The sequence below is a fragment of the Micrococcus porci genome, assembly GCF_020097155.1.
Classification (GTDB): domain Bacteria; phylum Actinomycetota; class Actinomycetes; order Actinomycetales; family Micrococcaceae; genus Micrococcus; species Micrococcus porci.
Map to the genome: position 1 here is coordinate 1,742,156 of NZ_CP083691.1, position 57,074 is coordinate 1,799,229.

The window sequence follows — 57,074 nt, forward strand, 5'->3', positions numbered from 1 at the left end:
ACCGGCGAGTCGGCGCCGGGCACGTGCCCGTGCTCCCCCGCCGAGCGACGCCGCACCCACGCCTGGATGCGCGGCTGCAGGACCACGATGGTCAGGGCGAGCACCAGCAGGCACGGGGCCACAGAGGCGAACACCGTCGGGGGGAGCACCGTCAGCAGCGTCGCACCGATGACGGCGCCCAGGAACGAGGCGAGGGTCAGGCGGGGCAGCAGCGCCCGCGACTCGCGCAGCTCCCGCCGGTACCCGTAGGTCCCGGAGAAGCCGGAGGCCACGAGCCCCATGGCGTTGGAGACCTGTGCGGTCACCGGCGGGAAGCCGACCGCCACGAGCACCGGGAACGTCACCAGCGTCCCGGAGCCGATGATCGAGTTGATCGTGCCCGCCCAGAACCCGGCGAGCAGGACCAGCGCCACCTGCCACAGGTCCATGCCCAGGACCGGGGCGGTCAGCAGGTCCATCACGCCGCCACGGCGGTGTAGCGCCCGTCCGCCCGGGTCACCCTCAGCGGGGTGCCGAAGGCGGTGGAGAGGTGCTCGGCCGTCAGCGTCTCCTCCAGCGGTCCCGCCTGGACCACGGCGCCGTCGGCCAGCAGCAGCGCGTGCGTGAAGCCCGGGGGCACCTCCTCCAGGTGGTGCGTCACCAGGACGGTGGCGGGGGCGTCCTCGTCCGCGGCGAGCTCGGACAGCTGGCCCACGAGGGCCTCGCGGCCGGCCACGTCCAGGCCGGCGGCCGGCTCGTCCAGCAGGAGCAGCTCGGGGTCGGTCATGAGGGCGCGGGCGATCAGCACGCGCTTCCGCTCGCCTTCGGACAGCGTGCCGAACCGGCGGTGCGCCAGTCGGGACAGGCCCCACTCGGAGACCAGGCCGAGGGCCCGGGCGCGGTCCTCGACCTCGTACTCCTCGCGCCACCGGCCGGTCATCCCGTAGGAGGCGGTGATGACGGCGTCCTGCACGGTCTCGTCGTCGCGCACCTGGTTCGCCAGGAGGGCGGAGGACAGGCCGATGCGCGGGCGCAGCTCGAACACGTCGACCGCGCCGAGCACCTCGTCGAGGATCGCGACGTCGCCGGACGTGGGGAACATGCGGGAGGCGGCGATCTGCAGCAGAGTGGACTTGCCGGCGCCGTTCGGCCCCATGACGACCCAGCGCTCCCCCGCGCGGACCGTCCAGTCGATCCCGGCGAGGATCTGCTTGGCGCCCCGGCGCACGGCGACGTCCCGCAGCTGCAGGACGGCGTCCTCGTCGGGGGTGAACACGTCGTGCTCGACGACGGGGCGGGGGCTCGGATCCTGGGGGGCGGTGTTCATGGAGACCAGCCTAGTGGGGCGCCGCCTAGGATCGGGGCATGACCCAGGCCCGCCACCTCCTGTACCGCGCCGTGCCCGCCGGGACCGACTCCCCCGTCGCCCCCGCATGGGCGCCGCTGCCCGCCGACGCCGAGCACCTCGCCGCGGACGGCCTGGCCGGCCTGCGCTGGGAGGGGTCCGTGCCGTCGGCCGAGGAGGCCACCGCGCTCCCGGAGGACTGGGCCCTGGCGAGCCTGCCGCAGTCCGTGGCCGCCGCCCCGACGCCGCTGGTGGTCACTGACGTGGACTCCACGCTGATCCAGCAGGAGGTCATCGAGCTGCTGGCCGCCCACACCGGGCGCGAGGCGGAGGTGGCGGCCGTCACGGAGCGGGCCATGCGCGGCGAGCTGGACTTCGCCCAGTCCCTGCACGCGCGCGTCGAGGCGCTGGCGGGGCTGCCGGCCTCGGTCGTCGACGACGTCGTGGCCCGGGTGCGGCCCACCGACGGCGCCGTGGAGCTGATCGCGGCCGTGAACGCCGCGGGAGGCCGCGTCTGCGCCGTCTCCGGTGGATTCACCCAGGTGCTCGCACCGCTGGCCGAGGCGTGGGGCGTGCACGCCTACTGCGCCAACGAGCTCGAGGTGCGGGACGGGCACCTGAGCGGGAAGGTGCTCGGCGACGTCGTGGACCGCGCGGCGAAGGCGGCGATGCTGCGTGCCTGGGCCGAGGACGCGGGGCTCTCCCCCGAGCAGGCCGTGGGGGTGGGCGACGGCGCCAACGACATCGACCTGCTGGAGGTGGCCGGCTGCGGCGTGGCCCTGTGCGCGAAGCCGATCCTCCGGGAGCACGCGGACGTCGTCATCGACGTGCCCTCCTTCACCCCACTGCGGTGGCTCCTCGGTCTCTGAGCCGCCCGCGCCCGGATGCATCGAGGGCCGGATCCCGTGGGATCCGGCCCTCGACGTCAGGGGGTGCGGTGCGGTTCAGTCCTGCCCCAGGAAGTCCTGCGCCCCGCCGACGAGCTCGGTGTGGCCGACCTCGAGGTCGGTCCGGCCCACGAGCGCGGCCACCTCGGCGGCGAACTCCTCCACCGAGTACAGCTTCCCCGCGGCCTCGCGGCGGGCCTCGATGGCGCCCGGCTCGGCGCGGTTCAGCAGGGTGGCGGTGATGGTGCCCTCGATCATGTCGCCGGACACCACGACGAAGCCCACGCCCTTGGCCTCGAAGGCCGGGATGCGCTCGCGGAGGGCGTCCTCGCCGGCGCGCTTGGAGCGGGCCACCGGCTCGTAGGCGTCCATCGTGGCCACCTCGTCGATGAAGTGCGCCTGGTGGGAGGTCACGAACACGATCTGCCCGCCGGCGGACATGCGCTCCAGCGCGGCGTCGGCCAGGGCCGCCTGAGCGTCGCGGTTGAGCGTCATGGCGTAGTCCTCGCCGAACTGGGACTCCATGCCGCCGGACGCGTTGAGCACCAGCACGTCCAGGGAGCCGAAGTTGTCGATCGCCGCGTCCAGCAGCGCCGCGCGGTCCTCGGCCACGGTCACGTCGCCGCCCACGGCGACGGCGCGCCCGCGGGCGGCCTCGATGGCCTGGACCACCTTGTTCGCGCGGGGCGCCTTCTGGCGGTAGTTCACGACGACGCCCGCCCCGCGGGCGGCGAGCAGCTGTGCGGTCTCGGCGCCGATGCCGCGCGAGGATCCTGTGACGACGACGCCCTTGCCGGCGAGGTCCTGGGTGGTCATGGTGCTCCTTCGGGTCGGGGTGGTGCGGGAAAGCGGGTCAGTGGCCCATGCCGAGGCCGCCGTCGACCGGGATCACGGCGCCGGAGACGTACCCGGCCCCCGGCGAGGCCAGCCAGCGCACGACGTCGGCCACCTCCTCGGGCTCGGCGAACCGGCCGGCGGGGATGGACTTCCTGTACTGGGCCTTCAGCTCCTCGTCGAGGGACCGCGTCATCTCCGTGTCGATGTAGCCGGGGGCCACGACGTTCGCGGTGATCCCGCGGGCGCCGAGCTCGCGGGTGATGGAGCGGGCCATGCCGATGAGGCCGGACTTCGAGGCGGCGTAGTTCACCTGGCCGGGCGAGCCGAGCAGGCCCACGACGGAGGAGACCAGCACGATCCGACCGCGCTTGAGGCGCATCATGCCCTTGGTGGCACGCTGCACGACGCGGAAGGCGCCGGTGAGGTTGGTGTCCACCACGGAGGTGAAGTCGTCCTCGGACATGCGCAGCAGCAGCTGGTCGTTGGTCACGCCGGCGTTGGCCACGAGCACCTCGACGGGGCCGTGGGCCTCCTCGACCGCGCGGAAAGCGGCGTCCACGGAGGCGGCGTCCGTGACGTCCGCGGCGACCGTCAGGGCGCCCTCGGGACCGCCCTCGCCGGAGCGGGAGGTCACGGCGACGCGGTCGCCGTTCGCGAGGAAGGCCTCCGCGATCGCGCGGCCGATGCCGCGGTTGCCTCCGGTGACGAGGACGCTGCGTCCTCCGGGCTCGGTCTGCTCCGCCATGCGGGCGCCTCCAGTCTGTGTCCGGGGTGGGCGGCCCCACTGCGGGGCCGGTCTGACGGGACTAGAATGGTCCCTCACGGACGGGCCCGCCGCCGCGCCCCAGGGCAGGGGCTGCGAGGAGGGCGCGTGCGCGTCACATCACTCTACGCATCCGGCCCACGCCGGTCCCGCGTCCGCGTCCCGTGAGGAGGAGGCTTGGCCGCCATCGTCCGCGAGCCCGACGCCGTCCAGGGCGTCACCACCGCCGCCGCGCCGCGCAGCGCCGACCGCGACGCCCGCACGCGCGTCTACGTCGTCCAAATGGCGGTGCGCACCGCGTGCTTCATCGCCGCCCTGTTCACCCACGGCTGGTGGCAGATCCTGTTCATCCTCGGGGCCGTGGTGCTCCCCTATGTGGCCGTGGTCCGCGTGAACAACACCGGCCCCCGCGAGGCAGGGCGGCGCCGGGACGTGGCCCGCACGGCCCCCGCCGTCCCGGCCCTGCCCGCCGAGCCCTCCCCCGTTCCGACCGGCCCCGTCGTGCTGGTCGGCGAAGTCGTGGAGGACGACGACCCCGCCGCGCGTCGTGCCCTGCCGGCCGGCTCCCCCGGCGAGACCGGACGAGGCCGCCCGTGACCGGCCCCGACCTGCTCGGCGCCCTGGCCGCCGGCCTCGACCCCTCCCTGCCCGCGGTGCGGCGGGAGCCGTCGGCCGAGGGCCCGGCCGCCGTCACCGCCGACGGGGCGCCCGTGTGCTCCGCCCGGGGCTGCCGTGCCGCCGCCGCGTGGGTGCTGGAGTGGAACAACCCCCGCGTGCACGCCCCCGACCGGGTGAAGACGTGGGCCGCCTGCCCCGACCACCGCGAGCACCTGTCCGACTTCCTGGCCTCACGGGGCTTCCTGCGCCGCACGCGTCCGCTGCACGCCGCCGCGGGGCCCGCCGCGACCGACCCCACCACCCCAGGAGAGCCCCGCCGATGACGCCCGCCCCGGCCCCCACCGACACGCCGGACGCCCCGGGCGCCGAGCGCCTGCCGCCCCTGCGGTTCGGCTTCCTGGCCTCCGGCCCGTGGATCCTCGGGTTCGTCGTCTGCATCCTCTTCGCGTTCCTCTGCCACGGGCTCGCCCAGTGGCAGTGGGACCGCCGTGTGCAGGTGATGCACGACGTCAACCGGGTGCTCGCCAACTACGACGACGACCCGGTGCCGTTCGCGGAGGCCCCCCGGCTGTTCACGGACTTCGACTCCGAGGACGAGTGGACGCCCGTCACGCTCACGGGCCGGTACGAGACGGACGAGACCCTCGTGGTGCGGAACCGGCCGCGCGCCGGCGCCCCCGGCTACGAGGTGCTCGTCCCCTTCGTCACGGAGGAGGGCGTCACGGTGATCGTGGACCGCGGCTGGCTGCCGATCGGCTCCCAGCCGGGCCGTCCGGACGCGATCCCCGCCCCGGACCCCGCGGCCGGGGAGGTCGTGGTGCGGGTCAAGCCCGGTGAGCCCGCGCTGGACCGCGACGCCCCGGAGGGGCAGGTGCCCTCCATCGACCTCGCGGCGATCGAGCGGATCCTCGGCCGGCCGATCGCGGACACCGCCTACGGGCTCATGGTGTCCGAGTCGCCCGCCGCGGCCACCGTGCCGAACCAGCTCGTGGCCCCGACGCTCGACGAGGGCCCTCACCTCTCCTATGCGATCCAGTGGTACATCTTCGCCGCCATGGGCTTCGCCGTGTGGGGGTACTCCGCCTGGATGAAGGCGCGCAACGACCGCGCCGACGCCCTCGAGGACGCCGAGGACGACGGCCTGCTCGCCGCGCGTCGTGCGCCCCGGCCGAAGGCCCGGCGGCGCCGCCGCGGCGGCCGCCCCTCCGACGAGGAGGTCGAGGACGCGCTGCAGGAGGACGTCCTGCGGGACCGGCCCGGTCAGGCCAGCGAGATCAGGTCGAGGTAGTCGTCGCTCCAGAGGTCCTCGTCGCCGTCGGGCAGCAGCACCACGCGCTCGGGGGCGAGGGCCTCGACGGCGCCCTCGTCGTGGGTCACCAGGACCACGGCGCCCTCGTACTGGCGGAGGGCGTTGAGGATCTCCTCACGGGAGGCCGGGTCGAGGTTGTTGGTGGGCTCGTCCAGCAGCAGCACGTTGGCCGAGGAGGCGACGAGCGTGGCGAGGGCCAGGCGGGTCTTCTCGCCGCCGGAGAGCACGCGGGCCGGTTTGTCGACGTCGTCGCCCTGGAAGAGGAAGCTGCCGAGCAGGGTGCGGCACTGGGTGTCCCCCAGCTGCGGGGCGGCGTGGCGCATGTTGTCCAGGACGGAGGCGTCCTGGTCCAGGGTGTCGTGCTCCTGGGCGAAGTAGCCGAGCTTGAGGCCGTGCCCGGCGATGACCTCGCCGGTGTCCGGGGACTCGGTGCCCGCGAGCATGCGCAGCAGGGTGGTCTTGCCGGCGCCGTTGTAGCCGAGGATCACCACGCGGGATCCGCGGTCGATCGCCAGGTCCACGCCCGTGAAGATCTCCAGCGAGCCGTAGGACTTGGAGAGGTTCTCCGCCCGCAGCGGCGTCTTGCCCGAGGCCTGCGGGGTGGGGAACCGGATCGCGGCCACGCGGTCCTGGGCGCGCTCCCCCTCGACGCCGCGCATCATCCGCTCGGCGCGCTTGATCATGTTCTGGGCCGCGGTGGCCTTGGTGGCCTTGGCGCGCATCTTCTCCGCCTGGGCCAGCAGCGCGGAGGCCTTCTTCTCCGCGTTGGCGAACTCCCGACGGCGGCGCGCCTCGTCCTGCTGGCGCTGCGCCTGGTAGTTCTTCCAGTTCATGTTGTACACGTCGATGGTCTGCCGCATCGCGTCCAGGTAGAGGACCTTGTTGACGGTCATCTCCATGAGCTCGACGTCGTGGCTGATCATCAGCAGCCCGCCCGAGTAGGTCTTGAGGTAGTCCCGCAGCCACACGATGGAGTCGTGGTCCAGGTGGTTGGTGGGCTCGTCGAGGAGCATCGTGTCCGCGTCGGAGAAGAGGATGCGCGCGAGCTCGACGCGACGGCGCTGACCGCCGGAGAGGGTGTGCAGCGGCTGGTCCAGCACGCGGTCCGGCAGCCCGAGGTTCGAGGTGATGCGGGCGGCCTCGGACTCGGCGGCGTACCCGCCGCGGGCCTCGAACTCCGCCTGGAGCCGCGAGTAGCGGTCCATGGCCTTCTGGCGTGCCGCGTCGTCCTCGGACGCCATGTCCGCCTCCGCCGCGCGCATGCGGCGGATGGTCTGGTCCAGGTCGCGGGCGGCGAGGATCCGGTCCCGCCCGGACTGGTCCATGTCCTCCACCTTCGGGTCCTGCGGCAGGTAGCCCAGGCGCCCGGAGACCGTCACGGAGCCGGCCGTGGGCTGGGTGATGCCGGCGAGGACCCTGGTGAGGGTCGTCTTGCCGGCGCCGTTGCGGCCCACTAGGCCCACCTTGTCCCCCTTGGCCACGCGGAAGGACACCTCGTCCATGAGCAGGCGGGCGCCGACGCGCAGTTCGAGATCGGTGACGGTGAGCATGACGGGGCTACGGCTCCTGACGGGACGGCGAGGGCGCGGATCCGCGCCGGGCCAGTCTAGTCCGTCTACACTCAGGCCCCATGAGCTTCAACGAGAACGTGCAGATCAACGCCGGTCGCGCGCGCGGCGGCGGTGGCGGCGGCATGGGCGGCCGCGGTCTGGCCATCGGCGGCGGCGGCGGCATCCTGGCGCTCCTCCTGGCGATCTTCGCCCCGGGCCTCGCGGAGGATCTCGGGATCGGCGGTGCTGGAACGGGCACGGGCTCCTCCTACCAGCAGCAGCTCCCCCAGTCCGGCAGCGGCACCTCCACCCAGCCCGTGTCCCAGGCCGACTGCTCCACCGGCGCGGACGCCAACCAGAACACCGACTGCCGCGTGATCGCCACGACCGAGTCGGCCGACGCGTTCTGGGGCGACTACATGGGCCAGTATTCGAACATCCAGTGGCGTCAGCCGGACCTGACGCTGTTCACGACCTCGGTGAGCACCGGCGGGTGCGGCTCCGCCACCTCAGCCACCGGCCCGTTCTACTGTCCCGCCGACGAGTCCATGTACTTCGACACCGCGTTCTTCTCCACCCTGGAGTCGGACTTCGGCGCCACGGGCGGTCCGCTGGCCGAGGAGTACATCGTGGCGCACGAGTACGGCCACCACGTGCAGAACGTCGTGGGCTGGCTCCAGTACGCCCAGGACGGGCGCACGGGTGCGGCCTCCAACGCGGTGCGCTCCGAGCTCCAGGCCGACTGCCTCGCCGGCATGTGGGCCGGCCACGCGGCCACCACCAAGGACCCGGAGACCGGGGAGGCCTTCCTGCAGCCCATCACCCAGGAGCAGCTCGCCCAGGCCATCGACGCCGCCGGCGCCGTGGGCGACGACCGCATCCAGGAGCAGTACCAGGGCCGCGTGAACCCCGAGGCGTTCACCCACGGCTCCGCCTCCCAGCGCCAGGCGTGGTTCATGCGCGGCTACGAGACCACCTCGCAGCAGAGCCCGGACATCAACCAGTGCAACACCTTCCAGGCGGCGACCCTGGACATCTGATCCCCCCGGCACGGAGAACGACGGCGGCCCCCACCTTCCGGCAGAAGGTGGGGGCCGTCCACATCACCGGCGGGGCCGGATCAGATGTTGAAGCCGAGGGCCCGCATCTGGTCCTTGCCGTCCTCGGTGATCCGCTCGGGACCCCACGGCGGCATCCACACCCAGTTCAGGCGCCACTCGTCCACCATGGTGCCGATGGCACGGGAGACCTGGTCCTCGATCTCGTCCGTGAGCGGGCACGCGGCCGTGGTGAGGGTCATGTCCACGAGCAGCGCGCCGTCCTCGGCGTAGTGCAGCCCGTAGAGCAGGCCCAGGTCCACCACGTTCACGCCCAGCTCGGGGTCGATCACGTCCTTGAGCGCCTCGCGGATGTCCTCCACGGGCGTCTGTGCGGCGGTGTCGGTCATGCTCAGGCCTCCGCCGCGGCCTTCTCGAAGCGCGCGTAGCCCTCCGACTCGAGGCGGGCGGCGAGCTCCGGGCCGCCGGACTCGGCCACGCGGCCGTCCACCAGCACGTGCACGTGCTGCGGCTTGATGTAGTTGAGGATGCGCGTGTAGTGGGTGATGAGCAGGGTGCCCATCTCGTTGGCCTCGGCGGCGCGGTTCACGCCCTCGGACACGATGCGCAGGGCGTCGACGTCCAGGCCGGAGTCGGTCTCGTCGAGGATCGCGAACTTCGGCTTGAACAGCTCGAGCTGGAGGATCTCGGCGCGCTTCTTCTCGCCGCCGGAGAAGCCCTCGTTGACGTTGCGGTTCATGAACGCAGGGTCGATCTGGAGGGCCTCGAAGGCGCCCTTGACGTCCTTGGACCAGGTGCGCAGCGAGGGGGCCTCGCCGTCGATCGCGGTCTTGGCGGTGCGCAGGAAGTTGGTCATGGTGACGCCCGGGATCTCCACGGGGTACTGCATCGCCAGGAACAGGCCGGCCTGGGCGCGCTCGTCCACGGACATCTCCAGGACGTCCTCGCCGTCGAGGGTGATGGAGCCGGAGGTGACCTCGTAGCGCGGGTGGCCCGCGATGGTGGAGGCCAGGGTGGACTTGCCGGAGCCGTTCGGGCCCATGATGGCGTGGGTCTCGCCGGTGTTGATGGTCAGGGAGAGGCCCTTGAGGATCTCCTTGGGGCCGTTCTCGGTCTCGATCTGCACGTGCAGGTCGGTGATCTGCAGGGTTGCCATGTGCGGTTCTCCTAGGAAGAAGTCGTGTGAAGGGGTGGGGAGGCTCAGAGCGCGGTGACCCGCAGCTCCTCCTCCATGACGGCGGTCAGCTCGTCCTGGACGTCGGCGATGCCGATCTTCTGCAGGATCTCGTTGAGGAAGCCGCGCACGATCAGCTGGCGCGCCTCGGACTCCGGGATGCCGCGGGCCATGAGGTAGAACAGCTGGGTCTCGTCGAAGCGGCCGGTCGCCGACGCGTGGCCCGCTCCCTCGATCACGCCGGTCTCGATCTCCAGGTTCGGCACGGAGTCGGCACGGGCGCCGTCCGTGAGCAGCAGGTTCTCGTTCTTCTCGTAGGAGTCGGTGCCCTCGGCCTCCGTGCGGATCAGCACGTCGCCCACCCACACGGTGTGCGCGTCCTGGCCCTGCAGGGCGCCCTTGTACAGCACGTTGGACACGCAGTTCGGACGGTTGTGGTCCACGAACAGGCGGTTCTCGAGGTGCTGGCCGGCGTCGGCGTAGTACAGGCCGTACATCTCGGCCTCGCCGCGCTCGTCGGAGAAGCGCGCGGTGGGCGTGAGGCGCACCAGCGATCCGCCGTGGGTCACGGTGACGTGCTTGAGGTGGGCGTCCCGGGCCACGGAGGCCTGGTGGGCGCCCACGTGCACGGCGTCGTCGTCCCAGGCCTGCACGGACACGACGTTCAGGGACGCCCCGCGGCGCACCTCGAACTCGACGTTCTGGGCCAGCACGGCGGAGCCTCGGTGGGTCAGGACGACGTCGGCGTGCGCGTTCTCCTCGGCGATCAGCGTGAGCTGCTGGGCCGCCGGCTCGACGCCGGAGCCGGTGACCTCGATGCGGACGGGCTCGCCCGGCTCGCCCGAGACCGTCACGACGGTGGCCTCGGCGAAGGAGGTCCACGCCGCCGCGGAGACGCGGTCGTCCGGGGTCAGCACGGACCCCACGCGGGCGTCGTCGCGGCCCACGGTCTCCACGGAGACGCCCGCCGTCTCGGAGACGGTCACGGCCGGCGCCGCGCCGGTCAGGCGCGCGTCGTCGCCCCCGGGCAGGTGCAGCCCGCCGAGGCGCTCCAACGGCGTGAAGCGCCAGTCCTCCTCGCGGCCGGTGAGGACCGGGAAGTCGGCGAGGTCCTTGGAGGAGACGCGGTCGGCGCGGGACTGGCCCTGGCCGCGGGTCGCCACGGGGGCGCCGGCGTCCTGGCCGCCGGCGAGGGTCTCGCCCTCCTCCCCCATGCCGGGGATCATGTTGCGTTCGGTGTTCTCCACGATCTCGGTCAACGTCAGCCCACCGACCCTTCCATCTGCAGTTCGATCAGCTTGTTCAGCTCCAGCGCGTACTCCATGGGGAGCTCGCGGGCGATCGGCTCGATGAAGCCGCGCACGATCATCGCCATGGCCTCGTCCTCGGCCAGGCCGCGGGACATGAGGTAGAACAGCTGCTCCTCGGAGACGCGGGAGACGGTGGCCTCGTGGCCGAGGGTCACGTCGTCCTCGCGGATGTCGATGTACGGGTAGGTGTCCGAGCGGGACACGGTGTCCACGAGCAGCGCGTCGCAGACCACCGAGTTCGCGGCGCCCCTGGCGCCCTCGTTCACCTGCACCAGGCCGCGGTAGGCGGCGCGGCCGCCGTTGCGGGCCACGGACTTGGACACGATCGAGCTGTTCGTGTTCGGGGCCATGTGCACCATCTTGGATCCGGTGTCCTGGTGCTGGTCCTTGCCCGCGAACGCGACGGAGAGGGTCTCGCCGGTGGCGCCCTCGCCGGTGAGGTACACGGCCGGGTACTTCATGGTCACCTTGGAGCCGATGTTGCCGTCGATCCACTCCATGGTGCCGCCGGCCTCGACGACGGCGCGCTTGGTCACCAGGTTGTACACGTTGGTGGACCAGTTCTGGATGGTGGTGTAGCGCACGCGGGCGTTCTTCTTCACCACGATCTCGACGACGGCCGAGTGCAGGGAATCGGACTGGTAGATCGGGGCGGTGCAGCCCTCGATGTAGTGCACGTACGAGTCCTCGTCCGCGATGATCAGCGTCCGCTCGAACTGGCCCATGTTCTCCGTGTTGATGCGGAAGTAGGCCTGCAGCGGGATCTCCACGTGGACGCCCTTGGGGACGTACACGAAGGAGCCGCCGGACCACACGGCGGTGTTCAGCGAGGCGAACTTGTTGTCGCCCACCGGGATGACGGTGCCGAAGTACTCCTCGAAGATCTCCGGGTGCTCCTTGAGGGCGGTGTCGGTGTCCAGGAACACGACGCCCTGCTCCTCCAGGTCCTCGCGGATCTGGTGGTAGACGACCTCGGACTCGTACTGGGCGGCGACGCCCGCGACGAGGCGGTCGCGCTCGGCCTCGGGGATGCCGAGGCGCTCGTAGGTGTTGCGGATGTCCTCCGGGAGGTCGTCCCAGGTCTTCGCCTGGCCCTCGGTGGAGCGCACGAAGTACTTGATGTTGTCGAAGTCGATGCCGGAGAGGTCCGGACCCCAGGCGGGCATCGGCTTGCGCTCGAAGTACTTCAGGGCCTTCAGGCGCAGCTTCGTCATCCACTCGGGCTCGGACTTCTTGGCCGAGATGTCCTTGACGACGTCCTCGTTCAGGCCGCGGCGCGCGGAGGAGCCGGCGGCGTCGGAGTCGGCCCAGCCGTACTGGTAGGCACCGATGGCGTTCAGCTCGGGGTTCTTCTCGAGGATCTCGGAGATGACGCCGGGATCGGCGCCCCTCGAGTCCTGCTGGACGATCTGGTCGGTCATCTCAGCCTCTCTCTCAGCGGTGGGGTTCGGTGTGGGTGGTCTGCGGTGCGGCGGGTCAGGCCCGCCCGAGCGGGATGTGCGTGGTGCACACGTGCCCGCCGGCGGCGAGGGTGGAGAGGCGGCGCACGTCCACGCCCAGCAGTCGGGCGAACAGCGCGGTCTCCTCCTCGCAGAACTCGGGGTGTCGGGCCGGCAGGCCCTGCAGCGGGCAGTGCCCCTGGCAGAGCTGCTCGGCGCGCAGCGTGGGGGCCAGCCCCGCGCCGACGTGTCGGATGCTGGCGGCGTAGCCGGCGTCGTCGAGAAGGTCCGCGAGGACGCGGGTGCGTTCCTCGAGGCCCATCTCGCGGCCGGCGACGGCGGCCTGGAAGGCCTCCTCGACGGGCTGCAGCGCGTCCGCCGCGAGGCGACGCACCTCGCCTTCGCCGCCGACCTCCACGAGACGGTCCACGGCCTGCAGGGCGATGCCGAGGTGGTCCCCGCCCAGTCGCCGCTGCGCCTGCGGGGCGACGACGTACCGGCGGGACGGGCGCCCGGCGCCGCGTGCGGCGCTGACCACCTTGACCTCCACGAAGCCCTCCTCCTCCAGCGCGTCGAGATGACGACGCACGGCGGCGGCGGTCAGGCCCAGGGCGCCGCCGATCTCCGCGGCGGAGACGGGGCCGTGGCTGAGCACCCGCTCCAGGACGCGCTCGCGCGTGCCCGGGGCGGGCGCGGCGGGATCGGCGGAGTCGGAATACACAAAGCCATTGTGACGTATTGATCTGGAACCGTTCAAGTCACCGCGCCGTGTGACCCCGCGCACCGGCACGGAGACGCCCGCGGCCGGACCTAGAATGGGTCGGTGCCCGAGACCTCCCCCCACCCCGACGCCCCGGCCCTGCGCCTGCACGAGGTGCGCCGCACGCTCGGCCGCGGCGCCGCGCGCACGGAGGTGCTGCGCGGCGTGGACCTGGAGGCCCGCCGCGGCGCCGTCACCGTCCTGCTGGGCCCCAACGGCGCCGGAAAGTCCACCACCCTGGCCCTGTGCCACGGCTCCGACCGCCCGGACTCCGGCACCGTGCGCGTGTTCGGCCGGGACCCCTGGCGGGCCGATGCCGACCTGCGCGCCCGCCTCGGCGTGATGTGGCAGGAGGGCGGCCTGCCGCCATCGGTGACGGCGCGCCGCTTCGTGCGGCACGTGGCGTCCCTCCACGGCGACCCCCTGGACCCGGACGCGCTCCTCGGCCGCCTGCGCATCGACCGGGTCGCCGACCGCCCGATCCGGCGCCTCTCCGGCGGACAGCGCCAGCGCGTGGCCCTGGCGGCGGCCGTCGTGGGTCGCCCGGACCTCCTGTTCCTCGACGAGCCGACCGCCGGGCTCGACCCCGAGACCCGCCCCGTGGTCCACGACGTGGTGCGGGAGCACACCGCGCGCGGCGCCGCGGTCCTGCTGACCACGCACCTGCTCGACGACGCCGAGCGCCTCGCCGACGACGTCGCCATCCTGCGCGCCGGGCGCGTCGTCCGCGCGGGCACCCTCGCCGAGCTGACCCGCGTCCAGGACGGGGACGTGGTGGACGTGCGATTCGACGAGGCCCGCGCCGCCGACGTCCGGGCATGGGTCGCGGCGGCCCCCGCCTCCTTCCGTGCGGTCGCGTCCGCCGGCGCCCCCGCCGCGCGCGTGGCCGGCGTCCGCTCCCCCGCGGACCTCGAGGCCCTCGCCGCCTCCTGGACCCGCGCGGGCCTGTTCCCCACCCGCCTCGAGCGCGCCGTGCTGCGCCTCGAGGAGCTCCTCCAGTCCCCCGACGCCGACACGCCCTCCCCGGAGAGGTCCCGATGAGCGCCCCCGCCGCCCCGATCCCCGCCTCGCACGCCGGAGCCGCCCCCCTGGGCGCCCGCATCCTCGCGCAGGCCCGCTACGAGACCGTCACCGCCCTCCGCAACGGGGAGCAGCTGCTGGTCACCCTCGTGCTCCCCCTGCTGGCCCTCGTGGGGGTCCACGTCACCGGCCTGCTGGACGCCCCGGGCCGGAACGGCCTGGACCTCGCGGTCCCCGGCGTCCTGGCCCTGGCGGTGATCAGCGCCGCCTTCACCGCCACCGCGATCTCGACGGGCTTCGAGCGCCGCTACGACGTGCTCGCGGCCCTGGCGACCACCCCGCTGGGCACCGGCGGGCTCGTGGCCGGCAAGGCCGCGGCCGTCGCGGCCGTCCTCCTGCTGCAGACCATCGTCATCGGCGGGGTCGGCCTGGCCCTGGGCTGGTCTCCGGATCCGGCGGGGATCCCGCCCGCCGTCGTCGCCCTGCTCCTGGGCGCGGCCGCCTTCACCGCCCTCGGCCTGCTGCTGGCCGGGACGGCCCGCCCCGAGGCCACCCTCGCCGTGGCGAACCTCGTCTGGGTGCTGCTCGGCGCGCTCGGCGGCACGGTCTTCCCCTCGCGCTGGGCCTGGATGGACCTGCTGCCGTCCGGCGCCCTCGGCACCGCGCTGCGCTCCGCGCTGCAGGACGGCGCCTGGGCCCCCAGCGCCCTGGCCGTGCTCGCCGCGTGGACCGTCATGGCCGTGGCCGCCGCCCTCCGCTGGTTCCGCTGGCGCCCCTGACCCGCCCACCTCCGCCGGCATCGCCCGGCCCCCGAACCCGACACCCCGACCCCGCAAAGGACCGGTTCTCGTGACCGCTTCACCCACCACCGCCCGTCCCGCCGCCGGCGGGTCCTCCGCACGCCGCCCGCCCGACCGCGTCACCGGCGTCACCGTCGGCCTCGCCCTCGCCTCCCTGATCTCCCAGATGGTGATCGTCGTGACCGGCGGCGCCGTCCGCCTCACCGGATCCGGACTCGGCTGCCCGACCTGGCCGAAGTGCACCCCCGAGTCCCTCACCACCACGGCCGAGATGGGCATCCACGGGATCATCGAGTTCGGCAACCGCACGCTGACCGGCGTGCTCGGGGTGATCGCCCTGCTGATGATCGCCACGCTCTGGAGGCTGCGCCGCAGCCACCGCCAGGCGTTCACCCTCTCCCTGCTCCTCCTGGCCGGGATCGTGCTGCAGGCCGTCGTGGGCGGCGTGACCGTGTGGATGCACCTGGACCCGCGGATCGTGGGCGTCCACTTCGTCATCTCCGGCGCCCTGATCGCCCTGGCCACGATGCTCTGGGTGCGCCTGCGCGCCGAGCACCGGCACGGCGCGGGGGCGCCCGTGGCGGACGGCACGACGACACCGGCCTCCCGCACGGCGTCCCGGGTGGCCTACGCGGCCCTGTGGCTCGCCCTCGTCGTCGGCACGCTGGTCACCGGCACCGGCCCGCACTCCGGCGACCCCGCGGCCGCCCGCCACGGCTTCGACGCGCTCATGATCACGCGCCTGCACGTCGTCCCGGTCTACATCACCGTGGCCGCGACGCTGGTGCTCCTGTGGCAGGTGCTGCGCACGCCGGGCTCCGGCGCCGGCCAGCGCGTCGCCGCCTGGTCCCTGCTCGGGGCCGTCCTGCTCCAGGGCCTCCTCGGATACTGGCAGCACTTCACCGGCCTGCCGGTCGGCGTCGTCGCGGCCCACCTGGCGGGGGCGACGGTCGCCGTCGTCGCCGGCACCCTGGCCTGGCAGCGGCAGACCAGCCGCTACCGGGCGCCCGCCGTGGCCTGAGCGCCGCCCCGGCACGGCGAAGCCCCCGACCCGTCACGGGTCGGGGGCTTCGTGCTGTGTGCGGAGCCGCGGGGTCAGGACCCCGTGACCGCCGGCATGAGCGGACCGCCCACGAACGGGTCCACCGCGAGGGCGATGAACAGCAGCGTGAGGTAGGTGATGGAGAGGTGGAAGACCTTCATCGCCTTGCGGTCCTCGAAGTCGGGGCGCTGGGCCTCGCGCTGGAGCACGTGGGACTCCCAGACGAACCAGCCGCCCACGCCCACCGCCACGGCCGTGTAGACGATGCCGGCCCAGCCCATGGGCACCAGCAGCAGGGAGCAGGCCACGGTGGCCCACGCGTAGAGCACGACCTGGTTGGAGACGAGGCGGGCGGAGGCGACGGCGCCGAGCATGGGGACCTCGGCCTCCTGGTAGTCCCGCTTGTACTTCATGGACAGCGGCCAGTAGTGCGGCGGGGTCCAGAGGAAGATCACCGTGAACAGCACGATGGCCGGCCACTCGACCGTGCCGCGCACGGCGGCCCAGCCGATCACCACGGGAAAGCAGCCGGCGATCCCGCCCCAGACGATGTTCTGCTCGGTGCGGCGCTTCAGGATCAGCGAGTAGACGACCACGTAGAAGAAGATCGCGGCCACGCCCAGCGCGGCGGCGAGCCAGTTGGCGCCGAAGCCCAGGACGAGCACGGAGACCACGGCCAGGGTCCAGGAGAACACCAGGGCCTCGCGCGGCGTGACCTCCCCGGTCACCAGCGGGCGGCGCGCAGTGCGCTTCATCACCCGGTCGATGTCGCGGTCGATGTAGCAGTTGAACGCACCGGACGCGCCCGCGGCCAGCGCGCCGCCGACGAGCGTGGCGATCATGGTCAGCAGGTCGGGGAAGCCGCGCTGGGCGAAGATCATGGTGGGCAGCGTGGTCACCAGGAGCAGCTCGATCACGCGGGGCTTCGTCAGCTCGACGTAGGCGCGGGCCTTGCGCCCGACCGTCATGGGCGGTCGGGCCGAGGGGGCCGCCGCGCCGGGGGCGGCGGTGGCGGGGGAGGTGGACTCCACGGAGGATGACATCTGGCTCTCACGACGACGGGGACGGGACCGGCTGCGCGGCGCCCCGCGCGGCCGCGCGTTGTGGGTACGGACGCAGGGCCGGGGGCGGGCAGACCTTCCCTCCATCCTACCCGTCCGCGCGCGCCGACCGCGGGAGCGCGTCGCGGGCCGGGCCTGTGGGGCCCGCGCGGTCTAGGCTGGCCGGGACGCGGCCCGCGCCCACCTCCAGAGGACGGGATCCGCGCAGATCCGTCCACGCCCGACGAACGAGGAGCAGCCCCGTGACCGACACCGCCTCCACCGCACTCGACCGGACCCTCCCGGCCCGCGACTTCGTCTACGACGAGCAGGATCGTCGCATGGTCGACACCCTCAAGGTCCTCGCGGCCGACGCGGTGGAGAAGGCCGGCCACGGCCATCCCGGCACGGCCATCTCCCTGTCCCCCGTGGCCTGGCAGCTCTACCAGAACGTGATGCACCTGGACCCCTCGGACGACCGCTGGGAGGGCCGCGACCGGTTCATCCTGTCCGCCGGCCACGCCTCGCTCATCCAGTACCTCCAGCTGTTCGCGGCCGGCGCCGGGCTCGAGCTCGAGGACATCGCGGCCCTGCGCACGGAGGGCTCGCTGACCCCCGGCCACCCGGAGTACGGCCACACCCACGGCGTGGAGGTCACCACCGGCCCGCTCGGCCAGGGCCTCGCCATGGCCGTGGGCTTCGCCTACGAGCAGCGCCGCCTCCGCGGTCTCATGGACCCCGACGCCGCCCCGGGCACCTCGCCCTTCGACCACCATGTGTTCGTGCTGGCCTCCGACGGCGACATCCAGGAGGGTGTCTCCTCCGAGGCGTCCTCGCTGGCCGGCCACCAGGAGCTCGGCAACCTCGTGGTGGTCTACGACGCGAACCGCATCTCCATCGAGGACGACACCGACATCTCGTTCACCGAGGACGTGGCGAAGCGCTACAAGGCCTACGGCTGGCACGTGCAGGAGGTGGACTGGAGCAACGGGGCCCAGGGCCACGAGGTCACCGAGTACACGGAGGGCGTGCAGGACCTCTACGAGGCGCTCGTCGCCGCCAAGGCGGAGACCGGTCGCCCGTCGCTCATCAAGCTGCGCACCGTGATCGGCTGGCCCTCCCCCACCAAGCAGAACACCGGCGGCATCCACGGCTCCAAGCTCGGTGGGGACGAGGTCGTCGGGCTCAAGGAGGCCCTGGGCTTCGACCCGCAGAAGAGCTTCGACGTGGACCCCGAGGTGCTGGCCCACGCCCGCTCCATCTCCGAGCGCTCCGCCGCGTACCGCGAGACCTGGGAGGCCGCGTTCGCGGCCTGGCGTGAGGCCCACCCGGAGAACGCCCGCCTCTACGACCGCCTGGCCTCCCGGGAGCTGCCCGCGGGCTTCGAGGACGCGTTCCCCTCCTGGGACGCGGACGAGAAGGGCGTGGCCACCCGCGCCGCCTCGGGCAAGGTGCTCACCGCGCTCGCCCCCGTGATGCCCGAGCTGTGGGGCGGCTCCGCCGACCTGGCCGGCTCCAACAACACCACCATGGAGGGCGAGCCCTCGTTCATCCCGGCGCACCGCTCCACCGCCGCCTGGCAGGGCGACCCGTTCGGCCGCACCCTGCACTTCGGCATCCGCGAGTTCGCGGCCGGCGCGATCGTCAACGGCATCACCATCGGCGGCCTCACCCGCGCCTACATGGGCACGTTCCTCACGTTCTCCGACTACATGCGCGGCGCCGTCCGCCTGGCCGCCCTCATGGGCACCCCGGCCGTGTACGTGTGGACCCACGACTCCGTGGGCCTCGGCGAGGACGGCCCCACCCACCAGCCGGTCGAGCACCTCGCCGCGCTGCGCGCCATCCCGGGCCTCGACGTCGTCCGCCCCGCGGACGCGAACGAGACCGCCTGGGCTTGGCGGACGATCCTCCAGCACCGCGACCGCCCGGCCGGACTGGTGCTCACCCGCCAGAACGTCCCCGTCCTGCCTCGCGGAACGGAGGGCTTCGCCCCGGCCGACGGCGTCGCCCGGGGCGCCTACGTCCTCGTGGACGGCGCGGACGCCTCCGGCGCGGCCGCCCCGGCCCGCGTGGTGCTGATCGCCACCGGCTCGGAGGTCTCCGTGGCCGTCGGCGCCCGCGAGCTGCTGCAGGCCGAGGGCGTCCCCACCCGCGTGGTGTCCGCCCCCTGCCTCGAGTGGTTCGCCGAGCAGGACGAGGCCTACCGCGCCGAGGTCCTGCCCGACGGCCCGGGGGCCCCGGTGCGCGTGTCCGTCGAGGCGGGCATCGCCATGCCGTGGCACGAGCTGACCGTGACGCAGTCCTCGCGCGGCGCCCGCGTGAGCCTGGAGCACTACGGCGAGTCCGCCGACGGCCCCCACCTCCTCAAGAAGTACGGCTTCTCCCCGGAGAACGTCGCGGACACCGCCCGCGGCCTGCTCTGACGCCCGCCGAGACCCGCCAAGGAAGGACTGCACGATGACCACCGAGACCACCCCCGCCACCGCCGCGCTCGCCGCGGCCGGCGTCTCCCTCTGGCTCGACGACCTCTCCCGCACCCGCCTGAACGAGGGCAGCCTCGAGCGGCTGATCGCCACCCGGAACGTCACGGGCGTGACCACCAACCCCTCGATCTTCGCGGCCGCCCTGAAGGACGCGGGCGCCTACGAGGCCCAGCTGGCGGAGCTCGCCGCCGCCGGTGCCGACGTGGACGCCGCCGTGACCGCCCTGACCACCACGGACGTGCGGCGGGCCTGCGACCTGCTGGCGCCCGTCCACCAGGAGACCGGGGGCCGAGACGGCTACGTCTCCATCGAGGTGGACCCGCGTCTCGCCCGGGACACCGCGGGCACCGTGGCGCAGGCCCGAGAGCTCGTCGCGCTCGTCGACCGACCGAACCTCATGGTGAAGATCCCCGCCACGGTGGAGGGCCTGCCCGCCATCACCGAGGTGCTCGGCGCCGGGATCAGCGTGAACGTCACCCTGATCTTCTCCCTCCCCCGCTACCGCGAGGTGCTCAACGCCTGGCTGTCCGGGCTCGAGCTGGCCCGGGCGAACGGCCACGACGTCTCCCGCATCCACTCCGTGGCGTCCTTCTTCGTCTCCCGCGTGGACACGGACGTCGACGCGCAGCTGCGTGCCCTCGCCGAGCAGGGCCGCCCGGAGGCCGGCGAGCTGACCGGCCGCGCCGGCCTGGCCAACGCCCGCCTGGCGTACCGTGCGTTCGAGCAGATGAAGGACACCGAACGCTGGAGCCTCCTCGAGGCCGCCGGCGCGCCCGTGCAGCGCCCCCTGTGGGCGTCCACCGGCGTCAAGGACCCGGCCCTGGCGGACACCCTCTACGTCACCGCCCTGGTCGCCCCCGACACCGTGAACACCATGCCGGAGAAGACCCTCGAGGCGTACGCGGACCACGGCGAGCTGACCGCCGAGCCGGTGGTCGGCGGCTATGCCCAGGCCGACGCCGACCTCGACGCGATCGGTGAGCTCGGCATCTCCTACACCGAGCTCGTCGACCGCCTGGAGACCGAGGGCCTGCAGAAGTTCGAGGCCGCCTGGGACGAGCTGCTCGCCTCCGTCCGCGCCGGCCTCGCCGCCCACCGCTGAGCCGCCCCTCCGCCTGAAAGGACCTCCCATGAGCACCTTCGGCCTGACCGCCACCGGCGCCGCGCTCGACGCAGTCGACCGCCACGTGCCCGCCCTCGTCGCCGAGCGCTTCGCCTCCCGCCTCGCCGCGGAGGACGCCGACCTCTGGGGCCCGGACGCCCGCGACGAGGCCGCCAAGCGCCTGGGCTGGATCTCCCTCTTCGAGGAGTCCCGCACGGTGGCCGCGGAGGCCGCCGCCCTGGCGGAGGAGCTCCGCGGCCAGGGCCTGACCCGCGTCGTGCTGGCCGGCATGGGGGGCTCCTCCCTCGCCCCCGAGGTCATCGCCGCGACGGCGGGCGCGGAGCTCGAGGTCCTCGACTCCACCGACCCGCAGCAGGTGGCCGCGGTCCTGGACCACGACCTCGAGCGCACCGTCCTGGTGGTCTCGTCCAAGTCCGGCTCCACCGTGGAGACCGACTCCCAGCGCCGGATCGTCGAGGCGGCCCTCGCCGCGGAGGACATCGACCCCGCGAGCCGGATCGTCGTCGTCACCGACCCGGGCTCCCCGCTGGAGGAGGCGTCGGTGGAGGCGGGCTACCGCGCCGTGTTCACCGCCGACCCCACGGTGGGCGGCCGCTACTCGGCCCTCACCGCCTTCGGCCTGGTGCCGGCGGCCCTGGCCGGCGTCGACGTCGAGTCCCTCCTCGACGAGGCCGAGGACGTCCTCGACCTGGTCACCGCCGACGACGCCGACAACCCGGCCCTGCAGCTCGGCGCCGCGATCGGCGGCACCGAGCCCCTGCGGGACAAGCTCGTCATCCAGGACCTCGGCTCCGGCATCGACGGGTTCGGCGACTGGGTCGAGCAGCTGATCGCCGAGTCGACGGGCAAGGACGGCACCGGCCTGCTGCCCGTCGTCGTCCGCCCGGGCGACCCGGAGACCGCCTGGGAGGCGCCGGACCTGCTGAAGGTCACGCTGGTCTCGGAGTCGGAGGAGAGCCCGGCCGGCGGGGACGGCGTGCGCCTGCACGGGTCGCTCGGCGCCCTCCTGCTGACGTGGGAGGCCGCCACGGCCGTGGCCGGCCGGCTGCTCGGCATCAACCCCTTCGACCAGCCGGACGTGGAGGCGGCCAAGGCCGCGGCCCGCGAGCTTCTGGACTCCCCCGCCGAGGAGGCCGAGCCGGGCACGGTGATCCACGGCGTGGAGGTCTCCGGCCCGGAGTCGGTGACGTCGGCGGACGACCTGCGGGGCGTCCTCGCGGCCGTGCGCGAGCTCGTGCCCGAGGACGGCTACCTGGCCGTCCACGCGTACCTCGACCGTCACGCGGACGTGGACCTCGCGGGGATCCGTGCGGACCTGGCGTCCGCGCTGGGCCGCCCGGTCACCTTCGGCTGGGGCCCCCGCTTCCTGCACTCGACGGGCCAGTACCACAAGGGCGGCCCGCGCAACGGGGTGTATCTGCAGGTCACGGGCGACGCCGCCCTCGACGTCGAGGTCCCCGGCCGCCCGTTCACGCTGGGCCGGTTGATCGCCGCCCAGGCCGCGGGCGACGCCGACGTGCTCCGCCGCCTGGGCCGTCCGGTGGTCACCCTGCGTCTGCGCGACCGCTCCGCCGGCATCGCCGCGCTCCGGACGGCGGCCCGTGAGGCCTGAGCCCGGCGGGCCGGCCCGCCGCAACCCCCTGCGCGACCCGCGGGACCGCCGTCTGACGCGGATCGCGGGCCCCTCCGCCCTCGTGCTGTTCGGCGTCACGGGCGACCTGGCCCGCAAGAAGCTGCTCCCCGCGATGTACGACCTGGCCCACCGCGGCCTGCTGCCGCCGTCGTTCTCCCTGGTGGGCTTCGGCCGCCGCGACTGGTCCGAGGCGGAGTTCGCCGACTACGTGCGCGCCGCCGTCGAGGCGGGCTCCCGCACGGCGTTCAACGAGACCGTGTGGGACCAGTTCCGGGGCGGGCTCCGGTTCGTCTCGGGGGCCTTCGGCGACGCCGACGCCTACGCGCGGCTCGACGAGGTCCTGACCGAGCTGGAGTCCTCCCGCGGCACGGGCGGCAACACCGCGTTCTACCTCTCGATCCCACCGGACTGGTTCGAAGACGTGTCCCGCCACCTGGCCGACCAGGGGCTCGCGGACCGATCCCAGCCCGCGGACGGGCCCTGGCGCCGCGTGGTCATCGAGAAGCCGTTCGGGCACGACCTCGCCTCGGCCCACGAGCTGAACGCCGTGATCGAGCGGGTGTTCCCACCGGACGCGGTCTTCCGCATCGACCACTACCTGGGCAAGGAGACCGTCCAGAACATCCTCGCGTTCCGGTTCGCCAACCGGATCTTCGAGCCGCTCTGGTCCGCGGAGCACGTGGACCACGTGCAGATCACCATGGCCGAGGACATCGGCATCGGCGGCCGCGCCGGCTACTACGACGGCGTGGGCGCGGCCCGCGACGTCATCCAGAACCACCTGCTGCAGCTGCTCGCCCTGACCGCCATGGAGGAGCCGATCTCCTTCGACGCCGCCCACCTGCGCGCCGAGAAGGAGAAGGTCCTGGCGGCCGTCCGCGTGCCCTGCACGCCGGAGGGCCTCGAGGCGGCGTCCGCGCGCGGGCAGTACACGAGCGGCTGGCAGGGCGGCGAGCAGGTCACGGGGTTCCTCGACGAGGAGGGGTTCAACCCCGCCTCCGTCACGGAGACGTTCGCGGCCCTCAAGGTGGACATCGGCACCCGGCGCTGGCAGGGCGTCCCGTTCTACCTGCGCGCCGGCAAGCGGCTGGGCCGCCGCGTCACGGAGATCGCCGTGGTGTTCAAGTCCCCGCCCCACCTGCTCTTCCCGGTGCACCCCGGCGACGAGTTCGGGCAGAACGTGATCGTGATCCGCGTGCAGCCCGACGAGGGCGTGACCATCCGCTTCGCCTCGAAGGTGCCGGGAACCCAGCACGAGGTGCGCGACGTGACCATGGACTTCGGCTACGGCCACGCGTTCACGGAGGACTCCCCCGAGGCCTACGAGCGGCTCATCCTCGACGTCCTGCTCGGCGAGCCGCCGCTGTTCCCGCGGCAGGAGGAGGTCGAGCTGTCCTGGGCCATCGTCGACCCGTTCGAGGAGCACTGGGCGTCCCTGGGCACCCAGCCCGAGCCCTACGCGCCGGGCACCTGGGGGCCGCCGTCCGCGGACGCCCTGATGGCCCGTGACGGACGAACCTGGAGGCGGCCGTGAAGATCCGCATGCACGACACCACGACGTCGCAGGTCGCCAAGCGGCTCACCGCGCTGCGCGAGTCCGCCGGCGTGTCCGCCCTGGGCCGGGTCCTCACGCTGGTCATCGTCACGGACGACGCCGGCATCGAGGCGGCCCTCGGGGCCGCCAACGCGGCGTCCCTGGAGCATCCCTGCCGGATCGTGGTGCTCGCCCTGGGCGACCCGCTCGCTCCCACCCGGCTGGACGCGGAGATCCGCGTCGGCGGCGACGCAGGGGCCTCCGACGTCGTGGTCCTGTGGTGCCAGGGGGAGGACGCCGTGGCGGACGAGCCCCTCGTCTCCGGCCTCCTGCTGCCGGACGCGCCCATCGTGGTGTGGTGGCCGGGCGAGCCCCCGGCGGAGCCCGCCACGACCGCGCTGGGACGCCTGGCGCACCGGCGCATCACCGACTCCGCCACCTGCCGGGACGCGAAGGAGACCCTGCAGCGGCTGGCGGCGGGGCTGCACGACGGCGACACCGACCTGGCCTGGACGCGCCTGACCCTCTGGCGCAGCCAGGTGGCGGCGATCCTCGACAACCTGGACCTCGCCGACGTGCGCTCCGTCACGGTCGACGGCGCCCCCGACTCCCCCAGCACGCTGCTGCTGGCGGCCTGGCTCACCTGGGGCCTGGACCGGCCGGTGACGATCGCCCACTCCAAGGCCGGCCACGGGATCCGCGCCGTACGCCTGCGCGGCCCGGAGGGGGACGTGGTCCTGTCCCGCTCGCAGTCCGAGGTGGCCCGCCTCTACCAGCAGGGCCGCCCCGTGCAGCGGATCTCCCTGCCGCGCCGCTCCGACCAGGACTGCCTCGCCGAGGAGCTGCGCCGGCTCGACCCGGACGAGGTCTACGGCGACGTCCTGCGCGTCGGGCTGCCCCGCACGGACCTCGCCCCCGTGGACGCCTCCGACCGCTGAGCGGTCCCCTGGACGCGACGCGGCCCCGCACCGGATACCGGTGCGGGGCCGCGTCGTTCGCCCGGGAGGACCGAGCGGGTCAAGACTCGACGGAGAACCGCGCGATGAGCGCGAGGGCCACGATGGCCAGGCCCCAGAGGACCGTGGCGGACACCGTGACGCGGGTCAGCAGGCGCTGGGCGGACCCGGAGGAGCTCATGGAGGTGGTGACGCCGCCGCCGAACATGTCGGACACGCCGCCTCCGCGGCCCTTGTGAAGCAGCACGAGCATGATGATGACCACGCTCAGCGCCACGACCGCGATCTGGAGCAGCAGCGTCAGGATGTCCATGGAGCCTTCCCTGTCATGTCCCCGGGGCCGCCCGACGGGCGCGCCGCGGCCGCGTCAGTGCGCGGCGTCGGACCGGACGATCCTAGCAAACTCGTCCGCGTCGAGGCTGGCCCCGCCCACCAGGGCGCCGTCCACGTCCGGCTGGGCCAGCAGCTCGGGCGCGGACGAGGACTTCACGGAGCCACCGTAGAGCACGCGGACGCGCTCGGCGACCTCCGCTCCGTGCCGCTCCGCCAGGTCCGCGCGCAGCGCGGCACACATCTCCTGGGCGTCGGCGGCGCTGGCCACCTCGCCGGTGCCGATGGCCCACACGGGCTCGTAGGCGACGACGACGCGGGCCACGTCCTCGGAGGACAGCCCGTCCAGGGAGCCGCGCAGCTGGGCCACGGTGTGCTCCACGTGCCGGCCGGCCTGTCGCACGTCCAGGCCTTCCCCGACGCACACCACGGGCACGAGCCCGTGCCGCAGCGCGGCCGCGGCCTTGCGGGCCACGAGGGCGTCGTCCTCGTGGTGCAGGGTGCGCCGTTCGGAGTGGCCGACGATCGCGTAGGCGCAGCCGAGCTTCGCGAGGAAGGCCCCGGACACCTCGCCCGTGAACGCGCCCGAGTCCTCCGCGGACACGTCCTGCGCGCCGTAGGCGACGCCGATCCGGTCCGCGGCCACGAGGGTCTGCACTGAGCGCAGGTCGGTGAAGGGCGGGAACACGGCGGCCTCCACGTTCCCCTGCTCATGGTCGGCGTCACCGAGGAGCCAGCCGAGGCGCTGCACCAGGGTGACGGCCTCCTGGTGGTCCAGGTTCATCTTCCAGTTGCCCGCGATGAGCGGGACGCGCACCGGCTGGACCACGCTCACGTGTCCGTCCCGGAGAGGGCGCTCACACCCGGCAGCTCCTTGCCCTCGAGGTACTCGAGGGAAGCGCCGCCGCCGGTGGAGATGTGGCCGAACTGCTCGTCGGTGAAGCCCAGGGAGCGCACGGCCGCGGCGGAGTCGCCGCCGCCCACCACGGACAGCCCGCCGGCCTGCGTGGCCTCGGTGAGGGCCTGCGCCACGGCGCGGGTGCCCTCGGCGAACGCCGGGAACTCGAACACGCCCATCGGGCCGTTCCAGAACACGGTCCTGGCGCCTCGGATGCGCTCGCCGAACGCGGCGGCCGAGCCGGGGCCGATGTCGAGGCCGAGGGCGTCCGCACCGTGGGCGCCGGTGGTGAGCGCGTCCACGGGCAGGACCTCGTGCTCGGCGTCCTTGGCGAACGCGGACGCCATGACGATGTCCGTGGGGAGCACGATCTCCGCCGCGCCGTCCTTGCCGGAGCGCTCGAGGTAGCCGCGGACGGTCTCCAGCTGGTCCTCCTCCAGGAGCGACGCCCCTACCTCATGGCCCTGCGCCTTGAGGAAGGTGAAGAGCATGCCGCCGCCGATCAGCAGCGTGTCCGCCTTCTCCATCAGGTTGTCGATGACGGCCAGCTTGTCCGACACCTTGGAGCCGCCGAGCACGACCACGTAGGGGCGCTCCGGGGACTCGGTGAGGCGGGTCAGCACCTGCAGCTCGGCGGCCACCAGCGGGCCCTGATACGCCGGGAGCAGCCCGGCGATGTCCGCCACGGAGGCGTGGGCGCGGTGCACGGCGCCGAAGGCGTCGCCCACGTAGGCGCCGTCCTCGCCGGCAAGGTCGGCCATCTCGCGGGCCAGCTCTCCGCGCTCGGCCGCGTCCTTGGAGGTCTCACGCGCGTCGAAGCGGACGTTCTCCACCAGGAGCACCTGGCCGTCCTGGAGCGCGGCGGCCTTGGCGCGGGCGTCCTCGCCGGTGACGTCGGAGGCGAGCTGCACGTCGGCGCCGAGGACCTCGCCGAGGCGGCGGGCGACGGGGGCCAGCGAGTACTGGGGATCCGGCTCGCCCTGGGGGCGGCCCAGGTGCGCCATGACGACGACGCGGGCGCCGGCATCGGCCAGGTCCTTGATGGCCGGGGCCGAGGCACGGATGCGGCCGCCGTCGGTGACGGTCTGCCCGTCCAGCGGGACGTTCAGGTCCGACCGGATGAGGACGGTGCGTCCGGCGACGCCGGCCTCGAGCAGGTCGGTCAGGGTCTGGGCGGTCATGGGTGCCTCCTGGTGTCGGTCACGGATGGACCCAGTCTAGGCAGACGGCCCGGTCCGGTGGAGGTCCACCGGGCCGGGCCGTCAGGGCTGAGCGTCGACGCTCAGAGCTTGGACGCCATGTGGGACGCCATGTCCATGAGCTGGCAGGTGTAGCCGTACTCGTTGTCGTACCAGCCGATGACCTTGACGGTCTGGCCGATGGACTTGGTGAGCGGGGCGTCGAAGGTGCACGCCGCGGGGGCCGTCACGATGTCGGAGGAGACGATCGGGTCCGTGGAGTACACCAGGCGGCCGACCAGCGGGCCGGACTCGGCGGCCCTGCGGAAGGCCTCGTTGACCTCCTCGGCCTCGACGTGGCGCGTCAGCTCCACGGTGAGGTCGGTGGCGGAGCCGGTGATGGTGGGCACGCGCATGGCGAAGCCGTCCAGCTTGCCCTTGAGCTCGGGGATGACCTCGCCGATGGCCTTGGCGGCGCCGGTGGAGGTGGGGACCATGTTCTGGGCGGCGGCGCGGGCGCGGCGGCGGTCCTTCTTGTGCACGTTGTCGTGCAGGTTCTGGTCGCCGGTGTACGCGTGGATCGTGGTCATGATGCCGTCCACGATGCCGAACTCGTCGTTCAGCACCTTGACCATCGGGGCCAGGCAGTTGGTGGTGCAGGACGCGTTGGAGACGATGTGCATCGTCGAGGAGTCGTAGTCGCCCTCGTTGACGCCCATCACGAAGGTGCCGTCGACCTCCTTGCCCGGGGCGGACAGCAGCACCTTCTTGGCGCCGGCGTCCAGGTGGGCCTTGGCGGCGGGACCGGTGGTGAAGCGACCGGTGCACTCCACCACGATGTCGACGCCGAGCTCACCCCAGGGGAGGTTCGCCGGGTCGGTCTCGGCGAAGAAGGCGACGTCCTTGCCGTTGATGCTGAAGCCCTTGTCGGTCAGCTCCAGCTCGCCGGGGAAGCGGCCCAGGATCGTGTCGTACTTGGTCAGCCAGAAGAGGTCCTCGGTGGCGGCGAGGTCGTTCACCGCGACCAGCTCGAGGTCGTCGTGGCCCTGTTCGAGGAGCACGCGCACGGCGTTGCGGCCGATGCGGCCGTATCCGTTGATGGCGATCTTGGTCATGGTGGTTCCCTTCACTCGGTGTGGGGTCGTCCGATGGTGTCGTCGTCGTCCAGAGAGGACCAGGGGCGGGACGGGTCACGTCCCGCCCCGGGTCGGGGCGACCGAGGGATCAGGCCGGGAGGATCAGGCCGGAGGCGCCGTTGCGGGCGGCCTCGAAGCGCTGCTGCACGTCGGCCCAGTTCACGATGTTCCAGATCGCCTTGACGTAGTCCGCCTTGACGTTCTGGTAGTCGAGGTAGAAGGCGTGCTCCCACATGTCCAGCTGGAACAGCGGGATGGTGGCCACGGGCACGCCATTCTGCTGGTCGTAGAACTGCTCGATGACCAGGTTGCCGCCGATGGGCTCGTAGGCCAGCACGGCCCAGCCGGAGCCCTGGATGCCGAGGGCGGCGGCGGTGAAGTGCGCCTGGAACTTGTCGAACGAGCCGAAGAACTCGTCGATGGCGGCGGCCAGCTCGCCGGTGGGCTTGTCGCCGCCCTCCGGGGAGAGGTTCTTCCAGAAGATGGAGTGGTTGGTGTGGCCGCCCAGGTTGAACGCCAGGTCCTTGGAGAGCTGGTTCACGGAGGCGAAGTCCTCGGCCTCGCGGGCCGCGGCGAGCTTCTCGAGGGCGGTGTTGGCGCCCTTGACGTAGGTCGCGTGGTGCTTGGAGTGGTGCAGCTCCATGATCTTCGCGGAGATGTGCGGCTCCAGCGCCGCGTAGTCGTAGTCGAGCTCGGGCAGGACGAATTCCGTCATGCTTCCTCCTTCATTCAGGGGGCCTCCGTCCTGTGCGCGGAGGCCGGTGTCCAGGGGAACCCGGCCGCGGTGGGCCGTATTCCTCGCCCCCATTGTGGACACGGGCGCGGCGCGGGCGCCATCCCCGGCCGCCCCTCCCCCGGCCGAGCAGTCAGGCGCCGTCGACCGCCGTGCCGGGGATGCCCTCGGCGGCCGCCCGCTTGTCCGCCATCGACAGCAGGCGGCGGATCCGCCCGGCGACCGCGTCCTTGGTCATGGGCGGGTCCGCCAGGCGCCCCAGCTCGTCGAGGGAGGCCTGCTTGTGCTCGAGACGCAGGCGCCCGGCGTAGCCGAGGTGGTCCGGGACGTCGTCGCCCAGGATCTCGAGGGCTCGCTCGACGCGTGCCCCCGCGGCGACGGCGGCCTGGGCGGACCGGCGGAGGTTGGCGTCGTCGAAGTTGGCCAGGCGGTTGGCCGTGGCGCGCACCTCCTTGCGCTCGCGACGCTCCTGCCACAGCGCCGCGGTCTGGTCCGCTCCCACCGCGGTCAGCAGCGCGGCGATCGCCTCTCCGTCGCGGACGACCACGCGGTCCGCCTGGCGCACCTCGCGCGCCTTGGCGGCCACGCCGAGCCGCCGCGCGGCGCCCACGAGGGCGAGTGCGGCCTCGGGGCCCGGCGTCGTGACCTCCAGGCACGAGGAGCGCCCCGGCTCCGTCAGGGAGCCGTGGGCCAGCAGCGCCCCGCGCCAGACGGCGGCGGTGTCCGCCGCCGACCCCTGCACGAGGGCGGGGGGCAGGCCGCGGACGGGGCGGCCGCGCAGGTCGAGCAGGCCGGTCTGGCGGGCCAGGTCCTCGCCGCCGCGGACGACGCGGATCACGTAGCGCTGGCCGCGGCGCAGGTTGCCTCCCGAGATGACCACGATCTCGGTGGCGTGGCCGTACAGCTCCGTGATGGCCGCCCGCAGCCGTCGGGCGCTCGCCCCGTGGTCGAGCTCGGCCTCGATCACCACGCGCCCGGAGACGAGGTGGAGCCCGCCGGCGAAACGGAGCATCGTGGCCGTCTCGGCCCGCCGCTCCGGGACCGCCCCGACGGGCACGCGGGCGAGCTCCTCCTTGAGGGTCATGGTCAGCGCCACGGGCGTCTCCTTCGATGCGTGCGGTGTGTGCGGTGCCGCCCCGTGGACGGCCCCGGGCGCGGGGGCGTCGCCGCCCCGCGGCCCGTCACGAGCTCATGGCCTCGTCGATGGCCACGGCGAGCCGCAGGGGGTCGTGGGCGAGCCGGTTCGCGGCATGGGCCACTCTACTGAACGCCACCCGGGCGCCGAGGCGACGGGCCTCCTGGACCACGGCGGCCCGGTCCGCCACGGCGTCCGCGTCCGCGATCACCACGTCCAGCTGCAGGCCCGGGGCGTGCTCGCGCAGGACCTTCAGATGGTCCGCGTGCGTCATGCCCGTGGTCTCCTGCGTGCCCGTGTCGATGTTCAGCACGAAGATCCGGCGCGCCGTGGTGACCTCGAGCGCCCCGCGGACCTCGGGCATGAGCAGGTGCGGCAGGACCGACGTGTACAGGGAGCCGGGACCGATCACCACCCAGTCGGCCAGCTCGATGGCCGCCAGGGCCTCCGGGGTGGCGGGCGCGTCGGCCGGGGACAGCCGCACGTCGACGACGCGGCCGTCGTGCGCGGCCTGGGCGAGCGCCACCTGGCCCTCCACGTGCCGCCGCACCAGGCGACCGGCGTCGTCCTCGGCGAGGAGGTCCCCGCCGATGGTCAGCGGCACCCGCGAGACCGGCAGGACCTCACCGTGGGCACGGAGCAGGGCGCCCGCCCAGCGCAGGCCGTCCACGGGGTCGCCGATGAGCTCCCAGAGGGCCACGATCAGCAGGTTGCCCAGGGCGTGGCCGTCGAGCGTCGCCTCCGCCTCCGGGACCTCCGTGGAGCGGAAGCGGTGCTGCATCACCTGGGCCCAGGTGCGGCCCCAGTCGGTGTCGTCGCAGAGCGCGGCCAGGGCCATGCGCAGGTCTCCGGGCGGCAGCACGGCCATCTCGCGGCGGATCGTGCCCGAGGAGCCGCCGTCGTCGGCGACCGTCACGACGGCCGTCAGGTGGCCGGCGACGAGGCGCAGCGCGGCCAGGGAGGCCGAGAGGCCGTGCCCGCCGCCGAGGGCGGTGACGCGCACCTGCGGGCGCACCGTGCCCGAGGTCGTGGCCCACGCCCCGCGGGCGGCCGCCGGGGGCAGCGGCAGTGAGGACGTGGACGGTCCGGTCACGGGGCCCGTCATTCCCGGCCCACGTCCCGATGGTCGACGTGCACGCTCACGCGGGGCCACTGGGCCACCCGTCGCGCCAGCTCCTCCGCGACGGCCACGGAGCGGTGCTTGCCCCCGGTGCACCCGACGGCGAGGGTCGCGTAGTGCTTGTTCTCCCGGCGGTAGCCCTCGACGACGGGGCCGAGCGCGGCGAGGTAGTTCGACAGGAACTCCTGCACCCCCGGCTGGCCGAGGACGAACCCCGACACCTCCGGGTCCAGGCCGGTCTTCGAGCGCAGCTCGGGCACCCAGTGCGGGTTGGCGACGAACCGCATGTCCGCCACGAAGTTCGCGTCCGAGGGCAGCCCGTACTTGAAGCCGAAGCTCATCACGTTCAGCCGGACGGTCACGGGGCCGTCCTCGGAGAACAGCTGGGTGACCTCCGTGGCGAGACCGTGGACGTTCAGCGCCGAGGTGTCCACGACGATGTCCGCGCGCTCCTTGAGCTCGGAGAGGATCTCCCGCTCGGCCTGGATGCCGTCGAGCAGCCGGGCGTTGCCCTGGAGCGGATGCGGCCGGCGCCCGGCCTCGAACCGGCGCACCAGCACCTCGTCGGACGCCTCGAGGAAGACGGTGCGGAACTCCACGCCGGTGCTCTCCAGCTGCTGGAGCGCCGTGCGCAGCTCGTTGAAGTAGGAGCGCGAGCGCACGTCCACCACGATGGCCAGCCGCGGGAACGCCTCGGGCGAGCGGGCCACGAGGTCCGACAGGGTTCCGAGGAGCTGCGGCGGCATGTTCTCCACCACGTACCAGCCGTGGTCCTGGAGGGCGTGGGCGGCCGTCGTGCGGCCGGCCCCGGACATGCCGGTGATGACGAGGACCTCGGAGGAGGGGGGCTTGTCGGGCTGCAGGTGCTCGTCGGCGCTCATGGGGCCACTGTATCGCCGCCGTCGGACGCCGTCAGGGCCGCGTGGACGGCCTCGGCGAGGGCGGGTCCGATGCCCGCGACCTCGGTCAGGCCGGCGGGCCCGGCCTGCCGCATCCGCTCCACGGAGCCGAAGTGCGTCAGCAGGGCCCGGCGCCGCGTCGGGCCGAGACCGGGGACGTCGTCGAGGGCGGAGGCCGTCATCGCCTTGGTGCGGCGGGAGCGGTGGCCGGCGATGGCGAACCGGTGCGACTCGTCGCGGATGCGCTGCAGCAGGAACAGCCCCTCGGAGGTGCGCGGCAGGACCACGGGGAACTCGTCCCCCGGGAGCCAGACCTCCTCGAGACGCTTCGCCAGCCCCACCACGGGCAGGTCGTCCAGGCCCAGCTCGGCGAGGACCTCGGCGGCCGCGGCGACCTGCGGCGGGCCGCCGTCGACGACGACGAGCGAGGGCGGGTAGGCGAACCGGCGCCGCTCCCCCTCGGCCTCCTCCGCGTCGATCTGGCCGGTGAGCACCCCGCCCTCCCGGCGATCCTCGGCCATGCGCGCGAAGCGCCGCCGCAGGACGTCGCGCAGCGAGGCGGTGTCGTCCCGCGCGGCCTCGCCCGTCACGTTGAATCGGCGGTAGTCCTTCTTCTTGGGGAGGCCGTCCTCCATCACCACCATCGAGCCGACGACGTTGGTGCCCTGCGAGTGCGAGATGTCGTAGCACTCGATGCGCAGCAGCGGCTCGTCGATCTCCAGGGCGTCCTGCAGCTCCCGCAGGGCGGCCGAGCGCGTGGTGAGGTCGCCCGAGCGGCGCGTCTTGTGCAGCTTGAGGGCCATCTCGGCGTTCTCCCGGACGGTCCCCATGAGGTCGGCCTTGGGCCCGCGCTGGGGCACCCGCACCTGGACGCGGGCCCCGCGCAGCCCGGAGAGCCACTCCGTGACCTGCTCGGCGCCCGCCGGCAGGACCGGCACCAGCACCTCGTGCGGGATGCGCTCCGTGTCCGGCACGTCGCCGTAGACCTGGGTGAGCAGCTCGGCGACGGCCTCGTCCTCCCCCACGTCCTCGACGCGCTCCATGATCCAGCCGCGCTGGCCACGGATGCGGCCCTGCCGCACGTGGAACACCTGGACGGCGGTCTCGAGCTCGTCCGAGTGGAGGGCGAACACGTCCGCCTCCGTGGACTCGGCCAGCACCACCGCGTTGCGCTCGAACACGCGGCGCAGGGCGGCGATGTCGTCGCGCAGGCGGGCGGCGTCTTCGAAGCGCAGCTCCTCCACCGCCCCGGCCATCGCCTTCTCGAGTTCGCGGACGAACCGGTCCGCGTCGCCCGCCATGAAGTCGCAGAAGTCCTGGGCGAGCGCCCGGTGCTCGTCCGGGGAGATCCGCCCGACGCACGGCGCCGAGCACTTGCCGATGTACCCCAGCAGGCACGGGCGGTCCTGGGCCTGGGCCCGCTTGAACACCCCGGCCGAGCAGGTGCGCACGGGGAACACCCGCAGCATGAGGTCCACTGTCTCGCGGATGGCCTTGGCCGGGTGGAAGGGGCCGAAGTACTTCACGCCCGGGCGCTTGTCCCCGCGCATGACCTGCACCCGCGGGAACCGCTCGTTCATGGTGACGGCCAGGTACGGGTAGGACTTGTCGTCCCGGTACATGATGTTGAACCGGGGCCGGTACTCCTTGATCCACGTGTACTCGAGCTGGAGGGCCTCGAGCTCCGAGGCGACCACGGTCCACTCGACCGCGGACGCCGTGAACACCATGGTGCGCGTCTTGGTGGCCAGGCGCGCCGGGTCCTGGAAGTAGGAGCTCAGTCGCGCCCGCAGGTTCTTCGCCTTGCCGACGTAGATGACGCGCCCGTCCGGGTCCCGGAACCGGTAGACGCCGGGGGACGTCGAGATCTCCCCCGGGGCGGGGCGGTAGGTGCGCGGGTCAGCCACGGGCGGCGGGCGCGGCGTTGTACTCGTCCACGCGCTCCTGGCCGGAGAGGGCGGCGATCGCTGCCATGATCGTGGCGGTGGCCTCCCGGCGCTGAGGCAGGGAGTGGCGGCGGCCCGGATGGCCGAAGTCCAGGGGCTCGCCCATCTCCACGGTGAACCGGTGCGGCCGGAAGCCGTTGGTCCCCGGCGGCTGGAGCCGCTCCGTGCCGCGCAGCCCGACCGGGACCACCGGCGCGCCGGTGGTGAGGGCCAGCCACGCCGCCCCGGTGCGCCCGCGGTACAGGCGGCCGTCGCGGCTGCGGGTGCCCTCCGGGTAGATCCCGACGCCGTGCCCGCCGTCGAGCAGCGCCACCAGGTCCTCCAGGGCGGCCACCGAGGCCGCCTGCTCGCCCCGGCGCACCGGGATGGAGCCGACCGCCTCGAAGAACCGGCGCTGGGCCCGGCCTCGGAGGCCGGGCGCCTCGAAGTACTCCGCCTTGGCGAAGAAGCCCACCGGCCGGGGGCAGAGCGCCTGGAGGATCACGGAGTCCACGAAGCTCAGGTGGTTGGAGGCGACGATGAACGGCCCCTCCGGCGGGACGTGCTCGAGGCCGCGGACGTGCGGGCGGCAGGACAGCCGGATCGCTCCGGCGACGGCGCGGCGGAGCTGCTCGGAGGTGGCCATGGGCGTGCGTCCTCTCGTCGGGTCGGATGGGGGCGGCGTCGCGCCGGTGCGCTCGAGGTTAGCCCAGGAGCTCCGCGAGGAAGCGGCCGGTGTGGCTCTCGGGCACGGCGGCCACCTCCTCGGGGGTGCCGGTGGCGACGACCGTCCCGCCGCCGGAGCCGCCCTCCGGTCCGAGGTCGATCACGTGGTCGGCGCACTTGACGACGTCCAGGTTGTGCTCGATGGTCAGCACCGTGTTGCCCTTGTCCACCAGGGTCTGCAGCACCTGGAGGAGCTTGCGGATGTCCTCGAAGTGCAGGCCGGTGGTGGGCTCGTCGAGGACGTACACGGTCCGCCCGGTGGAGCGCTTCTGCAGCTCCGCGGCGAGCTTGACCCGCTGCGCCTCGCCTCCGGACAGGGTGGTGGCCGGCTGGCCGAGCCGGACGTAGCCCAGGCCGACGTCCACGAGCGTGTCGAGGTAGCGGGAGATGCGCGTGTAGGCGCCGAAGAACTCGGCGGCCTCCTCGATCGGCATGTCGAGCACCTCGGCGATGTTCTTCCCCTTGTAGGTGACCTCGAGGGTCTCCCGGTTGTAGCGGGCGCCGTGGCAGACCTCGCACGGGACGTAGACGTCCGGCAGGAAGTTCATCTCGATCTTCAGGGTGCCGTCGCCCGCGCACGCCTCGCAGCGGCCACCCTTGATGTTGAAGGAGAAGCGGCCCTGCTGGTAGCCGCGGACCTTCGCCTCGGGGGTCTCCGCGAAGAGCTTGCGGATCTGGTCGAACACGCCCGTGTAGGTGGCCGGGTTGGACCGCGGGGTGCGGCCGATGGGGCTCTGGTCCACGTGGACCACCTTGTCCAGGTGCTCCAGGCCCGCGACGGAGCGGTGGCGGCCGGGGACCATCTTGGCGCCGTTGAGCTTGTCGGCGAGGACCTTGTAGAGGATCTCGTTGATCAGCGTGGACTTGCCGGAGCCGGACACGCCCGTGACGGCGGTGAACACGCCCAGGGGGATGTCCACGGTGACGTCCTTGAGGTTGTTCTCCGTGGCGCCCTTGACCGTGAGCCTGCGCTTCGGGTCCACGGGACGACGCGCGGCAGGCACCTCGATCCTGCGGCGCCCGGCGAGGTAGTCGCCGGTGACGGAGCGGGTGTTGGCCTTGAGCTCGTCCAGGGAGCCGGAGTGGACGACCTCGCCGCCGTGCTCGCCGGCCCGCGGGCCGATGTCCACGATCCAGTCGGCCTCGGCGATCGTGTCCTCGTCGTGCTCCACCACGATCAGGGTGTTGCCGAGGTCTCGCAGGCGGATGAGGGTGTCGATGAGGCGGCGGTTGTCCCGCTGGTGGAGGCCGATCGAGGGCTCGTCCAGGACGTACAGCACGCCGACGAGTCCGGCACCGATCTGCGTGGCCAGGCGGATGCGCTGGGCCTCGCCGCCGGAGAGCGTGCCGGCGTTGCGCTCGAGGTTCAGGTAGTCCAGGCCCACGTCCAGGAGGAACTCGAGGCGGGCGCGGATCTCCCGGACCACCTGGTCGGCGATCGCGAGCTCCCGCTCGGTGAGCTGCAGACCGTCGAGGAACGCCAGGGACTCGCGCAGCGGCAGCCGCGTGGCGTCCGCGATGGACAGCCCGCCCACCCGCACGTTGAGCACGGTGGGGTTCAGGCGGGCCCCGTGGCAGGCCGGGCACGGGATCTGCCGCATGAAGGACTCATAGCGCTCACGGGCGTTGTCCGACTCGGTCTCCCCATGCTTGCGCATCACGTAGGGCAGGACGCCCTCGAAGCCGGTGGTGTAGCGGCGCTCCCGCCCGAACCGGTTGCGGAAGGAGACCTCGACCTTGAAGTCCTTGCCGTTAAGGACGGCGTCCCGCTGCTGGGCGGTGAGGTCCTTGAAGGGGGTGTCCAGGGAGAACTTCATCTCCTTGGCCAGGCCGCCGAGCACGCGCAGCCAGTAGTCGGAGGTGGACTTGCCCAGTGACCACGGCAGGATGGCGCCCTCGTTGAGGGAGAGCTCGTCGTTGGGGACCACGAGGTCCGGGTCCACCTGGAGGCGGGAGCCGATGCCGGTGCACTCCGGGCACGCGCCGAACGGGTTGTTGAAGGAGAAGGAGCGGGGCTCGATCTCGTCCACGGTCTGCGGGTGGCCATGGGGGCAGGACAGCTTCTCGGAGAAGGTCCGGAACCGGGGGTTGCCCTCGGCGTCCTCGCCCGCGAGGTCGCCCTGGTTCTTCTTCCCCGCCTGCGCGACGACGTCCACGTCCACGAACTCGACGGCGACCAGGCCGTCGGCGAGCTTCAGGGCGGTCTCCACGGAGTCGGTCAGCCGCTGGCGGATGCCCTCCTTCACGGCCAGGCGGTCCACGACCACGGCGATGGTGTGCTTGTTCTGCTTCTTGAGGGCGGGCGGGTCGGAGAGCTGGATCAGCTCCCCGTCCACGAGCGCGCGGGCGTAGCCCTGCGTCGAGAGGGAGGAGAAGAGGTCCACGAACTCGCCCTTGCGCCCGCGCACCACCGGGGCGAGCACCTGGAAGCGGGTGCGCTCGGGCAGCTGCTCGAGCTGGTCCACGATCTGCTGCGGGGTCTGCTTGGACACGACCTCGCCGCAGACCGGGCAGTGGGCCACGCCGACGCGCGCCCAGAGCAGGCGCATGTAGTCGTAGATCTCCGTGATGGTGCCCACCGTGGAGCGCGGGTTGCGGTTGGTGGACTTCTGGTCGATGGACACCGCCGGCGAGAGACCCTCGATGAAGTCCACGTCCGGCTTGTCCACGCGGCCGAGGAACATGCGAGCGTAGGAGGAGAGCGACTCCACGTAGCGGCGCTGGCCCTCGGCGAAGATCGTGTCGAACGCCAGGGAGGACTTGCCCGAGCCGGACAGGCCGGTGAACACCACCATGGAGTCGCGCGGGATCGAGACGTCGACGTTCTTCAGGTTGTGTTCGCGGGCGCCCTTGACGACGATCCGCTCGTGCTGCGCCGAGCCCCGGGCCGGGCCCGAGGCGAGGCCGCCGCGGGCGGCGGCGTCGGGACGGGCGGGGGCTGCGGCGGAGGAGGAGTTCTTCGGCACCGCCCCAGTCTAGGCGGGGCCCGGACACGACACCGGCGGAGCCGGACCCTTCCGCCGCTGGCGGAGCCGGGCTGTGCGAGACCTAGACTGGGCGGCATGCCCGCCACCGCCGAGCCCCGACTCCTGCACGATCTGCCCGCCGTGACCGTGCGCGCCGTGTCCGTCTCCGAGATGGACAACAACGCGTACGTCCTCACGTCGAAGACCACCGGCGCACAGGTGCTGATCGACGCCGCGGCCGAGCCGGAGACCCTGCGCGACCTGCTGGCCTCCGCCGCCGCGGACACCCCGTGCGAGCTGCGTCTGGAGCTGATCGTCACCACGCACCGGCACTGGGACCACGTGCGCGCGCTCCCCGCGCTCGCCACGGTCACCGGGGCGCGGACCGCGGCGGGCGAGGACGACGCGGACGCGATCGCCGCGGAGACGGGCGTGACGCCGGACGTGCGTCTGGCCCACGGGTCGCGCACCGGCGCGGAGGGCATCGAGCTCGAGGTGATCGCCCTGCGCGGCCACACCCCCGGCTCGGTCGCGCTGGCCTACCGGCCCGAGGCGGACGAGCCGGCCGTCCTGTTCACGGGCGACTCCCTCTTCCCCGGCGGGGTGGGCAACACCCAGGGTGACGCCGAGCGGTTCGCCTCCCTGATCCGGGACGTCGAGGACCGGGTCTTCGCCGCGTTCGACGACGACGTCGTCGTACACCCCGGCCACGGGGCCTCCACCACCCTCGGCGCCGAGCGCCCCCACCTGCAGGAGTGGCGCGAGCGCGGCTGGTGACTCACTCCCCCGGCTTGCGCCCCACGAGGAACATGCGGCGCACCGGGAACACGGTGAGCGGGCCGCCGTCGGCGTCGGAGACCCCGGGCACGGGCGGATAGGCCTCGCGCATGGCCTGCCGGTAGCGCGCGACGAAGAGCTCGAGCAGCCCGGCGCCCTCGGCCGCGCCCTCCTCGGCGTCCCACGCGGCCAGGGCCTGCAGGGACGGGCGCAGGGCCGCGCCCGAGGTCCAGCGCAGCACCGGATCGGGGCCGGTGAGCACCTGCTGGTACTCCGTCTCCCACACGCTGGGGGTCCAGCCGGCCTCGAGGAACAGGCGCGTGTACTCCTCGGGCGGGGCGACCGTGCGGGTGGTCTCCACGCCGTGCAGCGCCTCGGAGAACACGGGCTCGTCGGCCAGGGCGACGATGGTGGCGTGCGAGGCCTGCTGGTACGGCCGCGGGAGCTGCGCGCCGAACCAGGCGCCCGGGTGCAGGTCACCCAGCCAGCGGCGGATCAGGCGGCGGTGCGTGGGGATCCACTGGAGCATGGCGTTGGAGACGATCACGTCCACCTCCGGACCCGGTCGCCACTGGGAGGCGTCCACCCGGTCGAACCGCAGGTTCGGCAGGTCCGCGTCCGCCGCACCCTCCCGGGCCCGCTCCAGCATGGCCGGGGAGTCGTCCAGGCCGATCACCTCGGCCGCCGGCCAGCGCTCGGCCAGCGTCCGGGTCAGGGTGCCCGGCCCGCAGCCCAGGTCCACGACGACGCGCGGCGCCTCCGCCTCGACCCGCGCCACGAGGTCGTGGAACGGACGGGCGCGGTGCTCGGCGAAGCCCTCGTACTGGGCGGGGTCCCAGGTGAACCCCGCGGTCTCGCGTCCGGTGACGGCAGGCACGGTGCTCATGCCGGCACGCTACCGCGCGGGGGTCCCGCTACGCTGGCCCGGATGACTCCCTCCGCAACGAACCCGCCGTCCCTCACCGACCGCCTGGACGCCCTGCCCGCCTCCCCCGACGCCGACGACGTCTTCGGGGCCTTCGCGGCCTGGACCGAGGACCGCGGCATCTCGCTCTACCCGGCCCAGGAGGAGGCGGTGCTGGAGCTCGTCCAGGGCCGGCACGTGATCCTGGCGACCCCCACCGGCTCCGGCAAGTCGCTGGTCGCGCTCGGTGCGCACGCCGACGCCCTCGCCCACGGGAAGGTCTCCTACTACACGGCGCCCATCAAGGCGCTGGTCTCGGAGAAGTTCTTCGCCCTCGTGGACGTGTTCGGCGCGGAGAACGTCGGCATGGTCACGGGCGACTCGTCGGTGAACGCGGACGCGCCGATCATCTGCTGCACCGCGGAGATCCTGGCCAACCGCGCGCTCCGCGAGGGCAGCGGCATGGAGATCGGCACCGTGGTGATGGACGAGTTCCACTACTACGCGGACCCCTCCCGCGGCTGGGCGTGGCAGCTGCCGCTGCTGGAGCTGCCCCAGGCCCGCTTCCTCCTCATGTCCGCCACCCTCGGCGACACCTCCATGCTGGAGCGCGACCTGGCCGAGCGCACCGGGAGGGAGGTCGCCGTCGTCGCGCACGCAGAGCGCCCCATCCCCCTGAGCTTCGAATGGTCCGAGGTCCCCCTGCAGGAGAAGGTGGAGGAGCTGGTCTCCACCCACCAGGCACCCGTGTACATCGTCCACTTCTCCCAGCTGGACGCCGTGGAGACCGCCGTGGGCCTGGCCTCGATCTCCGTGACGACCAAGGAGGAGAAGGAGGCCATCGCGGAGCGGATCGCCGGCTTCCGGTTCTCCGCCGGCTTCGGCAAGACCCTCAACCGGCTGGTGCGGGCGGGCATCGGCGTCCACCACGCCGGCATGCTCCCGAAGTACCGCCGCCTCGTCGAGAAGCTCGCCCAGGAGGGCCGGCTCAAGGTCATCTCCGGCACGGACACCCTCGGCGTCGGCATCAACGTGCCCATCCGCACCGTGCTGCTCACCGCGCTGTCCAAGTTCGACGGCGAGAAGACCCGCATCCTGCAGTCCCGCGAGTTCCACCAGATCGCCGGACGCGCCGGCCGCGCCGGCTTCGACACGCAGGGCTACGTCGTGGTGCAGGCCCCCGAGCACGTGATCGAGAACAAGGCCGCCGAGCGGAAGGCCGCCGCCAAGTTCGCCGGGATCAAGGACGAGGCCGAGCGCGCCAAGCGCATGAAGCAGTCCGTCAAGGGGTCCAAGAGGAAGACGCCGCCGCAGGGCTTCGTCTCCTGGGGCCCGGCCACCTTCGACAAGCTCGTGGCCTCCGAGCCGGAGCCGCTGGTCTCCCGCATGAGGATCACCCACTCCATGCTGCTGAACATCCTGGACCGGCCCGGGGACCCCGTGCTCGCCGTGCGCCGGCTGCTGCGCGCCACCCACGAGACCCCCGCCCGGCAGGCGCAGCTGATGCGCCGCGCCCTCGGGATCTTCCGGGAGCTGCTGGCCACCGGCGTCGTCGAGGTCCTCCCCGAGCCCGACGCGGAGGGCCGCACCGTGGACCTCACCGTGGACCTGCAGCCCGACTTCGCCCTGAACCAGCCCCTCTCCCCCTTCGCGCTGGCCGCCCTGGACCTGCTGGACCCGGCCGCCCCGGACCACCACCTCGACGTCGTCTCCGTCATCGAGGCGACCCTGGACGCGCCCCGACAGGTGCTTTCCGCCCAGGTGAAGAAGGCCAAGGGCGAGGCCGTGGCCGCCATGAAGGCCGAGGGCATGGACTACAGCGACCGCATGCGCGCCCTCGACGAGGTCACCCACCCGCAGCCGCTCGCCGAGCTCCTGGAGCAGGCGTTCGAGCGGTACCGCCAGGACGCCCCGTGGCTGGCCGAGTTCGAGCTCTCCCCCAAGTCCGTGGTGCGGGACATGTTCGAGCGCGCCATGGGATTCGGCGACTACGTCCGGTTCTACGGCCTCGCCCGCTCCGAGGGCGTGCTGCTGCGCTACCTCACCGACGCCGTGAAGGCCCTGCGCCAGACCGTCCCGCAGGAGGACCGCACCGAGGACCTCCAGGTGCTGCTGGACTGGCTGGACGAGATGGTCAAGCAGACCGACTCCTCCCTGCTCGAGGAGTGGGAGGACCTCATGTCCGGGGACATCGCCGAGCTGCGCCGGGACCTGGAGTCCCTCGAGCCGACCCCGCCGCCGCGCCTGACGGACAACGCCGCCGTGTTCCGCGTGATGGTGCGCAACGCGATGTTCCACCGCGTGCGCCTGTTCGGCGACGAGCAGGACGCGAGGCTCGCCGAGCTCTCCGGGGACCTCTCCGCCAACGACTGGGCCGACGCCCTCGACGCCTACTTCGACGAGCACGAGGACATCGACGACGGCCCCGACGCCCGCGGCCAGGAGTTCTTCCGCGTGGCCACCGCCCCCGGGGCCCGCTGCCCCGTGGAGCTCGAGGGGTCCCGCTGGTGGGCCGTGCGGCAGGTCCTCAAGGACCACGACGGCGACCACGACCACGGCATCAACGCCGTCGTGGACCTGGAGGCCTCCGACGAGGCCGGGCACCCGGCGATCCGTGTCGTCTCCGTCGGCGCCCCCGTGCCCGGGTGGGACCTGTGACCAGGACGGGCACGGGGGACGCGGCGTTCGTCCCCGGCGACCCCCGCGGCTTCGCCCCCGTCGGCCCCGCCGCGCACCGGGAGGGCGAGCGGACCGTCCTCTTCGACGGCACCGTGGCCGTGGACCACTGGTTCACCGTGCCCGTGGACCACGCCCTCACCCTCGCGGAGGCGCTCGCCCAGGACGCCGCCGGCACCGGCCTCGGCCCAGGTGGCCGCGGCACCCTCGAGGTCTTCGCCCGCGAGGTCCGCCACCCGGAGGACCCGGAGGGCGAGCGTCCCTGGCTGCTGTACCTGCAGGGCGGCCCCGGCTCGGGCGGTCCCCGCCCGGCCCGCCTGGGCGGCTGGCAGTGTGAGCTCGCGCAGCACCACCGTCTCCTCCTCCTGGACCAGCGCGGCACGGCCCGCTCCACGCCGGTCACGGCGGCCACCCTCGCCGGCCTGCCCGACGACGCCGCGCGCGCCGCGTACCTCACGCACCTGCGCGCCCCGCAGATCGTCCAGGACGCCGAGATGATCCGCGTGGCGCTCGGCGCGCCGCCGTGGACGACCCTCGGGCAGAGCTTCGGCGGGTTCTGCACGCTGAGCTACCTCTCCTGGCGTGCCGAGGGCCTCGAGCGCTGCCTGGTGACCGGAGGGCTGGCCCCGCTGACCGGGCACGCGGACCGCGTGTACCGGGCCACCACCGCCCGCATGCACGCCCGCTGGCAGGAGTTCCTGGAGCGGCACCCGCAGGACGCCGGTCACTGGGCGGAGGCCGTCGCGCTCATCCGCGCCGCCCAGGACGACGGCGACCCGTACGTCCTCCCCGACGGCACGGCCCTCACCGTGGGCCGCGCGCAGCAGCTGGGCATGCTCCTCGGCGGGAACACCCGCGTGGACGGTCTGCACTGGGTGCTCGCCGAGGCCGTGGACCGCTCCGGCGGCGAGCCCCGGCTCTCCCCCGGCTTCCTGGCCGCCGTGGCCGCCCAGACCACCCGCGCGGTGAACCCCCTCTACGCGGTGCTGCACGAGGCGATCTACGCGCAGCCCGCCGCACTGACGGACGGCCGTGGAGCGACCGCGTGGTCCGCGCAGCGGGTGCTGGCCGAGCACCCCGACTCCTCCCCCGCCGCCGATCCGGCCCCCGTGCCCACCGGCGAGCACGTGCTGCCGTGGTCCTTCGAGACCGAGCCGGAGCTGCGCGCCCTGGCCGGTGTGGCGGCGCTCCTCGCCGCCAAGGACGACTGGGGCGCGCTCTACGACCTCGACGCGCTCGCGGCGAACGAGGTCCCCGTGGCCGCCGCCGTCTACACCGACGACGTCTACGTGGACCGCGACCTCTCCCTCGAGACCGCCGCGCGCGTGAGGGGCCTGCAGGTCTGGGAGACCGACGCCTTCCACCACGACGGCCTCGCCGACGACGGCCCCGGCATCGTCCGACGGCTGCGGGGGATGCTCGGGGCCTGACGCCCGAATTGCGCCGCGGCACACCGGACCGCGGCACAGCGGGCCCTCCGACCGACGACGGCGCCCGCACCTCGAGGAGGTGCGGGCGCCGTCGTCGTCGCGGGGTGCGGGTCAGCGGCCGTCGCGACGCGCGGCGTCGGAGACCTGCTTCATGCGCGTGGCGCTCTCGGCGCGGCGGGCGTCGCCCTCGTCCGCGGCCTTGCCCCAGACGAGCGAGGCGACGGTGGCGACCACCAGCGTGCCGAGGATGACGGCCAGCGAGAGGAAGGTCGAGATCTCCGGCACCGGGACCGGGTTGCCGCCGTTGATGAAGGGCAGCTCGTTCTCGTGCAGGGCGTGGAGGATCAGCTTCACGCCGATGAACGCGAGGATGAACGCGAGGCCGTGCTTGAGGTACACGAGGCGGTCCATGAGGCCGCCGAGCAGGAAGTAGAGCTGGCGCAGGCCCATGAGCGCGAAGATGTTCGCCGTCAGGACGATGAACCAGTTCTGGGTCAGGCCGAAGATCGCCGGGATCGAGTCGACGGCGAACATCACGTCGGTGAGGCCGATGGTGATGAACACGACCACCATCGGGGTGAACATGCGCTTGCCGTCCACGGTGGTGCGCAGCTTGTTGCCGTCGAAGTCCTCGGCCACGTTGAGGCGGCGCGTCAGCCTGCCGACGATGCCGGGCTCGGCCTCCTCGCCGTCGTCGTCGTCCTGGAGCTGGTGCCAGGCGGTCCAGAGCAGGAACACGCCGAAGATGTAGAAGACCCAGGTGAGGTGCTCGATGGCCACCGCGCCGATCGCGATGAAGATCGCGCGCGCGACGAGCGCGATGATGATGCCCACCATCAGGACCTCCTGCTGGTACCGGCGGGGCACCTGGAACTTGGCCATGATGATGAGGAACACGAACAGGTTGTCCACGGACAGGCTGTACTCGGTGACCCAGCCGGCCAGGAACTCGGTGCCGTGCTGGGCGTCGCCGAGGACGTACAGCAGGCCCGCGAAGATCAATGCGAGCGTGACGTAGAAGCCGATCCACAGACCGGCCTCCTTCATGGAGGGCTCGTGGGGCCGCTTGAGCACGTAGAGCAGGTCGAACAGGAGGATGACACCCAGGACCACCAGCGTGGTGATCTCGAATGCCGGGGTGAGGACGTCCATCGAAGGGCACGGTCCTTTCCGTCAGGGGCGGGCCGGGGCCGCCGCATGGCTGATCTGGTCCGCAAGTCTCTCCGCCCGCCGCGCATGCGCGGCCCGGCCGCTGTGTCCGGCCACCCGGGCCTCCCCGGAGGGGCGGTGCGGCGGCGTGCTGACGTCCACAGTGTTCGGGATACTCCCCTACGTCACGGGGCCACTCTACCGGCTGCCCCGTGCGGCCTCCCGGGTGGGTCGCGCCTCAGCCGCCGGCCAGGGCCAGGTGGACGACGAGGCCGGCGCCCGCGGCGAGCGTCCAGCTCGCCAGCGACCCGACGAGGAACTCCTCCGCGCTGGCACCCATGGGCCCGCCCTTCGCGTCCCCGGCGCGGGCGTCCTTCGAGATCTCGGGGAAGCGCACGATGCCCTTGGCTGCCATGATCGCGGCCACCGCCTGCCACGCGGCCATGAGGCCCAGCACGGCCATGAGCAGGCGCTCCATCGGCCCGATGAACCGGCCGCCGCGCAACCCCTCGCCGTCGTCGTCCGCGTCGTGGACGTCGTCCGCGTCGTGGACGTCGTCCGTGGAGGGGCGTCCGGCCAGGCGGAGGACGTCGCGTGTGACGACGTTCGCCGTCTCCACGAGCACGAGTCCGGCGCCGAGGAGGGCCATGCCCACGGGGCCGTGCGCCACCGTGAGGGCGCCGGTGTGCTCGGCCACCGCGAGGCCGACCACCCCGCCGAGCGCGCCCACCCGCAGGTGCGGGGAGCCGGCGCGGGCGAGGGCGTGCCAGGCGAGCACCGCGCCGAGGGCCAAGGCCACGGCCGACAGCGTCTCGGCCGCCGACGCCGCCCCGCCGGCCAGGACGACGCCGCCGATGAGCACGGCGCCGACGGCGGCCAGCAGCGCAAGCCACGGATGACGCGAGGTGCGGCCGGGGGTCACGGCGAGCAGGTCGCGCAGGCCCAGGGCGAGCAGGGTCAGGGCGGTCACGGACGGTCCTCCTCGGCAGTCGCCTTCGCTCCCCGCCCGGCGCCGGGCAGCGCGCCGAGCGCGGCGTCGAGGGCCAGCAGCTCGCGCACGCCCGAGCGGGCGACGGCCTGGGACACGGCGCCCTGCGTGATGCGCTCGGCGGTGGCGGTCTCCGCCTGGGTGCGCCCGGCCAGCAGCGCGGCGGCGATCCGGCGCTCCCGGGCCTTGAGCCGGCGCAGCACGTGGTCCCGGACCAGGAGCTGGCCGTCCACCGCGGCGGTCAGGTCCGCGTCGGGGCCGCGGTACGCGCCGGCGAGGCCGCGCGTCCGGTGCTCGGCGGCCTCGAGGGCCTCCCGAGCGCGGTGCCAGGCCGAGCCGTCGAGGATGGGCCGGCCGTCGTCGTCGGCGGCGCCCGTGACCTCGCGGTGGACGCCGTCCCCGAGCCCGAAGCGCAGCTCGACGCCCTCCGGCAGGGCCACCGCCACGCGCAGGGTGGCGCGCACGGCGGCGGCCCAGTCCGCGTGCAGGGCCTGGAACTCGTCCCCCACCGTGGCCCACGCCGGGATCCGGGCCGGGACGGCCTCCTCGGCCGCCGCGAAGGCCGCGAGGATCGCCTCCTGGGCGGCGGCGCGGTCGCGCAGACCCCGGGATCCGACGATGTCGGCGATCACGGCGGTCCCGCGCACGGGGCCCTCGTCGGTGAGGCTCATGGGATCGACGTTACACGATCACTGATAATCGGCGATTATCAGGTTTTTCGTGGACCCGTGCCGGCGGCGGTTCACTGCTCGCGCTTCATCTGCCGCAGCTCCTTCTTGAGGTCGCCGATCTCGTCGCGGAGGCGCGCGGCCAGCTCGAACTGGAGGTCGGCCGCCGCCTGGTGCATCTGGGCGGACATCTGCTCGATGAGCTGCGCCAGGTCCTTGGCGGGCAGCGCGGCCGGGTCGACGGCCGGCGAACCGGAGGGGACCTCGCCCGCGGGCGGCTCGTGGTCCAGCGACCCCAGCCCGCGGTGGCCCATGCCGTAGTCGAAGCCCGCCTTCACCCCACCCATGCCCTTGAGGAAGTCGGCACTGTCCGCGTCCTCGCGGGCCAGGGCGTCGGTGATGTCCGCGATCTTCTTGCGCAGCGGCTGCGGGTCGATCCCGTGCTCCGCGTTGTAGCGGATCTGGACCTCGCGACGGCGCTCGGTCTCCTCGATCGCCCGCCGCATGGAGTCGGTGACCCGGTCCGCGTACATGTGCACCTCGCCGGAGACGTTGCGGGCGGCGCGGCCGATGGTCTGGATCAGCGACGTGGTGGAGCGCAGGAAGCCCTCCTTGTCCGCGTCGAGGATGGACACCAGCGACACCTCGGGCAGGTCCAGGCCCTCGCGCAGCAGGTTGATGCCCACGAGGACGTCGAAGGTGCCCTTGCGCAGTTCGCGCAGCAGCTCGACGCGGCGCAGGGTGTCCACGTCCGAGTGGAGGTACTCCACCTTCACCCCCGCCTCCAGCAGGTACTCGGTGAGGTCCTCGGCCATGCGCTTGGTCAGCGTCGTCACCAGGACGCGCTCGTCCTTCTCTGTGCGGGTCCGGATCTGCTCGAGCAGGTCGTCGATCTGGCCCTGCGTGGGCTTGACCACCACCGTGGGGTCCACGAGGCCGGTGGGGCGGATGATCTGCTCGACGACGCCGTCCGCCTGGGACAGCTCGTACTGGCCCGGGGTGGCGGAGAGGTACACGGTCTGGCCGATCCGCTCGAGGAACTCGTCCCACTTGAGCGGCCGGTTGTCCATGGCGGAGGGCAGGCGGAAGCCGTGCTCCACGAGGGTGCGCTTGCGGGACATGTCGCCCTCGTACATCGCGCCGATCTGCGGGATGGTCACGTGGGACTCGTCCACCACCAGCAGGAAGTCGTCCGGGAAGTAGTCCAGGAGGCAGTGCGGGGCCGAGCCGGCGGGGCGGCCGTCGATGTGCCGGGAGTAGTTCTCGATGCCGTTGCAGTATCCCATCTGCTGCATCATCTCGAGGTCGTAGGTGGTGCGCATGCGCAGCCGCTGGGCCTCCAGCAGCTTGTCCTGGGACTCGAGCTCCTGCAGCCGCTCGCGCAGCTCGTCCTCGATCGTGGCGATCGCGCGGCCCATGCGCTCGTCGCCGGCCACGTAGTGCGAGGCCGGGAAGATGTACATCTCCTCCTCCTCGCGGACCACCTGGCCGGTGAGCGGGTGCAGGGTCTGGATGGACTCCACCTCGTCGCCGAAGAACTCGATCCGCACGGCGAGCTCCTCGTACATGGGGATGATCTCCACGGTGTCGCCGCGCACGCGGAACGTGCCGCGGTGGAAGTCGACGTCGTTGCGGACGTACTGCATCTGCACGAACCGCCGCAGCAGCGCGTCCCGGTCCATCTCCTGGCCGCGGCGCAGGGTGACCATCTGCGCGATGTACTCCTCGGGCGTACCGAGGCCGTAGATGCAGGACACGGTGGCCACCACCACGACGTCGCGCCGGGTCAGCAGCGCGTTCGTGGCCGAGTGGCGGAGGCGCTCGACCTCCTCGTTGATGGAGGAGTCCTTCTCGATGAAGGTGTCCGTCTGCGGGACGTACGCCTCCGGCTGGTAGTAGTCGTAGTAGGACACGAAGTACTCGACCGCGTTGTTCGGCAGCAGCTCGCGGAACTCGTTGGCCAGCTGCGCGGCGAGGGTCTTGTTCTGCACCATCACGAGGGTGGGGCGCTGCAGCTGCTCGATGACCCACGCCGTGGTGGCGGACTTGCCGGTGCCCGTGGCGCCCATGAGCACCACGTCCTTCTCCCCCGCCTGCACCCGCTCGGCGATCTCCGCGATGGCGGTGGGCTGGTCGCCCGAGGGCTGATACGGGGAGACGACCTCGAAGGGCGCGACGACGCGGTTGATCTGCTTGGCCAGGCTCATGCGGCCATCCCCTCCCACACGCGACGGGTGATCTCGCGGAGCCGGTCCAGGTCACCGTCGTTGACGATGACGACGTCGGCCACCGCCGCCCGCTCCTCGTCCGTGGCCTGCGCCGCCATGCGGGCGAGAGCGTCCTCGCGGGACATCCCGCGGTCCTCCACCATGCGCCGGATCCGCTCCTCGGCGGGGGCCTCGACCACGATCACCAGGTCGAAGGCATCGGCCTGGCCGGTCTCCACCAGCAGTGGCACGTCCTGGACGACGACGGCGTCCGGCCCGGCCTGCGCCACGATCTCGCGGGCCATGCGGCGCACCCGCGGGTGCACGATCCCGTTGAGGCGCTGGCGGGCGGCGGGGTCGGCGAACACGATCTGCGCCAGCGCGGCCCGGTCCAGGGAGCCGTCGGCCGCGATCACCCGGTCGCCGAACGCGTCCTGGACGGCCGCCAGACCCTCGGTGCCGGGCTCGAGCACCAGCCGGGCGAGGGCGTCGGAGTCCACCAGCAGGGCGCCGCAGCGCTCCAGCTCGGCGGCCACGGCGGACTTGCCCGCGGCGATCCCTCCGGTCAGCCCCACGTGGAGGCGGGGGCGCAGGGTCACGTCGGTGACGGCGTCGGTCATGGTTCCTCCGGTGCTGCGGGGGCGGATGGTCCTGCCAGTATGCCTCGATCGCGCGTCCGGCGACGGACCCGGACGCGCCGCGGGCGGCCGCCCCCGAGGGGACGGCCGCCCGATGTCGGCACGGAAGGCGGGGGCGGCAGGCGTCAGCCGACGCCGCCGGCGATGCGTGCGGCCTCCACGGCGGGGGCCACCTTCTCCGCCCAGTACGCCTCGACGGCGGCGCGCAGCTCCTCGCGGGTGCCGCCGTTCTCGATGACGGTGTCCGCGATCGCCGCACGCTCGTCGTCCTGGGCGCCCTCGTCGAGCAGGGCCCAGGCGCGCTCCCGGGTGACGTGACGCTCGTCGACGAGGCGCTGCACGCGCACCTCGGCGGGTGCGGAGACGGCCAGCACCTGGTCGAAGTCCCGGGCGCTGCCGGTCTCCGCGAGCAGGGCGAGGTCCACCACGAGCACGGCGTCGTCGCCGATGGCCTTGGCCCGCGCGTCGGCCTCGGCGCGCACCAGCGGGGAGACGATCTCGTAGAACCGGGAGCGGGCCGCCTCGGAGGCGTCGATCAGCGCGTTCATCGCGCGCGCGTCCAGCGTCCCGTCGGCGCGCACGACATCGTCGCCGAAGACCTCGCGGACCTCGTCGAGCACCGGGGCGCCGGGCACGAGCAGTTCGTCCAGCAGGTCGTCGAACTCCACGACGACGGCGCCGAGCCGCTCCAGCTCCTCGCCCACCGCGGTGCGCCCGGAGGCCATGCCGCCGGTGAGGCCCAGGGTGAGCAGCGCCCGCTGGGCCACGGTGCGCTGCTGGTGCCACGTGTTGGGGGTGTGGGTGTCGAACTCGGGCTCGGTGCCCGGCTCGAACTCGGGGCGGATGACGTACTCCTGGATGTCCACGCCGTCCTCCTGCGCGCGGCGGTGGTACTCCTCCGCGGGCAGGACCTGCTTCCACTGACGGGTGCGGATCGGGCGGGCGGCGCCGGCGTCCTCGCGCAGCGCCTGCAGGAGCATGGCCGCCTGTACGAGGGTCAGCAGCATCACGGGGAAGCCGATCACGATGATGACCTCCTGGAGCGCGTCCAGGCCGTTCTCGCCCGCCGTGAGGATGATCGCGGCGCAGACCGCGCCGATGGAGATCGCCCAGAACGCACCCTGGCGGCGCGGGGCCGGGTCCTCGTGGCCGTTGGCCATGGCGTCCATGACGAGGGCTCCGGAGTCGATGGAGGTGACGAAGAACAGGGTGATCACGACCAGGGCGACGATCGCCACCGGGAGGTAGAGGGGCATGCCCTGCAGGTGCTGGAACAGCGCCGCCTGCACGTTGCCCTCCTCCACGATGGTGCGCGTGAGGTCGCCGCCCTGGCCCGGCCCGGCGGCGGTGGCCCGGTCGGCCTGGAAGGCGGAGTAGCCGTAGATCCCCATCCAGATCATGGTGAAGATCGAGGGCAGCCCCAGGCCTGCCGTCACGAACTCGCGGATGGTGCGGCCCCGGGAGATCTTCGCGACGAACATGCCGACGAACGGCGCCCAGGTCACGGTCCACGCCCAGTAGAACACCGTCCAGTCTCCGGACCAGCGGCCCGAGCCGAACACGTCGTTGAACGTGGAGAGCACGGGCAGGTGGCCCACGAACGATCCGACGGACTGCACGGTGCCGCGCAGCACGTCGTTGGTAGAGATCGAGAACATCAGCACGAACAGCATCAGGGCCACGGCGACCACGATGTTGATGTAGGACAGGCGCTTCACGCCGCTGTCCATGCCCGCCAGGACGGAGCACACGCCCGCGGCGGTGATCACGGCCAGGATCAGGGCCTGCACCCAGCCGGCCACGGGGGTCCCGAGGACGTAGTTCATGCCCGCGTTGATCTGCAGGGCGCCCAGGCCGGTCGAGACGGCGAGGCCGAACACGGTGGACACGACGGAGATCACGTCGATCGCCTTGCCGATCGGCCCGTGAATCCGGTCGCCCAGCAGCGGCTGGAACGCGGAGGACACGCGCGGCGGCAGCTTGCGCTTGTACGTGAAGTACCCGAAGCACAGGCCGGGGACCAGGAGGATGGCCCACATGTGGATCGTGAAGTGGAAGTTCGCGATGTCCATGGCCTGCAGGGCGGCCTGGTCGGAGAACGGCTCCGTGCCGGGCATCGGCGGGTTGGCGTAGTGGTTCATCGGCTCGGCGATGCCCCAGAACATGATGACGGCGCCGACGCCGGCGGCGAACATCATGCCGAACCAGGCGACGCCCGTGTACTCGGGGGTGGCGTCGTCATCGCCGAGCTTGATGCGGCCGTAGCGGCTGCAGGCCAGCAGCACCGCGAACAGGGCCAGCAGGGTGGCGCTGAGGGTGTAGAACCAGCCGATGTCGTAGCGCAGCCAGCCGGCCACCACGCCGAACACCTCCTGGACGGGGCCCGGGAACAGGCCCATGGCCGCGGTGAAGAGGACGATCACGGCCGCGGAGGTGAAGAAGATGGCGGGGCTGGTGCGGAGCCCGAGGGCATCGTGGACGCGGGTGTGGAGTGAGTTCATGCGAGGGGATGGGTGTCGTCGGCACCCGGGGCCGCCGGTCCAAAGGGTCGGCACCCGGATCTGGTGCACGGAGGGCACGGCCGACGACCCTAGGGCTGATTTCACCGGGGGTGAACACTTGACGGTCCCTCCGTCTCCTCCGCGGCCTACGCTGGACGGCATGGACTCCCCCGCTCCCCCCGCCGGCGGCCCGGTGGCCTGCACCGTCCTGGCCGCCGGCGCCCTGGCCGAGGACGGCTGGGTGGTCCACGAGGAGGAGGTCCGCCGCAGCCGGTTCCTGGCGGTGCTCGCCCGCACGCCCGACGAGGAGGCGGCCCGCGCCGTGGTGGCGACCCTGCGCCGCCGCCACCATGACGCCCGGCACGTCTGCAGCGCGTGGATCCTCGGTCCCGGCCGGCGGCGCATGCGCTCCAACGACGACGGTGAGCCCGCGGGCACTGCGGGCGTCCCCATGCTCGAGGCCCTCTCCCTCCGCGACACCGGCGGCGGGGCGACCGACCTGACAGACGTGACCGCCGTCGTCGTGCGGTGGTTCGGCGGGGTGAAGCTCGGGGCGGGCGGCCTCGTCCGGGCGTACTCGGACGCCGTCAGCCGGGCCCTGGACGCCGCCCCGCTCGTCCGCCGCACGCGGCGGGCCCGCTACGAGCTGGCCGCGCCGCACGGCGAGGCCGGACGCTGGGCGCATGAGCTGGAACTGACGGGGGCGTCCCTCGAGGGCGTGCGCTGGGACGGCCCCCAGGCCGTGATCGACCTGGCCGTCCCCGACGTCCCGGACGGGCACTCCGCCCTGGCGTCCGCGGTCGCCCGGATCACGTCGGGCTCGGCCGTGGCCGCGCCCGCCGGGCACGTGTGGGTCGACGGGGCCCTCGCGTGACGGGACGGCGTCCGGGAGAGGGCGCGGTTCCTAGGATGGTCGGATGGACGCCATCGCGCAGACCCCGCCCCGGGACCCCGGCCCTGCCCGCCTGACCGCCACGGAGCTCGTCACGCCCGACGCCGCGGGACGGGGGCTGCCGCGGGACTGGACGGCGGAGTTCCCCTTCGAGCGGCTCGGGCGCTGGCCGCTGCCCGAGTCCCGGGAGCGCCAGGCCCATGACGCCGCCGACCTCCTGCTGGTCGACACCCTCGCCGGGTGGACGGCGGACGGGCGCGTGCCGGGACCCGTGGCGGTGCTGCACGACCAGCACGGCGCCGTGTCACTCCCGCTGCTCGCCCGCGGGCTGAACGTGCGGCTCGGTCTGGACGAGGCGTCCGCGGCCCGTTCCGTGGAGCGCAACCTGGACCTGTTCCGGGACGCGGACGGGGCCCTGCCCGCCGGCTGGGGGCGCCTCACGGTGGGCGGGGTGGACGCCGCCACCCTCGCCGACGCGCGGACGGTGCTCCTGCTGCTCCCCCGGGCCCTGGACGCCCTGCACCTGACGGCCGCGCGCATCGCGGTCCACGCGGCCCCCGACGTACTGGTGCTCGGCGCGGGCCGGGACAAGCACATGACGCCGTCCATGAACGACGTCCTGGCCCGCTCCTTCGCCGCCGTCGTGCCCGGGCGGGGCCGGTCCAAGTCACGCGTGATCACCGCCGCCCGCCCGGTGGACGACGCGACCGAGCCCGCCCCGCGCCGCGCGCAGCACCGGCTGGGCCGGCTGGGAGCGGTGACGCTCGTGGGCGGCTGGGCGACCTTCGGCGGCGCCGCGGCGGATCCGGGCAGCCTCCTGCTGGCGGGCACGCTCGCGGACCGCGCCCCCGCCCTGCCCGTGCCCGCGCCGCACCGGATGCGCACGGACTCCGGCCTCGGCGTGGACATCCCGTGGGCCACGCGGGCCGGCGCGCCGGACGTCGTGGACGCGGGCTCCGGCAACGGGATGCTCTCCGTGGTGGCCGCGCGCGTCTGGCCCGAGGCCGCGGTGCTGGCGAGCGACCAGTCCGCCGACGCCGTCGCCTCCTCCGCCGCCACGGCCGAGGCCAACGGCCTGGCGGAGCGGATCACGGCCGTCCAGGACGATGCCCTGGGTGCACTCCCGGACGCGTCCGTCCGCGCGGTGCTGCTCAACCCGCCGTTCCACGACGGCACGGCCGTCGACCCCACCGTGGCCCACCGGATGATCGAGGCCGCCGGGCGCATCCTCGCCCCCGGCGGGGAGCTGTGGTGTGTGTGGAACTCCCACCTGCGCCACCGCCCCGTCCTCGAGACCGCCGTGGGGCCCACGCGGCAGGTCGCACGCAACCGCACCTTCACGGTCACCGTCTCCACCCGGCGCTGACCCGGGCGACCGCCTGCCGGACACGACGGCGTCCGTCCGCGCGGACGGCGACGGGCCCCGCCCTCCGTGGGGAGGACGGGGCCCGTCGGGGTGCGGGGCGCGGTCTCAGGCGGCCGCGCCGCTCACGGCGTGATCCAGGGGATCAGTTGCCGGTGAGCTTCTCGCGCAGGGCGGCGAGGGCCTCGTCGGAGGCCAGGGTGCCGCCGTCGGAGGCCGGAGCCTCGGAGGAGTAGGAGGACGCCGTGGAGGCGTTGCCGGCCGGGGCCTGCGCCTCCTCCTCGAGGGAGCGGCGCACCTGCTCCTTGTGGGCCTCCCAGCGGGTCTGGGCGTCGGCGTACTGCTGCTCCCAGGAGGCGCGCTCGGACTCGAAGCCCTCCATCCACTCGTTGGTCTCGACGTCGAAGCCCTCGGGGTACTTGTAGTTGCCCTCGTCGTCGTACTCGGCGGCCATGCCGTACAGCGCCGGGTCGAACTCGGTGCCCTCGGGGTCCACGCCCTCGTTGGCCTGCTTGAGGGACAGCGAGATGCGACGGCGCTCGAGGTCGATGTCGATGACCTTGACGAACAGCTGGTCGTTGACGGACACGACCTGCTCGGCGGTGTCGATGTGGCGCGAGGCCAGCTCGGAGATGTGCACCAGGCCCTCGATGCCGTCCTCGACGCGCACGAACGCGCCGAAGGGGACGAGCTTGGTGACCTTGCCCGGCACGACCTGGCCCAGGGCGTGGGTGCGGGCGAACAGCTGCCACGGGTCCTCCTGGGTCGCCTTCAGCGACAGGGAGACACGCTCGCGGTCCATGTCCACGTCGAGGACCTCGACGGTGACGTCCTGGCCCACCTCGACGACCTCGGACGGGTGGTCGATGTGCTTCCAGGACAGCTCGGAGACGTGCACGAGGCCGTCCACGCCGCCCAGGTCGACGAAGGCGCCGAAGTTGACGATGGAGGACACGGTGCCCTGGCGGACCTGGCCCTTCTCCAGCTTGTGGAGGAAGTTGGAGCGGACCTCGGACTGGGTCTGCTCGAGCCAGGCGCGGCGGGACAGCACCACGTTGTTGCGGTTCTTGTCCAGCTCGATGATCTTCGCCTCGAGCTTCTGGCCGATGTAGGGGGCCAGGTCACGCACGCGGCGCATCTCGACCAGCGACGCCGGCAGGAAGCCGCGCAGGCCGATGTCGAGGATGAGGCCGCCCTTGACGACCTCGATGACGGTGCCCTCGACGACGCCGTCCTCCTCCTTGACCTTCTCGATGTCGCCCCAGGCGCGCTCGTACTGGGCGCGCTTCTTGGAGAGGATCAGACGACCCTCCTTGTCCTCCTTGGTGAGGACCAGGGCCTCGACGGTGTCGCCCACGGCCACGACCTCGTCCGGGTCCACGTCGTGCTTGATGGACAGCTCGCGGGACGGGATGACGCCCTCGGTCTTGTAGCCGATGTCGAGCAGGACCTCGTCGCGGTCCACCTTGACGACGGTGCCCTCGACGAGGTCGCCATCGTTGAAGTACTTGATGGTCGCGTCGATGGCGGCGAGCAGGTCCTCGGCAGAGCCGATGTCGTTGATGGCGACCTGCGGGGCGTTGGAAGTGGTGGTCATGTAGGAGGGACTCCGTTGGGATCAGGGATCACGTCCGGCGCGGCGCCTCAGCGGAGGCCCCCGGGGGCACGACAGCGCCCCCACCCGACGTGGGTTGGATTGGTCAGTTCACGAATGCGCACGAATGTGCTGCACCAGACTATCAGAAACCCACCAGTGACCGCACGGGCACGCTAGGGCGCAGCAGCGCGTCCAGCCGCGCCCCGGCACCGGGGACGACCTCGCGCACCAGCCCCGTGGCGACCCGTGCCGCGACCCCGCCGGCCGAGCCGTGCCCTCCCAGCCACACCGCCGACAGGTCCGCCACGTCCAGCCCGAGCTCGGCCTCGCCCTCGGCGGCCTCCGTCACCTCGGCGACGCCGTCGCGCGCCCGGATCCGCCAGGCCCCCGCCGCGTGCCCGAGCGGGTCCGTCACGTCGACGACGACCTCACCGTCGCCGAGGTCCGCCCGCGCCCCCAGGGCGGCGGGGACATCGAGGATCCGGAGGTAGAGGTCGTCGCCGTCGCGTTCCGTGCGCAGGCGGCGCTCGTCCTCCAGCAGAGCCTCCGGCCACCCGGCCTCGGGCGCCCGCTCCCAGACGATCCGCTCGATGAGGTCCAGAGAGGTCAGATGGGTCAGCAGGCCGCGCCGTGCATCGGGAGTGAGCGCCAGGAAGAGCTCCATGGTCACCGTGGGCGGCTCGACGTCCCAGCCCTGGGGGCGGTAGAGCGCGATCCCCTGGGCCGTCCCCGCCGCGTCGCGGTGCACGGCCGCGTAGAGACCGGACCCCTTGCCGTCGTTCTTGAAGCGGCTCCGGTCCTCCCACCCGATCGCGGTCATGGTGGGACGTTGGGTGGCCCCCGGGGTCAGCCGTCGCACGTGCTGGTAGAGCTCGTCGGCCAGTGCTCCGACCTCCCGAGGCTCCTCGCGCGTCACCCGGCCGGCGGACGGGGCCCCGCGCAGGCGCACGTCCCCCCGGGTGTCGAGTCGGGCGCGGCGCCAGCGGGTGGCCGCACCGAAGCCGAAGCGGCCGTAGATGGCCGCCTCCGAGGCCGTCAGGGCGGCCACCGGGACCCCGGCCGCCACGGCGTCGGCCAGGCTGCGCGTCATCATGGTGCGCAGCAGGCCGCGGCGGCGGAAGCCCGGGTCCACGGTGACGCCGGAGATCAGCCACGCGGACACGGCGACGCCGGGGCTGACCGTCAACTCGGAGCGGAAGTCCTCGAACGTCGCCACCGGGCGGGTCGTCGCGGGATCCGCGCCCAGCGGGAGCACGTCGACCATGCGTCGGCCGTCCGCCTCCCCTGCCTCGAGGAGCTGGGCCATGGCCTCTCCGGACGGGACCTGCTCATAGAAGCCCCGCTCGACGGCCGTCGTGTGCCGCTCGAACGCCGGATCGGCCGCCCGCCCCGGTGCGACCACGAGCGCGAGGCCCTGCTCGGCAAGCACCTCCGCGTCGGCCCGCGGCGTCGCCGTCGGCTGAAGGTCAGTGTGCGGCCGCATGCCAGGTCCCTCCGTGGCCCACGTGCACGTCCAGGGGCACCGAGAGGTCGGCGGCCCGGCCCATCCGCTCCTGCAGCAGAGCGGTCGCGGCG

General features: G+C 73.2%; 50 protein-coding genes (2 of these 50 running past the window's edge). 18 read left to right on the plus strand and 32 right to left on the minus strand.

The genetic code is table 11. From position 1 onward, the window contains the following. On the minus strand, positions 1 to 458 hold the 5' portion of the coding sequence (locus KW076_RS08220) for a sulfite exporter TauE/SafE family protein (protein WP_434084313.1). Its footprint begins 385 nt before the window's first position; the window shows 458 of its 843 coding nt (coding positions 1-458); its start codon is at positions 456 to 458; its stop codon lies off the left edge, out of view. Beyond that, complete coding sequence (locus KW076_RS08225) at positions 458 to 1,306, minus strand: ABC transporter ATP-binding protein (protein WP_224354892.1); 849 nt, start codon at positions 1,304 to 1,306, stop codon at positions 458 to 460. The genes KW076_RS08220 and KW076_RS08225 overlap by 1 nt, the downstream gene beginning before the upstream one ends. 38 nt (positions 1,307 to 1,344) lie before the next feature. Here KW076_RS08225 and serB point away from each other — a divergent pair, with 38 nt between their 5' ends. Continuing rightward, positions 1,345 to 2,193 (plus strand): phosphoserine phosphatase SerB, encoded by an 849-nt coding sequence (gene serB / locus KW076_RS08230; protein ID WP_224354893.1) that lies wholly within the window; start codon positions 1,345 to 1,347, stop codon positions 2,191 to 2,193. A gap of 75 nt (positions 2,194 to 2,268) precedes the next feature. Here the strand turns inward: serB and KW076_RS08235 are convergent, their stop codons facing one another. Further along, positions 2,269 to 3,027 carry an SDR family oxidoreductase gene (locus KW076_RS08235; RefSeq protein ID WP_224354894.1) on the minus strand — a complete coding sequence of 253 codons (759 nt, stop codon included), beginning with the start codon at positions 3,025 to 3,027 and terminating at the stop codon, positions 2,269 to 2,271. A gap of 37 nt (positions 3,028 to 3,064) precedes the next feature. After that, positions 3,065 to 3,793 (minus strand): 3-oxoacyl-ACP reductase FabG, encoded by a 729-nt coding sequence (gene fabG, locus KW076_RS08240; RefSeq protein ID WP_224354895.1) that lies wholly within the window; start codon positions 3,791 to 3,793, stop codon positions 3,065 to 3,067. A 195-nt stretch (positions 3,794 to 3,988) separates the two neighbouring features. Here fabG and KW076_RS08245 point away from each other — a divergent pair, with 195 nt between their 5' ends. Genes KW076_RS08245 through KW076_RS08255 form a run of 3 tightly spaced genes read left to right on the plus strand, consistent with a single transcriptional unit; the run spans position 3,989 to position 5,717 of the window. Further along, positions 3,989 to 4,408, plus strand: a complete 420-nt coding sequence (locus KW076_RS08245) for a DUF3099 domain-containing protein (RefSeq protein ID WP_224354896.1) — start codon at positions 3,989 to 3,991, stop codon at positions 4,406 to 4,408. Further along, the gene (locus tag KW076_RS08250; protein WP_224354897.1) at positions 4,405 to 4,752 is read left to right on the plus strand and encodes a hypothetical protein; all 348 of its coding nucleotides are present in this window, start codon (positions 4,405 to 4,407) and stop codon (positions 4,750 to 4,752) included. Before KW076_RS08245 ends, KW076_RS08250 begins: the two co-directional genes overlap by 4 nt. Beyond that, a complete protein-coding gene (locus KW076_RS08255) occupies positions 4,749 to 5,717 on the plus strand; it encodes an SURF1 family cytochrome oxidase biogenesis protein (protein WP_224354898.1) in 969 nt (322 codons plus the stop codon). Before KW076_RS08250 ends, KW076_RS08255 begins: the two co-directional genes overlap by 4 nt. Here KW076_RS08255 and KW076_RS08260 read toward each other — a convergent pair. Beyond that, the gene (locus KW076_RS08260; protein WP_224354899.1) at positions 5,690 to 7,288 is read right to left on the minus strand and encodes an ABC-F family ATP-binding cassette domain-containing protein; all 1,599 of its coding nucleotides are present in this window, start codon (positions 7,286 to 7,288) and stop codon (positions 5,690 to 5,692) included. The two genes, KW076_RS08255 and KW076_RS08260, sit on opposite strands and share 28 nt — an antisense overlap. A gap of 80 nt (positions 7,289 to 7,368) precedes the next feature. Here KW076_RS08260 and ypfJ point away from each other — a divergent pair, with 80 nt between their 5' ends. After that, on the plus strand, positions 7,369 to 8,328 hold the full coding sequence (gene ypfJ / locus KW076_RS08265; protein WP_224354900.1) for a KPN_02809 family neutral zinc metallopeptidase: 960 nt from the start codon (positions 7,369 to 7,371) through the stop codon (positions 8,326 to 8,328). An 80-nt stretch (positions 8,329 to 8,408) separates the two neighbouring features. Here the strand turns inward: ypfJ and KW076_RS08270 are convergent, their stop codons facing one another. The 5 genes from KW076_RS08270 to KW076_RS08290 are packed head-to-tail and all read right to left on the minus strand — an operon-like array spanning position 8,409 to position 12,990. Continuing rightward, complete coding sequence (locus KW076_RS08270) at positions 8,409 to 8,735, minus strand: metal-sulfur cluster assembly factor (protein ID WP_224354901.1); 327 nt, start codon at positions 8,733 to 8,735, stop codon at positions 8,409 to 8,411. A 2-nt stretch (positions 8,736 to 8,737) separates the two neighbouring features. Beyond that, entirely contained in the window at positions 8,738 to 9,502 is a 765-nt protein-coding gene (sufC, locus tag KW076_RS08275) for a Fe-S cluster assembly ATPase SufC (protein WP_224354902.1), read from the minus strand. A gap of 44 nt (positions 9,503 to 9,546) precedes the next feature. Beyond that, entirely contained in the window at positions 9,547 to 10,779 is a 1,233-nt protein-coding gene (gene sufD / locus KW076_RS08280) for a Fe-S cluster assembly protein SufD (protein ID WP_224354903.1), read from the minus strand. A gap of 2 nt (positions 10,780 to 10,781) precedes the next feature. Next, positions 10,782 to 12,251 carry a Fe-S cluster assembly protein SufB gene (sufB, locus tag KW076_RS08285; protein WP_224354904.1) on the minus strand — a complete coding sequence of 490 codons (1,470 nt, stop codon included), beginning with the start codon at positions 12,249 to 12,251 and terminating at the stop codon, positions 10,782 to 10,784. Positions 12,252 to 12,306: 55 nt separating this feature from the next. After that, a complete protein-coding gene (locus tag KW076_RS08290) occupies positions 12,307 to 12,990 on the minus strand; it encodes a helix-turn-helix transcriptional regulator (RefSeq protein WP_224354905.1) in 684 nt (227 codons plus the stop codon). Between the two features lie 102 nt (positions 12,991 to 13,092). On the opposite strand from KW076_RS08290, the gene KW076_RS08295 reads away from it, so the two are divergent. The 3 genes from KW076_RS08295 (at position 13,093) to KW076_RS08305 (ending at position 15,870) form a co-directional block, all read left to right on the plus strand. Next, positions 13,093 to 14,070 (plus strand): ABC transporter ATP-binding protein, encoded by a 978-nt coding sequence (locus KW076_RS08295; RefSeq protein ID WP_224354906.1) that lies wholly within the window; start codon positions 13,093 to 13,095, stop codon positions 14,068 to 14,070. Next, positions 14,067 to 14,828 carry an ABC transporter permease gene (locus KW076_RS08300; protein WP_224354907.1) on the plus strand — a complete coding sequence of 254 codons (762 nt, stop codon included), beginning with the start codon at positions 14,067 to 14,069 and terminating at the stop codon, positions 14,826 to 14,828. Before KW076_RS08295 ends, KW076_RS08300 begins: the two co-directional genes overlap by 4 nt. Before the next feature lie 70 nt (positions 14,829 to 14,898). Then, entirely contained in the window at positions 14,899 to 15,870 is a 972-nt protein-coding gene (locus KW076_RS08305) for a COX15/CtaA family protein (RefSeq protein ID WP_224354908.1), read from the plus strand. A 74-nt stretch (positions 15,871 to 15,944) separates the two neighbouring features. Here the strand turns inward: KW076_RS08305 and KW076_RS08310 are convergent, their stop codons facing one another. Next, a complete protein-coding gene (locus tag KW076_RS08310) occupies positions 15,945 to 16,934 on the minus strand; it encodes a heme o synthase (protein WP_224354909.1) in 990 nt (329 codons plus the stop codon). Between the two features lie 260 nt (positions 16,935 to 17,194). Here KW076_RS08310 and tkt point away from each other — a divergent pair, with 260 nt between their 5' ends. The 5 genes from tkt to KW076_RS08335 are packed head-to-tail and all read left to right on the plus strand — an operon-like array spanning position 17,195 to position 24,645. Next, positions 17,195 to 19,357, plus strand: coding sequence for a transketolase (tkt, locus tag KW076_RS08315; RefSeq protein WP_434084314.1), 2,163 nt, complete (start codon positions 17,195 to 17,197; stop codon positions 19,355 to 19,357). Between the two features lie 34 nt (positions 19,358 to 19,391). Next, a complete protein-coding gene (tal, locus tag KW076_RS08320; protein WP_224354910.1) occupies positions 19,392 to 20,519 on the plus strand; it encodes a transaldolase in 1,128 nt (375 codons plus the stop codon). A gap of 28 nt (positions 20,520 to 20,547) precedes the next feature. Beyond that, positions 20,548 to 22,152: a phosphoglucose isomerase-related protein gene (locus KW076_RS08325; protein ID WP_224354911.1), complete on the plus strand. Its 1,605-nt coding sequence runs from the start codon at positions 20,548 to 20,550 to the stop codon at positions 22,150 to 22,152. Further along, complete coding sequence (gene zwf / locus KW076_RS08330) at positions 22,142 to 23,707, plus strand: glucose-6-phosphate dehydrogenase (protein WP_224354912.1); 1,566 nt, start codon at positions 22,142 to 22,144, stop codon at positions 23,705 to 23,707. The genes KW076_RS08325 and zwf overlap by 11 nt, the downstream gene beginning before the upstream one ends. Continuing rightward, positions 23,704 to 24,645 (plus strand): glucose-6-phosphate dehydrogenase assembly protein OpcA, encoded by a 942-nt coding sequence (locus KW076_RS08335; protein ID WP_224354913.1) that lies wholly within the window; start codon positions 23,704 to 23,706, stop codon positions 24,643 to 24,645. The genes zwf and KW076_RS08335 overlap by 4 nt, the downstream gene beginning before the upstream one ends. A 79-nt stretch (positions 24,646 to 24,724) precedes the next feature. Here the strand turns inward: KW076_RS08335 and secG are convergent, their stop codons facing one another. The 11 genes from secG to uvrA form a co-directional block, all read right to left on the minus strand. Further along, the gene (gene secG / locus KW076_RS08340; protein WP_224354914.1) at positions 24,725 to 24,976 is read right to left on the minus strand and encodes a preprotein translocase subunit SecG; all 252 of its coding nucleotides are present in this window, start codon (positions 24,974 to 24,976) and stop codon (positions 24,725 to 24,727) included. Positions 24,977 to 25,030: 54 nt separating this feature from the next. Next, positions 25,031 to 25,828 (minus strand): triose-phosphate isomerase, encoded by a 798-nt coding sequence (gene tpiA, locus KW076_RS08345; protein ID WP_224354915.1) that lies wholly within the window; start codon positions 25,826 to 25,828, stop codon positions 25,031 to 25,033. After that, a complete protein-coding gene (locus tag KW076_RS08350) occupies positions 25,825 to 27,072 on the minus strand; it encodes a phosphoglycerate kinase (RefSeq protein WP_224354916.1) in 1,248 nt (415 codons plus the stop codon). Before KW076_RS08350 ends, tpiA begins: the two co-directional genes overlap by 4 nt. Before the next feature lie 101 nt (positions 27,073 to 27,173). Beyond that, on the minus strand, positions 27,174 to 28,184 hold the full coding sequence (gene gap, locus KW076_RS08355) for a type I glyceraldehyde-3-phosphate dehydrogenase (protein WP_224354917.1): 1,011 nt from the start codon (positions 28,182 to 28,184) through the stop codon (positions 27,174 to 27,176). A gap of 109 nt (positions 28,185 to 28,293) precedes the next feature. Continuing rightward, the gene (locus tag KW076_RS08360) at positions 28,294 to 28,920 is read right to left on the minus strand and encodes a superoxide dismutase (protein ID WP_224354918.1); all 627 of its coding nucleotides are present in this window, start codon (positions 28,918 to 28,920) and stop codon (positions 28,294 to 28,296) included. A 151-nt stretch (positions 28,921 to 29,071) separates the two neighbouring features. After that, positions 29,072 to 30,034, minus strand: a complete 963-nt coding sequence (whiA, locus tag KW076_RS08365) for a DNA-binding protein WhiA (RefSeq protein ID WP_224354919.1) — start codon at positions 30,032 to 30,034, stop codon at positions 29,072 to 29,074. An 85-nt stretch (positions 30,035 to 30,119) separates the two neighbouring features. Then, positions 30,120 to 31,166, minus strand: coding sequence for a gluconeogenesis factor YvcK family protein (locus KW076_RS08370; RefSeq protein ID WP_224354920.1), 1,047 nt, complete (start codon positions 31,164 to 31,166; stop codon positions 30,120 to 30,122). 8 nt (positions 31,167 to 31,174) lie between these two features. Further along, positions 31,175 to 32,074, minus strand: a complete 900-nt coding sequence (gene rapZ, locus KW076_RS08375) for an RNase adapter RapZ (RefSeq protein ID WP_224354921.1) — start codon at positions 32,072 to 32,074, stop codon at positions 31,175 to 31,177. After that, complete coding sequence (gene uvrC / locus KW076_RS08380; RefSeq protein ID WP_224354922.1) at positions 32,071 to 33,999, minus strand: excinuclease ABC subunit UvrC; 1,929 nt, start codon at positions 33,997 to 33,999, stop codon at positions 32,071 to 32,073. Before uvrC ends, rapZ begins: the two co-directional genes overlap by 4 nt. Continuing rightward, entirely contained in the window at positions 33,992 to 34,663 is a 672-nt protein-coding gene (locus tag KW076_RS08385; RefSeq protein ID WP_224354923.1) for a lysophospholipid acyltransferase family protein, read from the minus strand. Before KW076_RS08385 ends, uvrC begins: the two co-directional genes overlap by 8 nt. Positions 34,664 to 34,721: 58 nt before the next feature. Then, positions 34,722 to 37,709, minus strand: a complete 2,988-nt coding sequence (gene uvrA, locus KW076_RS08390; protein ID WP_224354924.1) for an excinuclease ABC subunit UvrA — start codon at positions 37,707 to 37,709, stop codon at positions 34,722 to 34,724. Positions 37,710 to 37,805: 96 nt separating this feature from the next. Between uvrA and KW076_RS08395 the strand changes: the two genes are divergently transcribed. Beyond that, on the plus strand, positions 37,806 to 38,486 hold the full coding sequence (locus KW076_RS08395; RefSeq protein WP_224354925.1) for an MBL fold metallo-hydrolase: 681 nt from the start codon (positions 37,806 to 37,808) through the stop codon (positions 38,484 to 38,486). Between the two features lies 1 nt (position 38,487). Here KW076_RS08395 and KW076_RS08400 read toward each other — a convergent pair whose 3' ends face one another. Then, on the minus strand, positions 38,488 to 39,372 hold the full coding sequence (locus tag KW076_RS08400; protein ID WP_224354926.1) for a methyltransferase domain-containing protein: 885 nt from the start codon (positions 39,370 to 39,372) through the stop codon (positions 38,488 to 38,490). Between the two features lie 42 nt (positions 39,373 to 39,414). Between KW076_RS08400 and KW076_RS08405 the strand changes: the two genes are divergently transcribed. Both KW076_RS08405 and KW076_RS08410 read left to right on the plus strand, forming a co-directional pair. Continuing rightward, on the plus strand, positions 39,415 to 42,048 hold the full coding sequence (locus tag KW076_RS08405; protein WP_224354927.1) for a DEAD/DEAH box helicase: 2,634 nt from the start codon (positions 39,415 to 39,417) through the stop codon (positions 42,046 to 42,048). Then, positions 42,045 to 43,496, plus strand: a complete 1,452-nt coding sequence (locus KW076_RS08410; RefSeq protein ID WP_224354928.1) for an alpha/beta fold hydrolase — start codon at positions 42,045 to 42,047, stop codon at positions 43,494 to 43,496. The genes KW076_RS08405 and KW076_RS08410 overlap by 4 nt, the downstream gene beginning before the upstream one ends. 111 nt (positions 43,497 to 43,607) lie before the next feature. On the opposite strand, the gene KW076_RS08415 is transcribed toward KW076_RS08410, so the two are convergent. The 6 genes from KW076_RS08415 to coaE (KW076_RS08440) all read right to left on the minus strand — a co-directional run bounded on the left by KW076_RS08415 (position 43,608) and on the right by coaE (KW076_RS08440) (position 51,647). Next, the gene (locus KW076_RS08415) at positions 43,608 to 44,648 is read right to left on the minus strand and encodes a TerC family protein (RefSeq protein ID WP_224354929.1); all 1,041 of its coding nucleotides are present in this window, start codon (positions 44,646 to 44,648) and stop codon (positions 43,608 to 43,610) included. 235 nt (positions 44,649 to 44,883) lie between these two features. After that, complete coding sequence (locus tag KW076_RS08420; protein ID WP_224354930.1) at positions 44,884 to 45,615, minus strand: hypothetical protein; 732 nt, start codon at positions 45,613 to 45,615, stop codon at positions 44,884 to 44,886. Next, entirely contained in the window at positions 45,612 to 46,304 is a 693-nt protein-coding gene (locus tag KW076_RS08425; RefSeq protein WP_224354931.1) for a SatD family protein, read from the minus strand. Before KW076_RS08425 ends, KW076_RS08420 begins: the two co-directional genes overlap by 4 nt. 71 nt (positions 46,305 to 46,375) lie before the next feature. Beyond that, the gene (uvrB, locus tag KW076_RS08430) at positions 46,376 to 48,508 is read right to left on the minus strand and encodes an excinuclease ABC subunit UvrB (RefSeq protein ID WP_224354932.1); all 2,133 of its coding nucleotides are present in this window, start codon (positions 48,506 to 48,508) and stop codon (positions 46,376 to 46,378) included. Next, positions 48,505 to 49,128 (minus strand): dephospho-CoA kinase, encoded by a 624-nt coding sequence (gene coaE / locus KW076_RS08435; protein WP_224354933.1) that lies wholly within the window; start codon positions 49,126 to 49,128, stop codon positions 48,505 to 48,507. Before coaE (KW076_RS08435) ends, uvrB begins: the two co-directional genes overlap by 4 nt. Positions 49,129 to 49,271: 143 nt before the next feature. Beyond that, a complete protein-coding gene (gene coaE, locus KW076_RS08440) occupies positions 49,272 to 51,647 on the minus strand; it encodes a dephospho-CoA kinase (protein WP_224354934.1) in 2,376 nt (791 codons plus the stop codon). A 160-nt stretch (positions 51,648 to 51,807) separates the two neighbouring features. Here coaE (KW076_RS08440) and KW076_RS08445 point away from each other — a divergent pair, with 160 nt between their 5' ends. Both KW076_RS08445 and KW076_RS08450 read left to right on the plus strand, forming a co-directional pair. Then, a complete protein-coding gene (locus KW076_RS08445) occupies positions 51,808 to 52,521 on the plus strand; it encodes an IMPACT family protein (protein WP_224354935.1) in 714 nt (237 codons plus the stop codon). Between the two features lie 43 nt (positions 52,522 to 52,564). Beyond that, positions 52,565 to 53,905 carry a class I SAM-dependent methyltransferase gene (locus tag KW076_RS08450; RefSeq protein WP_224354936.1) on the plus strand — a complete coding sequence of 447 codons (1,341 nt, stop codon included), beginning with the start codon at positions 52,565 to 52,567 and terminating at the stop codon, positions 53,903 to 53,905. Positions 53,906 to 54,047: 142 nt separating this feature from the next. On the opposite strand, the gene rpsA is transcribed toward KW076_RS08450, so the two are convergent. From rpsA to polA, 3 genes are all read right to left on the minus strand, one after another. After that, entirely contained in the window at positions 54,048 to 55,499 is a 1,452-nt protein-coding gene (rpsA, locus tag KW076_RS08455; RefSeq protein ID WP_224354937.1) for a 30S ribosomal protein S1, read from the minus strand. A gap of 142 nt (positions 55,500 to 55,641) precedes the next feature. Continuing rightward, complete coding sequence (locus KW076_RS08460) at positions 55,642 to 56,982, minus strand: GNAT family N-acetyltransferase (RefSeq protein ID WP_224354938.1); 1,341 nt, start codon at positions 56,980 to 56,982, stop codon at positions 55,642 to 55,644. Next, a protein-coding gene (gene polA, locus KW076_RS08465) for a DNA polymerase I (protein WP_224354939.1) crosses the window boundary here: on the minus strand, positions 56,966 to 57,074 show its end. Its footprint extends 2,699 nt past the window's final position; 109 of the gene's 2,808 nt are visible here — the last part of the coding sequence; the start codon falls outside the window, past its right edge; it ends in the stop codon at positions 56,966 to 56,968. Before polA ends, KW076_RS08460 begins: the two co-directional genes overlap by 17 nt.

Excerpts from the sequence above, each read along its gene's own strand:
- KW076_RS08415 (WP_224354929.1), bottom strand. The coding sequence starts at position 44,648 with ATGGACGTCCTCACCCCGGCATTCGAGATCACCACGCTGGTGGTCCTG.
- ypfJ (WP_224354900.1), top strand. The coding sequence starts at position 7,369 with ATGAGCTTCAACGAGAACGTGCAGATCAACGCCGGTCGCGCGCGCGGC.
- tal (WP_224354910.1), top strand. The coding sequence starts at position 19,392 with ATGACCACCGAGACCACCCCCGCCACCGCCGCGCTCGCCGCGGCCGGC.
- coaE (WP_224354934.1), bottom strand. The coding sequence starts at position 51,647 with ATGAACTCACTCCACACCCGCGTCCACGATGCCCTCGGGCTCCGCACC.
- KW076_RS08425 (WP_224354931.1), bottom strand. The coding sequence starts at position 46,304 with ATGAGCCTCACCGACGAGGGCCCCGTGCGCGGGACCGCCGTGATCGCC.
- sufC (WP_224354902.1), bottom strand. The coding sequence starts at position 9,502 with ATGGCAACCCTGCAGATCACCGACCTGCACGTGCAGATCGAGACCGAG.
- KW076_RS08360 (WP_224354918.1), bottom strand. The coding sequence starts at position 28,920 with ATGACGGAATTCGTCCTGCCCGAGCTCGACTACGACTACGCGGCGCTG.
- fabG (WP_224354895.1), bottom strand. The coding sequence starts at position 3,793 with ATGGCGGAGCAGACCGAGCCCGGAGGACGCAGCGTCCTCGTCACCGGA.
- KW076_RS08235 (WP_224354894.1), bottom strand. The coding sequence starts at position 3,027 with ATGACCACCCAGGACCTCGCCGGCAAGGGCGTCGTCGTCACAGGATCC.
- KW076_RS08300 (WP_224354907.1), top strand. The coding sequence starts at position 14,067 with ATGAGCGCCCCCGCCGCCCCGATCCCCGCCTCGCACGCCGGAGCCGCC.
- KW076_RS08350 (WP_224354916.1), bottom strand. The coding sequence starts at position 27,072 with ATGACCGCCCAGACCCTGACCGACCTGCTCGAGGCCGGCGTCGCCGGA.
- KW076_RS08260 (WP_224354899.1), bottom strand. The coding sequence starts at position 7,288 with ATGCTCACCGTCACCGATCTCGAACTGCGCGTCGGCGCCCGCCTGCTC.
- KW076_RS08270 (WP_224354901.1), bottom strand. The coding sequence starts at position 8,735 with ATGACCGACACCGCCGCACAGACGCCCGTGGAGGACATCCGCGAGGCG.
- rapZ (WP_224354921.1), bottom strand. The coding sequence starts at position 32,074 with ATGAGCGCCGACGAGCACCTGCAGCCCGACAAGCCCCCCTCCTCCGAG.
- uvrB (WP_224354932.1), bottom strand. The coding sequence starts at position 48,508 with ATGAGCCTGGCCAAGCAGATCAACCGCGTCGTCGCGCCCTTCGAGGTC.
- secG (WP_224354914.1), bottom strand. The coding sequence starts at position 24,976 with ATGGACATCCTGACGCTGCTGCTCCAGATCGCGGTCGTGGCGCTGAGC.
- rpsA (WP_224354937.1), bottom strand. The coding sequence starts at position 55,499 with ATGACCACCACTTCCAACGCCCCGCAGGTCGCCATCAACGACATCGGC.
- KW076_RS08450 (WP_224354936.1), top strand. The coding sequence starts at position 52,565 with ATGGACGCCATCGCGCAGACCCCGCCCCGGGACCCCGGCCCTGCCCGC.
- KW076_RS08385 (WP_224354923.1), bottom strand. The coding sequence starts at position 34,663 with ATGGCCACCTCCGAGCAGCTCCGCCGCGCCGTCGCCGGAGCGATCCGG.
- KW076_RS08395 (WP_224354925.1), top strand. The coding sequence starts at position 37,806 with ATGCCCGCCACCGCCGAGCCCCGACTCCTGCACGATCTGCCCGCCGTG.
- KW076_RS08310 (WP_224354909.1), bottom strand. The coding sequence starts at position 16,934 with ATGTCATCCTCCGTGGAGTCCACCTCCCCCGCCACCGCCGCCCCCGGC.
- gap (WP_224354917.1), bottom strand. The coding sequence starts at position 28,184 with ATGACCAAGATCGCCATCAACGGATACGGCCGCATCGGCCGCAACGCC.
- serB (WP_224354893.1), top strand. The coding sequence starts at position 1,345 with ATGACCCAGGCCCGCCACCTCCTGTACCGCGCCGTGCCCGCCGGGACC.
- KW076_RS08400 (WP_224354926.1), bottom strand. The coding sequence starts at position 39,372 with ATGAGCACCGTGCCTGCCGTCACCGGACGCGAGACCGCGGGGTTCACC.
- KW076_RS08405 (WP_224354927.1), top strand. The coding sequence starts at position 39,415 with ATGACTCCCTCCGCAACGAACCCGCCGTCCCTCACCGACCGCCTGGAC.
- KW076_RS08255 (WP_224354898.1), top strand. The coding sequence starts at position 4,749 with ATGACGCCCGCCCCGGCCCCCACCGACACGCCGGACGCCCCGGGCGCC.
- KW076_RS08225 (WP_224354892.1), bottom strand. The coding sequence starts at position 1,306 with ATGAACACCGCCCCCCAGGATCCGAGCCCCCGCCCCGTCGTCGAGCAC.
- KW076_RS08325 (WP_224354911.1), top strand. The coding sequence starts at position 20,548 with ATGAGCACCTTCGGCCTGACCGCCACCGGCGCCGCGCTCGACGCAGTC.
- sufB (WP_224354904.1), bottom strand. The coding sequence starts at position 12,251 with ATGACCGACCAGATCGTCCAGCAGGACTCGAGGGGCGCCGATCCCGGC.
- coaE (WP_224354933.1), bottom strand. The coding sequence starts at position 49,128 with ATGACCGACGCCGTCACCGACGTGACCCTGCGCCCCCGCCTCCACGTG.
- KW076_RS08460 (WP_224354938.1), bottom strand. The coding sequence starts at position 56,982 with ATGCGGCCGCACACTGACCTTCAGCCGACGGCGACGCCGCGGGCCGAC.
- KW076_RS08445 (WP_224354935.1), top strand. The coding sequence starts at position 51,808 with ATGGACTCCCCCGCTCCCCCCGCCGGCGGCCCGGTGGCCTGCACCGTC.